The sequence below is a fragment of the Mycobacterium aquaticum genome (assembly GCF_002086485.1).
Classification (GTDB): Bacteria; Actinomycetota; Actinomycetes; order Mycobacteriales; family Mycobacteriaceae; genus Mycobacterium; species Mycobacterium aquaticum.
On the sequence record NZ_MVHF01000022.1, the window covers coordinates 1 to 57,671 of the forward strand.

General features: G+C 66.1%; 51 protein-coding genes and 1 pseudogene (1 of these 52 running past the window's edge). 26 read left to right on the forward strand and 26 right to left on the reverse strand.

The genetic code is table 11. From position 1 onward, the window contains the following. Positions 1–237 precede the first annotated feature (237 nt). The 3 genes from BST13_RS20535 to BST13_RS20545 form a co-directional block, all read right to left on the reverse strand. Entirely contained in the window at positions 238–2,469 is a 2,232-nt protein-coding gene (locus tag BST13_RS20535; protein ID WP_083165868.1) for a serine hydrolase, read from the reverse strand. Further along, positions 2,466–3,110, reverse strand: coding sequence for an LGFP repeat-containing protein (locus tag BST13_RS20540; RefSeq protein ID WP_142282817.1), 645 nt, complete (start codon positions 3,108–3,110; stop codon positions 2,466–2,468). Before BST13_RS20540 ends, BST13_RS20535 begins: the two co-directional genes overlap by 4 nt. Before the next feature lie 864 nt (positions 3,111–3,974). Beyond that, positions 3,975–4,391 carry a hypothetical protein gene (locus BST13_RS20545; RefSeq protein WP_083165963.1) on the reverse strand — a complete coding sequence of 139 codons (417 nt, stop codon included), beginning with the start codon at positions 4,389–4,391 and terminating at the stop codon, positions 3,975–3,977. 184 nt (positions 4,392–4,575) lie between these two features. On the opposite strand from BST13_RS20545, the gene BST13_RS20550 reads away from it, so the two are divergent. Continuing rightward, a complete protein-coding gene (locus tag BST13_RS20550) occupies positions 4,576–5,370 on the forward strand; it encodes a DNA polymerase beta superfamily protein (protein WP_083165870.1) in 795 nt (264 codons plus the stop codon). A 49-nt stretch (positions 5,371–5,419) separates the two neighbouring features. Here the strand turns inward: BST13_RS20550 and BST13_RS20555 are convergent, their stop codons facing one another. Continuing rightward, complete coding sequence (locus BST13_RS20555) at positions 5,420–5,650, reverse strand: hypothetical protein (RefSeq protein ID WP_083165871.1); 231 nt, start codon at positions 5,648–5,650, stop codon at positions 5,420–5,422. 462 nt (positions 5,651–6,112) lie between these two features. Between BST13_RS20555 and helR the strand changes: the two genes are divergently transcribed. After that, positions 6,113–8,335 (forward strand): RNA polymerase recycling motor ATPase HelR, encoded by a 2,223-nt coding sequence (gene helR, locus BST13_RS20560; RefSeq protein WP_083165872.1) that lies wholly within the window; start codon positions 6,113–6,115, stop codon positions 8,333–8,335. Here the strand turns inward: helR and BST13_RS20565 are convergent. Both BST13_RS20565 and BST13_RS20570 read right to left on the reverse strand, forming a co-directional pair. Next, entirely contained in the window at positions 8,332–9,714 is a 1,383-nt protein-coding gene (locus tag BST13_RS20565) for an NtaA/DmoA family FMN-dependent monooxygenase (RefSeq protein WP_083165873.1), read from the reverse strand. The two genes, helR and BST13_RS20565, sit on opposite strands and share 4 nt — an antisense overlap. Before the next feature lie 20 nt (positions 9,715–9,734). Then, entirely contained in the window at positions 9,735–10,892 is a 1,158-nt protein-coding gene (locus tag BST13_RS20570; RefSeq protein ID WP_083165874.1) for an LLM class flavin-dependent oxidoreductase, read from the reverse strand. A 284-nt stretch (positions 10,893–11,176) separates the two neighbouring features. On the opposite strand from BST13_RS20570, the gene BST13_RS20575 reads away from it, so the two are divergent. Next, positions 11,177–12,724 (forward strand): HAL/PAL/TAL family ammonia-lyase, encoded by a 1,548-nt coding sequence (locus BST13_RS20575; RefSeq protein WP_029367541.1) that lies wholly within the window; start codon positions 11,177–11,179, stop codon positions 12,722–12,724. 24 nt (positions 12,725–12,748) lie between these two features. Here BST13_RS20575 and BST13_RS20580 read toward each other — a convergent pair whose 3' ends face one another. Next, complete coding sequence (locus BST13_RS20580; RefSeq protein ID WP_083165875.1) at positions 12,749–13,684, reverse strand: LysR family transcriptional regulator; 936 nt, start codon at positions 13,682–13,684, stop codon at positions 12,749–12,751. A gap of 24 nt (positions 13,685–13,708) precedes the next feature. Between BST13_RS20580 and BST13_RS20585 the strand changes: the two genes are divergently transcribed. The 3 genes from BST13_RS20585 to BST13_RS20595 are packed head-to-tail and all read left to right on the forward strand — an operon-like array spanning position 13,709 to position 17,337. Next, entirely contained in the window at positions 13,709–14,620 is a 912-nt protein-coding gene (locus BST13_RS20585) for a HalD/BesD family halogenase (protein ID WP_211296136.1), read from the forward strand. 40 nt (positions 14,621–14,660) lie between these two features. After that, positions 14,661–16,025: an MFS transporter gene (locus BST13_RS20590; protein ID WP_211296137.1), complete on the forward strand. Its 1,365-nt coding sequence runs from the start codon at positions 14,661–14,663 to the stop codon at positions 16,023–16,025. Positions 16,026–16,065: 40 nt separating this feature from the next. Further along, the gene (locus BST13_RS20595) at positions 16,066–17,337 is read left to right on the forward strand and encodes a Glu/Leu/Phe/Val family dehydrogenase (RefSeq protein ID WP_083165877.1); all 1,272 of its coding nucleotides are present in this window, start codon (positions 16,066–16,068) and stop codon (positions 17,335–17,337) included. A 44-nt stretch (positions 17,338–17,381) separates the two neighbouring features. On the opposite strand, the gene BST13_RS20600 is transcribed toward BST13_RS20595, so the two are convergent. Beyond that, entirely contained in the window at positions 17,382–18,035 is a 654-nt protein-coding gene (locus BST13_RS20600) for a nucleotidyltransferase domain-containing protein (RefSeq protein WP_083165878.1), read from the reverse strand. Positions 18,036–18,061: 26 nt separating this feature from the next. Further along, positions 18,062–19,090 (reverse strand): putative nucleotidyltransferase substrate binding domain-containing protein, encoded by a 1,029-nt coding sequence (locus BST13_RS20605; protein WP_245839752.1) that lies wholly within the window; start codon positions 19,088–19,090, stop codon positions 18,062–18,064. A gap of 169 nt (positions 19,091–19,259) precedes the next feature. Between BST13_RS20605 and BST13_RS20610 the strand changes: the two genes are divergently transcribed. The 5 genes from BST13_RS20610 to atzF are packed head-to-tail and all read left to right on the forward strand — an operon-like array spanning position 19,260 to position 25,948. Then, on the forward strand, positions 19,260–20,801 hold the full coding sequence (locus BST13_RS20610) for an amino acid permease (protein WP_083165879.1): 1,542 nt from the start codon (positions 19,260–19,262) through the stop codon (positions 20,799–20,801). A gap of 2 nt (positions 20,802–20,803) precedes the next feature. Beyond that, positions 20,804–21,631, forward strand: a complete 828-nt coding sequence (locus BST13_RS20615) for an urea amidolyase associated protein UAAP1 (RefSeq protein WP_083165880.1) — start codon at positions 20,804–20,806, stop codon at positions 21,629–21,631. After that, positions 21,628–22,248, forward strand: a complete 621-nt coding sequence (locus BST13_RS20620) for an urea amidolyase associated protein UAAP2 (protein ID WP_083165881.1) — start codon at positions 21,628–21,630, stop codon at positions 22,246–22,248. Before BST13_RS20615 ends, BST13_RS20620 begins: the two co-directional genes overlap by 4 nt. A gap of 23 nt (positions 22,249–22,271) precedes the next feature. After that, complete coding sequence (locus BST13_RS20625; protein ID WP_095533640.1) at positions 22,272–24,266, forward strand: 5-oxoprolinase/urea amidolyase family protein; 1,995 nt, start codon at positions 22,272–22,274, stop codon at positions 24,264–24,266. After that, on the forward strand, positions 24,263–25,948 hold the full coding sequence (gene atzF, locus BST13_RS20630; RefSeq protein WP_083165883.1) for an allophanate hydrolase: 1,686 nt from the start codon (positions 24,263–24,265) through the stop codon (positions 25,946–25,948). Before BST13_RS20625 ends, atzF begins: the two co-directional genes overlap by 4 nt. A gap of 59 nt (positions 25,949–26,007) precedes the next feature. On the opposite strand, the gene BST13_RS20635 is transcribed toward atzF, so the two are convergent. The 5 genes from BST13_RS20635 to BST13_RS20655 all read right to left on the reverse strand — a co-directional run bounded on the left by BST13_RS20635 (position 26,008) and on the right by BST13_RS20655 (position 30,183). Then, a complete protein-coding gene (locus BST13_RS20635) occupies positions 26,008–26,586 on the reverse strand; it encodes a TetR family transcriptional regulator (protein ID WP_170064308.1) in 579 nt (192 codons plus the stop codon). Positions 26,587–26,754: 168 nt separating this feature from the next. Further along, complete coding sequence (locus tag BST13_RS20640) at positions 26,755–27,630, reverse strand: DMT family transporter (protein ID WP_083165884.1); 876 nt, start codon at positions 27,628–27,630, stop codon at positions 26,755–26,757. Between the two features lie 20 nt (positions 27,631–27,650). Then, entirely contained in the window at positions 27,651–28,673 is a 1,023-nt protein-coding gene (dmpG, locus tag BST13_RS20645; RefSeq protein WP_083165885.1) for a 4-hydroxy-2-oxovalerate aldolase, read from the reverse strand. Next, the gene (locus BST13_RS20650; RefSeq protein WP_170064309.1) at positions 28,670–29,551 is read right to left on the reverse strand and encodes an acetylating acetaldehyde dehydrogenase; all 882 of its coding nucleotides are present in this window, start codon (positions 29,549–29,551) and stop codon (positions 28,670–28,672) included. The genes dmpG and BST13_RS20650 overlap by 4 nt, the downstream gene beginning before the upstream one ends. Further along, positions 29,548–30,183 (reverse strand): TetR/AcrR family transcriptional regulator, encoded by a 636-nt coding sequence (locus BST13_RS20655; RefSeq protein WP_083165886.1) that lies wholly within the window; start codon positions 30,181–30,183, stop codon positions 29,548–29,550. Before BST13_RS20655 ends, BST13_RS20650 begins: the two co-directional genes overlap by 4 nt. Before the next feature lie 91 nt (positions 30,184–30,274). On the opposite strand from BST13_RS20655, the gene BST13_RS20660 reads away from it, so the two are divergent. Genes BST13_RS20660 through BST13_RS20675 form a run of 4 tightly spaced genes read left to right on the forward strand, consistent with a single transcriptional unit; the run spans position 30,275 to position 34,710 of the window. Next, positions 30,275–31,804 (forward strand): bifunctional 3-(3-hydroxy-phenyl)propionate/3-hydroxycinnamic acid hydroxylase, encoded by a 1,530-nt coding sequence (locus BST13_RS20660; RefSeq protein ID WP_083165887.1) that lies wholly within the window; start codon positions 30,275–30,277, stop codon positions 31,802–31,804. After that, complete coding sequence (locus tag BST13_RS20665) at positions 31,801–32,670, forward strand: alpha/beta fold hydrolase (protein WP_083165888.1); 870 nt, start codon at positions 31,801–31,803, stop codon at positions 32,668–32,670. The genes BST13_RS20660 and BST13_RS20665 overlap by 4 nt, the downstream gene beginning before the upstream one ends. After that, positions 32,667–33,665, forward strand: coding sequence for a VOC family protein (locus BST13_RS20670; protein ID WP_083165889.1), 999 nt, complete (start codon positions 32,667–32,669; stop codon positions 33,663–33,665). Before BST13_RS20665 ends, BST13_RS20670 begins: the two co-directional genes overlap by 4 nt. Positions 33,666–33,678: 13 nt before the next feature. Beyond that, the gene (locus tag BST13_RS20675) at positions 33,679–34,710 is read left to right on the forward strand and encodes an amidohydrolase family protein (protein WP_083165890.1); all 1,032 of its coding nucleotides are present in this window, start codon (positions 33,679–33,681) and stop codon (positions 34,708–34,710) included. A 17-nt stretch (positions 34,711–34,727) separates the two neighbouring features. Here the strand turns inward: BST13_RS20675 and BST13_RS20680 are convergent, their stop codons facing one another. Together BST13_RS20680 and BST13_RS20685 are read right to left on the reverse strand one after the other, a co-directional pair. Beyond that, positions 34,728–35,864, reverse strand: coding sequence for an acyl-CoA dehydrogenase family protein (locus tag BST13_RS20680; RefSeq protein ID WP_083165891.1), 1,137 nt, complete (start codon positions 35,862–35,864; stop codon positions 34,728–34,730). Next, complete coding sequence (locus BST13_RS20685; protein ID WP_083165892.1) at positions 35,865–37,097, reverse strand: acyl-CoA dehydrogenase family protein; 1,233 nt, start codon at positions 37,095–37,097, stop codon at positions 35,865–35,867. A gap of 199 nt (positions 37,098–37,296) precedes the next feature. Between BST13_RS20685 and BST13_RS20690 the strand changes: the two genes are divergently transcribed. Then, positions 37,297–37,659, forward strand: a complete 363-nt coding sequence (locus BST13_RS20690; RefSeq protein ID WP_211296138.1) for a PAS domain S-box protein — start codon at positions 37,297–37,299, stop codon at positions 37,657–37,659. A gap of 5 nt (positions 37,660–37,664) precedes the next feature. On the opposite strand, the gene BST13_RS20695 is transcribed toward BST13_RS20690, so the two are convergent. Together BST13_RS20695 and BST13_RS20700 are read right to left on the reverse strand one after the other, a co-directional pair. After that, entirely contained in the window at positions 37,665–38,324 is a 660-nt protein-coding gene (locus BST13_RS20695; protein ID WP_083165894.1) for a ScbR family autoregulator-binding transcription factor, read from the reverse strand. A gap of 10 nt (positions 38,325–38,334) precedes the next feature. Next, positions 38,335–39,045, reverse strand: a complete 711-nt coding sequence (locus tag BST13_RS20700) for a TetR/AcrR family transcriptional regulator (protein ID WP_083165895.1) — start codon at positions 39,043–39,045, stop codon at positions 38,335–38,337. Between the two features lie 551 nt (positions 39,046–39,596). Between BST13_RS20700 and BST13_RS20705 the strand changes: the two genes are divergently transcribed. Then, positions 39,597–40,475, forward strand: a complete 879-nt coding sequence (locus tag BST13_RS20705; RefSeq protein WP_083165896.1) for a hypothetical protein — start codon at positions 39,597–39,599, stop codon at positions 40,473–40,475. On the opposite strand, the gene BST13_RS20710 is transcribed toward BST13_RS20705, so the two are convergent. The 3 genes from BST13_RS20710 to BST13_RS20720 are packed head-to-tail and all read right to left on the reverse strand — an operon-like array spanning position 40,425 to position 45,179. Continuing rightward, the gene (locus BST13_RS20710; RefSeq protein ID WP_083165967.1) at positions 40,425–42,299 is read right to left on the reverse strand and encodes a putative bifunctional diguanylate cyclase/phosphodiesterase; all 1,875 of its coding nucleotides are present in this window, start codon (positions 42,297–42,299) and stop codon (positions 40,425–40,427) included. The two genes, BST13_RS20705 and BST13_RS20710, sit on opposite strands and share 51 nt — an antisense overlap. Next, positions 42,292–44,430, reverse strand: a complete 2,139-nt coding sequence (locus BST13_RS20715; RefSeq protein WP_083165897.1) for an Rv1355c family protein — start codon at positions 44,428–44,430, stop codon at positions 42,292–42,294. Before BST13_RS20715 ends, BST13_RS20710 begins: the two co-directional genes overlap by 8 nt. Next, positions 44,427–45,179: a hypothetical protein gene (locus BST13_RS20720; RefSeq protein WP_083165898.1), complete on the reverse strand. Its 753-nt coding sequence runs from the start codon at positions 45,177–45,179 to the stop codon at positions 44,427–44,429. The genes BST13_RS20715 and BST13_RS20720 overlap by 4 nt, the downstream gene beginning before the upstream one ends. A 404-nt stretch (positions 45,180–45,583) precedes the next feature. Between BST13_RS20720 and purU the strand changes: the two genes are divergently transcribed. The 3 genes and pseudogenes from purU to BST13_RS20735 all read left to right on the forward strand — a co-directional run. Then, positions 45,584–46,492, forward strand: coding sequence for a formyltetrahydrofolate deformylase (gene purU / locus BST13_RS20725; protein WP_245839754.1), 909 nt, complete (start codon positions 45,584–45,586; stop codon positions 46,490–46,492). A gap of 33 nt (positions 46,493–46,525) precedes the next feature. After that, the gene (locus tag BST13_RS20730; RefSeq protein WP_083165900.1) at positions 46,526–46,978 is read left to right on the forward strand and encodes a MaoC family dehydratase; all 453 of its coding nucleotides are present in this window, start codon (positions 46,526–46,528) and stop codon (positions 46,976–46,978) included. 81 nt (positions 46,979–47,059) lie between these two features. Further along, positions 47,060–47,188 (forward strand): annotated as a pseudogene (locus BST13_RS20735) (TetR/AcrR family transcriptional regulator); the annotation flags it as partial. 89 nt (positions 47,189–47,277) lie between these two features. Here BST13_RS20735 and BST13_RS20740 read toward each other — a convergent pair. Together BST13_RS20740 and BST13_RS20745 are read right to left on the reverse strand one after the other, a co-directional pair. Next, positions 47,278–48,099 carry a mycofactocin-coupled SDR family oxidoreductase gene (locus BST13_RS20740; protein ID WP_083165901.1) on the reverse strand — a complete coding sequence of 274 codons (822 nt, stop codon included), beginning with the start codon at positions 48,097–48,099 and terminating at the stop codon, positions 47,278–47,280. A gap of 9 nt (positions 48,100–48,108) precedes the next feature. After that, positions 48,109–49,296 carry an acyl-CoA dehydrogenase family protein gene (locus tag BST13_RS20745; protein ID WP_083165902.1) on the reverse strand — a complete coding sequence of 396 codons (1,188 nt, stop codon included), beginning with the start codon at positions 49,294–49,296 and terminating at the stop codon, positions 48,109–48,111. A gap of 79 nt (positions 49,297–49,375) precedes the next feature. Between BST13_RS20745 and fabG the strand changes: the two genes are divergently transcribed. From fabG to BST13_RS20775, 6 genes are all read left to right on the forward strand, one after another. Further along, positions 49,376–50,149, forward strand: coding sequence for a 3-oxoacyl-ACP reductase FabG (gene fabG / locus BST13_RS20750; protein ID WP_170064310.1), 774 nt, complete (start codon positions 49,376–49,378; stop codon positions 50,147–50,149). Then, a complete protein-coding gene (locus BST13_RS20755; RefSeq protein WP_083165904.1) occupies positions 50,146–51,366 on the forward strand; it encodes an acetyl-CoA C-acetyltransferase in 1,221 nt (406 codons plus the stop codon). Before fabG ends, BST13_RS20755 begins: the two co-directional genes overlap by 4 nt. After that, entirely contained in the window at positions 51,363–52,556 is a 1,194-nt protein-coding gene (locus BST13_RS20760; RefSeq protein WP_083165905.1) for an acyl-CoA dehydrogenase family protein, read from the forward strand. Before BST13_RS20755 ends, BST13_RS20760 begins: the two co-directional genes overlap by 4 nt. A gap of 3 nt (positions 52,557–52,559) precedes the next feature. Continuing rightward, positions 52,560–53,228 (forward strand): GntR family transcriptional regulator, encoded by a 669-nt coding sequence (locus BST13_RS20765; RefSeq protein ID WP_083165906.1) that lies wholly within the window; start codon positions 52,560–52,562, stop codon positions 53,226–53,228. A gap of 31 nt (positions 53,229–53,259) precedes the next feature. Beyond that, positions 53,260–54,447 carry a CaiB/BaiF CoA transferase family protein gene (locus BST13_RS20770; RefSeq protein WP_083165907.1) on the forward strand — a complete coding sequence of 396 codons (1,188 nt, stop codon included), beginning with the start codon at positions 53,260–53,262 and terminating at the stop codon, positions 54,445–54,447. Positions 54,448–54,554: 107 nt separating this feature from the next. Then, positions 54,555–54,854: a hypothetical protein gene (locus BST13_RS20775; protein WP_083165908.1), complete on the forward strand. Its 300-nt coding sequence runs from the start codon at positions 54,555–54,557 to the stop codon at positions 54,852–54,854. Positions 54,855–54,875: 21 nt separating this feature from the next. Here the strand turns inward: BST13_RS20775 and BST13_RS20780 are convergent, their stop codons facing one another. The 3 genes in view from BST13_RS20780 to BST13_RS20790 are tightly spaced (each overlapping or abutting the next) and all read right to left on the reverse strand, a layout consistent with a single transcriptional unit that may run on beyond the window. Next, positions 54,876–56,318 (reverse strand): class I adenylate-forming enzyme family protein, encoded by a 1,443-nt coding sequence (locus tag BST13_RS20780; RefSeq protein WP_083165909.1) that lies wholly within the window; start codon positions 56,316–56,318, stop codon positions 54,876–54,878. Then, positions 56,318–57,091: an enoyl-CoA hydratase/isomerase family protein gene (locus BST13_RS20785; protein WP_083165910.1), complete on the reverse strand. Its 774-nt coding sequence runs from the start codon at positions 57,089–57,091 to the stop codon at positions 56,318–56,320. The genes BST13_RS20780 and BST13_RS20785 overlap by 1 nt, the downstream gene beginning before the upstream one ends. Continuing rightward, positions 57,091–57,671, reverse strand: the 3' portion of a protein-coding gene (locus BST13_RS20790; RefSeq protein ID WP_083165911.1) for an enoyl-CoA hydratase/isomerase family protein. Its footprint extends 223 nt past the window's final position; only the last 581 of its 804 coding nucleotides appear in the window; the start codon falls outside the window, past its right edge; the stop codon is at positions 57,091–57,093. Before BST13_RS20790 ends, BST13_RS20785 begins: the two co-directional genes overlap by 1 nt.

Sequence of the window (57,671 nt, forward strand, 5' to 3'; positions counted from 1 at the left end):
CGGTGGGGAGCGGCGAAATAGCAGGTGAGAGGGTGTACTCGCATGTCGTTTTGGGGTTCGAATCCCCTTAGCTCCACGTTTGAGAAACCCGCTCTGACCTCGGTCAGGGCGGGTTTCTTCGTTCGCGGGGTGCCCGGCGAGGTCGTTCCGGTGTCGATCCGGCGAGCGTGATCACCGAGATTCACGTCAGGGACAAATGAGACGCATTTCTTGTCCCTCAGTACAGTCTCGGCGTGATCATGCCAGCGGCGTGAGGCCCACTGACGGGAACAGGTCATGGGTGGGCAGCGTGTCCATGACGGCATCGATCAGCTCGTCGTAGTCGGGCTGCATCTCCCGCTGTGGCGCACCGGCATTGAACGTGACCGCCCAGCTGATGCCATCGTCGCGGATGGCCATCAGAGCGTCGGTATTGCTCAAGCCGCCATTGTGTGTGTACTCGACCCGGCCATCCGTGGCGTTACCGGTGAACATGATGTCGGCCGGCCCGTAATTCTTGAGGAGACGGTGCTTGGACGTCTTGGAAAAGCTCGCAAGCACTTTCACCAAGTCGCACGACGGAAATGCCATACCGCCGATGGCATCGCCGACCTCCTCCAGATTGACGTTGCCATAGCCGGATCGCACCAGCGGCTGGTCGGCGCTCATCAGGCTGGCGGGCAGATCCATGTTCCAGTCGTGGCTGAGAACCTCCTGGGGTCGCCGACGCGCAAGAGTCGACCCCGACGGTGTCGGCAGCTTGAGGCCAAGCGGTGCCAAGACACGTGTCTTCAACGCGTCGAACCACATACCGCCGGTGAGCTTCTGGACGAGAGCGCCGAGGAAGAGGTAATTCGTGTTGCGATAGTCGCCTTTCGGCAGATCGAACGGCTGGCACATCATGAACGCGGCGAAGTCCAACTTGCTGCGGGCCGGCAGCGACTTGCCGAATGCAGCGACGACCTCAGGGTCAAAACTGGCGAAGTTTCTGGCCACGGCCGTCTCGTGCTTGATGAGTTCCAGGACCGTGATGTCTTCGAACCCCGTCGTTTTCGTCATTCCCGGCGGTGGATCCAGTGCCAGCAAGTGGTCGATCTTGGAGGTGTCGCCGAATTGTGGTTTGGTCTTCGGGTCCTCCATCAGTTGCCGGATCAAGATCGCTGTCAGCACCTTGCTCTCACTGCCGATCCGGAAGCTCGTCTGCGGCTGGGCAATGGGATAGCCCTGCGCGCTCCATGTGAACGCGCGTGCGTAGATCAGCCGATGGTCTTGAGCCACTGCCAGGTTGGCTGCCCGGATACCGGTCCGCTTGAGGTAGGCGGCCATCGCCTCGTCGAGCACGCTGAGTTCGGGTACCGGAGTGCCTGTGATGACGAGCCGACGCGGTAACGGGTCGATCCGCTTTTTGAAGATGACCGAGAACCGATGGTCGTCCGTGCCGCCCATGTCGATGTGACGCGGCAGGTAGCCGAGCTTGCGGTGGGATTCGACCTTGGCATCCATCTCCGCCTGGGTGAGACCGCTGAACGACGCGCCGGGACCGATGTCGTCGTCCCGGTAGAGCGAGGCCCACTGGTCGTCGGACACCGCCGTGAGTTCGACGCGGCCGCCGTGCGCGAGCTGGATCGGCAATCTGGCCATGTCGTCTTCCGGCGCGAGCGGGTGGGTCTCGTAAACCGACCACGGGATGGTGTCCGCGTCCCTGCGGTACACGCCGGCCGCCCACGACGCACCGTTGTTCTCGAAGAGCGTGAGACTCGTCAGCACCGCCTGGTTGCGTTGGGCGATCTTGTTCATCGCCAGCAGCGATCCGGGATCGGTGGAGGCACCGGCGGTCATCCGCGGAAACCACATCAGGGGCGGCTCTCCTGGACGCGTGGTCGCCGCCCAGACCCGGTCAGTACCGTCGCCCGACGCAGAGATCAATTCGATCGAACGGCCGTGTGAGGCTTCACTGTCCAGAAACTTCGCCAGCCCGGCCTCGTCGACGTCGTGGATCTGCTGTTGGTCGGTGTCATTGCTCTTGAGCCAGACAGCCGCGTACACGGCCTTGTTGGACAGTCGTTGCACTGCCAACGACACCATTCGATGGTCCTTGCTCAAGGCGGCGATCTTGTTCTTGTGGAACGTGGCGTCCCGGTTCCAATAGGCTTCCCACGTCACCGATGACTGGTCGACGGCACCGGCGGTGGACGTCCACTTGATGTCGCCGTGCTGGAAGTGGCTGATTCGTCCATCCGTCCCGGCCTGTCCCTCGTCGGTGCGGGGGTATCCGAGCCAGCTCTCCTCCCAACCCAGTGAGGCCCACTTGGCGTGGATGGCGCCGTGCACTTCGTGGGCCCCTGTGCTGGGGTGCCAGTAGATCGAGCCCTGATCGTAGTGACGGAATCGGCCGGTTTGGTCTGGGCACAAGGTTTCTGGCCCTTTCGGGGCACCGAGGTCGAGACCCGCTGCTTTCAGGGCCGCGAATTTGTCGTCGATGGCCGTCATGGCACGATCACCGCCCCGGTCGCCTTGGTCCAACGGATGAGTCCGTGCTCGAACCTGGTGAAGCGGCTCCCATCGGCGGCCGGTGTCTCATCGGTGAGCACACCGCCGAGCGACGCGCCCTGCGGAGACTGCCACGCTGCCAGGATCGGGCCGTGGACGGCGAAAGCTCGCCAGTCATGCCCTGGCCAATCGATGACCCCATGCTCGAACGTGCTGCGACGCGTCGGCGGGGTCGATGCGTGCTCGTCGGAGATCGGGTATCCGACCGCCGATCGGACGCCGCCGATCCTGACCCACTTGTTGTAGATCGCCCCCTGAACGGCAAACGCGCCCAGGTCTTTTCGCCAGACGATGGCCGCCCCGTCGAAGTAGGAGATGCGCCCGGCCCCGTCGCGGGTCATCAACTCGTCGGATGTGGGGAACCATGGATCTTTCGGGCTCTCGACGGTGCGAAGGTGATCGAGAATGGCGCCGTGCACCTCGAATGCCTCTTTCGGGTCGGCGGTCGGGTCGAGGCGAATCTCTCCGAAGGCGTACCTGCGCCGACGGCCGCGGCCGAAGTCTTCTCCCGGGCTTTTCGGCGGTCCGAGGAAACCGTGGTCGCCGCCGAGCATCGCATATTTGTCGTCGATTAACCCCACAGGCGCGCACCTTAGTGCAGTAGTCTTGTCTTCACCAGATGCTTCGACTGTGAATCACTGGCGCGCTTGGTAATTCGCCTATCTGGTGGTGTGTTGCGTCCCGCACGAGGGGGTGGGTCTGGGCTGACGATTCCGACGTAGGTGTCTCTTCGCTCACGTTGCCGCCCCCGGCGACGCGGCGCCGAATTCTCATTCAGGCTCGCTGCTCAAGCCTTGTCTCTCAGTTGTTTTCAACACTGCATCGCAGATCGCTCCATCGTGGCCGATCGTGTGCTGCAGGGGCCCGCCTTGAATGCGCTCTTGTGTCGATGAGTTCCGTTGTGGTGCAGGTGGTCACGATGCACAGGCTTCGTGATCGATCTTCATAACCTATCGATAACCTATACATAGGTTGGGTCGATAACGTCGAATGCGGGATGAGTGGAAAGCCATGGCGGCCTTCCATGCCCAGCAATGACTTCGGTCCGTGTCGGGGAGGCCGGAGCCGTGGTTTCGATTCGCGTTTCACAGGGGTGCTCATGAAGAGTCTGAAGAGAGTTGCAGTCGGTGCGGCCATCGCGGGGGCTCTCGGCGTATCCGCGCTCGGCCTTGGCTCTGCCACGGCAAACGCGGCACCGCTTACGCCAGGCGTGCAGTGGTCGCAGGGTCCGTGGCATCACGGAGGTTGGGGAGGTGGTCCCGGCTGGGGAGACGGACCCGGCTGGGGCCCACCACCGCCTCCTCCATACGTGGGCTACGGCGGTTGGGCTCCGCCATGCGTGTCCGGGCCGCTGGGCTTCGTGCAGGTCTGCGCTTAGCGGTACCGACGGGGACACCGACTACCACCCCGCCAGGCCTGACGGGGTGGTAGCCGCATCCGGTGTCTTACAGCCGAATGAATGCGCTCGTCTGGGCGTCCCACACGCCCCAGGCACCGATATCAGGATCCCAAACCACCGGGAGACCGGTAGCCCAGTCCGGAAGCGGCGGAGCCGGAGGGGTACCCATCGGTGGGATCGCCGGCACCGTGACCCACGGCGGCACCGAGGCGAACGGAATGCGGTCCTGCGGCATCGGTCCGCCGTGCCCAGGAGGTGGCAGGTAACCGTGTCCCGGCGGCAGGGGATTGCCCGGCACGCCGGCGTTTACGCCGGGACCGGGAATGTCGGGAGCCGGGACCGGTGGCGTCGGCGGCATCGGGACATGCGGATCGGCATGGGCCAGGCCCGCGCCGATGCCCAATCCAGCCATACCGAGCATGCTTGTGGTGACTGCACGCGCTGCGATTTTCTTCAAGGTCATGCGGTTGAACTCCTTGCGTGTGCTTCTGATGACGGGATCGCCGGGCTGTGTGGCACAGCGGCGACCCATGACCCCCACGCACGCCGCATACCCGAACATCGGCCTGCCAAACACACACCAGGTGAGAGCGTGGCCCGCAATAACCGGTGGGAGACGACTCCGCGCGGTCATTACGCTCAACTACATGGATGGGCCTTACATCAACCCGCACAACACGCCGTGGCACCGTGACATCGCCGAGCGCAACACGGTGCTGCGGACGCAGGTCGGTTCAGGGCTGCACGGTGTGACCGTCGACGGCACGGACGACCGTGACGAGATGGGGATCTGCATCGAGCCGCCGGACTGTGTGATCGGGCTCGCCCGGTTCGAGCAGTATCAGTACCGGACACAGCCGGAAGGCGCACGTTCAGGGGCGGGCGACCTGGACCTGACGATTTACAGCCTGCGCAAGTGGGCTCGGCTGGCTGCCGGAGGCAATCCGACCGTCTTGTTGTTGCTGTTCGTGCCGCCGCAGGAGATCGTCGAGATTGACTGGCCGGGAAGGGAATTGCAGGCCAATCCGCAGCTGTTCCTGTCGCGCGACGCCGGTCGCCGGTTCGTCGGCTATCTCGACGCCCAGCGCGACCGGATGCTCGGCCTGCGCTCACAGCGCACCAATCGCCCGGAGCTGGTCGACGTGTACGGGTACGACACCAAATTTGCCTATCACGCGATACGGCTCGGCTTGCAGGGCGTCGAACTGCTCAGCACCTGTCAGATCACGCTGCCGATGCCCGAGCCATCCCGGACTTGGCTGCGTGATCTACGGATCGGCAAGGTCGACAAACCGACGGTCATCGACACCATCGAGGATCTGCGCGAGCAGCTCGTCGCGCTCACCGATACGGCTGACCTTCCCGAGCGACCGGATTACACCAAGCTGAACGACTGGCTGGTCGATGTCTACACGCGGTGGTGGAACCCCTTGCGGTTATAGCGATTCCGGGCTGGGCGGCCTTGATGCGCGGTCAGGCGAGTGCCGTGGCTCAGTGGTGGAAGAGCAGGACGCCGTACGCCCCGCCGAAGGGCTGCTGCAGTTGAGCGGCTTCTTGGGCGGCGTCGCCCGGCGTGGCGGTGATCTCGGTGTTGCCCGGATTCTGATCGATCGACGCGCCGGTCGGCAGGGTGCTGGCAGAGGCGATGGGCGCGGCGGCGATGGCGACGGCGGCCACACCCATGGCGACCAGCGGAACGATGCGAGCAGTGGTGACGTGCATGGTCTTCTCTCAATCTCTGCTGTTGTTCTGATGCCGAACTCGGCACCTATCAGAGTCGTCTCGAGGGGCCCCGATGTCGTCAGCGCTGGCACCCAATCCGGTCTTCCAGCTAGCCGGAAGAGCTGCAGGCGGGCTGACTTAGGCAGGGGCATAGCTGTGCTGATCTGAAAAGTGTTGTGCGGCAGCAACAATCTCTGTCGGTGAGAAAAGAGGCCGCCTGGGCGGCGCGTGGCAGCCGACCCTGGGATGGCCGTAGAATGGTCGGGCCGACCGAGCGGTGCGGCGGCGATTACGTCAGAGATACGGAGCGACCAATGTCCGCGCCTTTCCCTTCTCACTCTACAGCGCACGGGGGGCTTGTGGCAAGGCCGGGGGTATGGCGCAAAATCGCTGGCTTGAAACAGAACTCGGCGGGAATGCGGCACTGCTGTGTCGCGATATGTGAGAGCGAAAAGCGAGAGTATGTCTGAGTACGAAGACGAACTGCGGTCCGAGCGGGAGTACGTCGCCGGGTTGTATGCACGCCTCGACAGCGAGCGGGCTGAGGCCAACCGTCGCTACAAGGCGGCTTTGAGCAGCCCTGTCGACCCCCAGAACGGCAGCACGCTGGTCGAACGCGACGCCGAGGTGCGCGCGATGGCCAGGGAGATGCAGCGGTTGGATGTCGCTGACTACGGTCTGTGCTTCGGTCGGCTGGAGACCCTGGATGGCGAACACCTGTACATCGGCCGCTTGGGCCTGTTGGACAGTGACAACGACTACGAACCGTTGCTGCTCGACTGGCGTGCGCCGCTGGCTCGGGCGTTCTATGTGGCGACCGCGGCCAGCCCGGAGGGGATGCGGCGACGTCGCCAGTTCCACACCCGCGGCCGACGGGTGATCGACTTCACCGACGAGACCCTGGGCCGCCCCACCGGCGCGGAACTCGGTGAGGAACTCGACGGCCCAGGTGATGCCGCCCTGCTGGCCGCGGTCAACGCCCCGCGCGGTGAGGGCATGCGCGACATCGTCGCGACGATCCAGGCCGAGCAGGATGAGATCATCCGGTTCGAGCACTCAGGGGTGCTCGTCATCGAGGGTGGCCCGGGCACGGGTAAGACGGTGGTGGCCCTGCACCGGGTCGCCTACCTGCTGTACACGCAACGCAAGCAGATGGAACGCCACGGTGTGCTCGTGGTGGGTCCGAGCTCGGAATTCCTCAATCACATCGGGCGCGTGCTGCCGTCGCTGGGGGAGTCGCAGGCGGTGTTCATGACCACCGGTGATTTCGTCCCCGGCCTCAGCGTGAGTGCCGAGGACACCGAAGACGCCGCGCGGTTCAAGGGCTCGTTGAAGATGCTCGATGTCCTGGCGGCTGCCGTGGCGGATCGCCAGGAGCTGCCGGAGGACCCGATTCCCATCGACCTCTCGGACGTCACGGTCCGGATCGACGCCGCGACCGCGGAGTGGGCCAGGGAAGAGGCGCGCAAGACCGGCCTGCCGCACAACGAGGCCCGCGCCGAGTTCATCGACGTCGTCACCTATGTGCTCACCGAACGTGCCGTCGCCCGCATCGGGAAGGGCTGGTTGACGCGCGACGACAAGCACGCGTGGGCACAGATGCGTGCCGACGTGGTGAACGAACTCGAGGACCACGAGCAGTTCACCGCCGCACTCGACAGTCTGTGGCCCATCCTGACGCCCGAAGATGTTCTGGCGCAGCTATATACATCGCGTGCACGGTTGAGCGCTGCAGGGGCCGACGACGCGCTGTACCGTGCCGATGGCGAAGCCTGGACAGTGTCGGATGTGCCCTTGCTCGATGAACTGGTCGATCTGCTGGGCCGCGACAAGGCTGCCGACGAGGCGGCCGAGCGGCAGCGCAAGGAGGAGGCCGCCTACGCGGCCGGGGTGCTCGATCTCATGGTCGACCGCGAGGATCTGATGGATGACGAGGATCACCTGCTGGCCGCGGACCTCCTCGACGCCGAGCAACTGGCGGAACGGTTCCAAGAGCAGGATGGTCGTGAGCTCGCCGAACGGGCTGCGGCGGACCGGGATTGGACCTATGGGCATGTGGTGGTCGACGAGGCGCAGGAACTGTCCGAGATGGACTGGCGCGTGTTGATGCGTCGTTGCCCGCGGCGATCGTTCACGATCGTCGGCGATCTCGCGCAGCGGCGGTCGCCGGCGGGTGCGACATCGTGGGGGTCGATGCTCGAACCGTATGTGCCCTCAGAAGCCAAGAGCACCAACCGGGCCGGCCGGTGGGTGTACCGGCCTCTGACGGTGAACTACCGCACGCCCGCGGAGATCATGGAGGTCGCCGCCGCGCTGCTGGCCGAGTTTGCCCCCGGTGTCCAACCGCCCGAGTCGGTGCGCGCGTGCGGGGTCAAGCCGTGGGCCCGCAAGGTCGGTGACGATGAATTGGATGCTGCCATCGAGGAATTCGTACAAGAGGAAGCCGGCCGCGAGGGCACCAGTGTGGTCATCGGGCCGCCGGGGATGCCGGGCACCGTACCACCGGCCGCCACCAAGGGGCTGGAGTTCGATGCGGTGCTCGTCGTGGAGCCACAGCAGATCATGGCCGACGGTCCACGCGGTGCGGCCGAACTCTACGTCGCCCTCACCCGTGCCACCCAGCGGCTCGGTGTGCTGCATCGCGAGCCGCTGCCGGCGGCGCTGGCCGGGCTCGACGAACGTTAGCCGGTGACGGCCGTCGGGTGCTGCGCGCCGGACGGGTCGGGGATGCCGAGGCCGAGGTGGTCGCGCAGGATCGTGCCGTCGTAATCGGTGCGGAACACCCCGCGTTCCTGCAGCAGCGGCACCACCTGGTCGACAAACGGATCGAGACCGCCCGGCGTGACGTGTGGCACGAGGATGAAACCGTCACTGGCGTCGGCCTGGACCAGCTGATTGATGGACTCGGCGATGGTGGCGGCCGACCCGATGAAGTTCTGCCTGCCGGTCACCTCGATGATCAGTTCACGGCTGCTCAGTCCTTCGGCCTCGGCCTTGGCTCGCCACTCGTTGGCGGTGGCGATGGGGTCGCGGTGCATTCGGACGCTGGCCCGGCCGCGGGCAATGGTGTTCTCGCCGACGACGGGATCGACAGTCGGCAGTGGGCCGTCGGCGTCGTGGTCGGAGAGATCGCGGTTCCACAGTTGTTCGAGGAACTTGATCGCGGTCTGCGGTGACACCTGAGCCAGCCGCACCTCATGAGCGAGGTCGGCGGCTTCGGCGTCGGTGTCACCCAGCACGAACGTCGCTGCGGGCAGGATGAGCAGTTCGTCGTGGCGGCGGCCATATCTGGCGAGGCGGCCCTTGACGTCGGCGAAAAACCTCTGGCCCTCTTCCAGGGTTCCGTGTCGGGAGAAGATGGCATCGGCTGCAGCTGCCGCGAACTCGCGGCCACGGTCGGAGTCGCCGGCCTGGAAGATGACGGGCCTACCCTGTGGGCTGCGAGGCACGTTGAACCGGCCGCTGATGTCGAAATGACGGTCGTGGTAAGAGAATTCACCGGCGGCCGGATCGGACAGGAACACCCCGTTCGCCTTGTCTGCGACGATCTCGCCACCGCGCCATGAGTCGAACAGCGTGTGCGCAGCCTGCAGGAAGCTCTCGGCTCGCTCATAGCGCTGATCTTCGGGCAGGAAGCCGCCACGGCGGAAGTTCTCTCCGGTGAAGGCATCCCATGACGTCACCACGTTCCATGCCGCGCGTCCGTCGGAAAGCTGGTCCAGTGACGCGAATTGCCGTGCCACCTCGTATGGTTCGTTGAACGTCGAGTTGATGGTTCCGGTCAGGCCCAGTCGGTCGGTGACGGCCGCGAGGGCTGCCAGCACCGTGAACGTGTCCGGACGGCCGACGACGTCGAGATCGTAGATCTGGCCGCCCTGCTCGCGCAGCCGCAGTCCCTCGGCGAGAAACAGGAAGTCGAACTTGCCCCGCTCGGCGGTCTGGGCGAAGTGCACGAACGAATCGAATTCGATGTGGCTTCCTGATGCGGGATCGCTCCACACCGTGGTGTTGTTCACGCCCGGGAAGTGTGCGGCGAGATGAATCTGCTTGATGGGCTTGCTCATACGGGGTCCTTGTCCAGAGTTCACACGGTCGCATACCGATTGATGGGGCGCTGCAGGCCGAGCAGGCCGCGTAGCGTGGCAGTCTCATAGCGATCGCGGAACAACCCGCGCCGCTGCAGCTCGGGAACCAGCGCGTGGGTGATCTGTTGCAGATCGTGCGGCACGGTGGCCGGACGAAGGCGGAAACCGGCCGCTCCCGCGGCGTGCCAGTCCTGTACCAGATCTGCCAGTTCTGTTGCAGTTCCGGTGAAGATCTCTGCATCGCTGAGGTATTCACCGCCGGCCAGATCATCGAGCCGAGCCCGTCGCGACCGCGCGGCGTCGGCGGTGTCGTCGAGGAACACCACCAAGTCGGCGAACACCCGTACTGGCGCGGCGTCGCGTGCCCGTCGTGCTGCGATACCCGCGACCAGTTCGGTGACCTCGGCGGCACTGTGCGGGGTGACGAACCCGACGTCGGTGCTCGACGCGATCAGCGCATAGGCAGGGTCGACGTGGCCGAGCGCCGCAACGATCGGCTGGCCTTGCGGCGGACGGGGTGTGATCGACGGGCCTTTCACGGAGAAGTGAGCGCCGGCGAAGTCGATGTAGTGCAGCTTGTTCCGGTCGATGAACCGTCCGGTCGCTGCATCGCGAATTTCGGCGTCGTCTTCCCAGCTGTCCCACAGCCTGCGCAGCACCTCGACGTAATCACCGGCCTCGCTGAACAGTTCGTCGACGAGTCCGGCTGATCTCGCAGGCAGCTGGCGCCGCCCGAAGTGTGCGGCGATGTCGCGGCGTGGGGACACCTGAACCCGCACGCCCGCCCTGCCGGAACTCACGTAATCGAGGGTGGCGATGGCCTTCGACGCGTGGAACGGTTCGGTGTGCGTGGTGATGACGGTGGGCACCAGCCCGATGTGCTTGGTGCGCGGTGCGACCCGGGCCGCGATCAACACCGCGTCGAGCCGGCCCCGAACCCGGTCGGTGCGATCATCGGGACGGCCCGGATGGTCGGACTGCAGCCCGAGCGAGTCCTCGATGGTGACGAAATCCAGCAAGGCCGCCTCGGCTTCGGTCACCAGGTCGGTCCAGTATTGCGCCGTGAGCAGGTCGGTAGGGCGGGCGTCGGGCTCGCGCCACGACGCCGGGTGCCACCCGGTGCCGTCGAGCGCGACGGCGATGTGGGGTGCGGCCACGGAAGGTCCTCACTTTCGGTCGCGGTCTCTGGCAGCAACGCGGCCGGGTAGATCGATCATCCCCGCCCTCGGCCCTCGCGAGTGTCCAACCAGCCGTGACCTGGCCTCCAGAGATCGGCGCACGGTGATGCGAAGTCCTCGATCAGCCTGCCAGGTTCACATGCGACGCGCCGGCGCGCTGGGCTGTCGAACGCACGCTTATAGGGTCCATTAGGAATGCTTATTAAAAGGGGAGGTTCCAGCGCATAACGTAATGACTCCTGTAGTTTTCCGAAGGAGTTCAGATGACACAGCGCGCCAAGGACATCGAGGTCGTGAGCCTCGGTGACGGCGACATCACCATCGAAGAGTTCGTCGCAGTGGCTCGCCATCGCGCCAGAGTCGAGTTCGCGCCGGCGTACGTAGGCCGGGTCCGGCGCTCGCGCAAGTTGATTGAGCGCTTTCTTGCCGAGAACCGACTGATCTATGGGGTGACCACCGGATTCGGTGACAACGTCTCCAAGGTCATCTCGCCGCAGGATGCTGAGGCTTTGCAGCGAAACATCGTGCTGTCGCATGCTGTCTCGGTGGGCGAGCCGCTCCGCGCAGAAGTGGTCCGGGCCATCCAGCTGATGGAGCTCGTGGGCCTCGGCCAGGGCTACTCGGGTACCAGCCTGGAGGTACTGACGCTGATCCGCGACCTACTCAACAACGACGTCACTCCCTATGTCCCAGGGGAGGGCTCGGTCGGCTACCTCAGCCCCGAGGCGCACATGGCGCTCGTGCTGATCGGTGAGGGACGCGCGTGGGTCGGTGACGAATTGCTCAGCGGTGCAGCTGCTTTGAGCCGGGCCGGATTGGAGCCGGTCACTCTTGGTTGCAAGGAGGGACTGACGCTGACCAATGGCACGCATTCCGTGAACGGAATCGCGGCCCTCGCGATCTACGACGCGATCGAAGCGGCGAAGGTCGCCGACGTGGCGGCGGCGATGAGTCTGGAAGCGCTGCGGGGCACCATCAACGCATTCGACCCGAGGCTGCACACCATGAAGCGCCATCCCGAGCAGTCGGCTGTCGCGTCGAATGTGCGCCGGATCTTGGCCGGCAGCGAGATCATCGAGAAGTTCCGCGACTACCGCGTGCAGGACACCTACAACCTTCGGGCCATTCCGCAGATGCACGGCGGAGCCAAACGCGCGCTGAAGGACGCGTCGAAGGTCATCGAGGATGAGCTGCGTTCAGTCGGTGACAACCCCGTCATCTTCCCCGAGGGGGACGACGGCACGGCGTTGATGGGCGCCAACTTCGACAGCACTTTCGTCGGCATCCAAGCCGATCTCATGGTCAACGCGATGACCGTGCTCGCCAAGATCTCTGAGCGGCGCACCGACCGGATGGTCAACAGCGCCTTCAGCGAACTGCCGCCGTTCCTTTCACCTGAACCCGGCCTGCACAACGGGTACATGATCCCGCAGTACACCGCGGCAGCGTTGTACATGGAGATGAAGGCAGCGTGCGTACCGGCGTCGGCGGACTCGGTGCCGACGTGTGCCAATCAGGAGGATCCGGTCAGCAACGCCTACCTCGCGGTGACCAAGGCCTACGAATTGACCGGCAAATTACGGTACGTGCTGGCGATTGAGCTGATGTGCTCAGCGCAGGCCCATGACCTTCTCGACGCCGGCCGCGCATCCGAAGCGTCGGACGCCGTCTATCGGGCGGTCCGCGCTGTAGTCCCGACGGTGGCCGACGACCGATTCTTCGGCGACGACATCGAGCGGCTGCAGCGGCTCGTGTTCGATGGCGGCGTCACGCGAACTGTGGAGAGCGTGGTCGGCAGTCTGGAGTTCTGACGCGTCCACGTAGTCCCTTGGCTCTCAGCCGGCGGGGTGCATGGCTGCCGCTTCTTCGCGTGCGACGGTGTGCGCGAGATCGATGAACGCGTGGGCTGCCGGAATCTGGTAGCGATCCCGGTGCCACGCGATTCCGATGATCCGTCGGCTCACGCCTGCAATGTGGAGCACCCTGATCCCGTGTCGATAAGGATCGACCGACAACCAGGGCAGCACGGCGGCGCCGACCCCCTCGGCGGCGAGACCCAGGATCGTGCCATTGTCGTTGGAGCGGAACACGATCTGATCCCGCAGGGCCGGGTGGCCGAGGCGGTTCTCGATGAGATGGGCCTCGCGCAGGTGCGCGTAGGTGATGAGCGGGATCCCCGCCAGCGCTTTCAACGAGATAACCGATTGTCCTTCTCCCAGTGGGGAATCGGTTCGAACCACCACGACATAGGGGTCTTCGAGCAGTTCCTCCGAATCGAATGGACCCTCTGGTAACGGTGCGACGGTGAAGGTGAGGTCCAACTCGGCGTGTTCGAGCTGGGCCAACAGTGCGCCATCGTCCTCCATTTCGACGAGCTGAATGTCCACATCGGGATATCTGCCGGTGAATTCGCGAAGTACGCGCGGCAGGATCCGAACTCCGACGCTCTGGAAACAGCCGATGCGCAGCGTGCCCGTCGTGCCGTTCTCCAGCGCGTCGAGATCGGCCGCCGCGCTGGTCAGCCGCGCGACGACGGCCTCTGCGTGACGCAGCAGCATCTGTCCGGCGGGCGTGAGGGAAACCGGGCGCGGACCGCCGGGACGTTCCACCAGTTGGTGGCCGATCGACCGTTCTAGTCGGCTGATCTGTTGGCTCACTGCGGATTGCGTGTATCCGAGGCGTTCGGCCGCGCGACTGAACGATTCTTCCTTGCTGACTGCGATCAGCGCAGTGAGATAGCGCAGCTCGATCGTGCTGATGTCCCGGCTCATTCACTCAATCTAGAACATTCACTAATGGATATCAGTGTGAAGATGAATTGTCTTAATGTAACTGGCCTGACACTGTCGTCGTTGTTGAGGCCTGCACCACATACATATTCCAAGGAGGACACCATGTCTCAAGCAACGGCACGCACGTACGCCGACATCGTCGATCTGGATCGCTACCCGATCGATGAACTCGAGAGCGACCGTGGTCGTGCGTTCGTGGCAGCATGTCGTGAGCAACTGCGGCGCGACGGTGTATGCAACCTGCCCGGTTTCGTGACGCCGGTGGCCATCGCCGAGATGATCCGCCTGGCAACCAAACTCGTATCGGCCGCGCATCGAACGGACGACACGCACACCATCTACTTCGAACCGGCCGACGCAACCGTCGCCGCTGCCCACCCGCGTGCGGCGCAGCAACGGTCGGCCAAGCAGACCATCGCGTGCGATCAGATCCCGGCCGATGCGCCGATCCGCCGGCTGTACGACTCCGACGACCTCACCCGTTTCATCGCCGCGGTGCTGGGCAAGGCCGAACTCCACCGCAGCGCCGATCTCCTCGATGCGGTCATGATCGCGCTGTTCGAGGACGGCGACGAGCTCGGTTGGCACTTCGACCGCAGCGAATTTGCGGTCACCGTGATGTATCAGGAAGCCGAGAGGGGCGGCGACTTCGAGTATTACCCCGGCCTGCGGTCGGAAGCAGACCCCAACTACGCAACGATAGAGAAGGTCTTGCACGGCGACGGCGAGGGCGCGGTGCGGTTGCCGAGCGGCCCGGGCTCGCTCGCGATCTTCCATGGGCGCCACGCGCTGCACCGTGTCAGCCCGGTTGAGGGCGCCCGGCCGCGCATCAATTCCGTGCTCACCTACAGCGAGAAGCCCGACATGCGGCTCAACGCCCTCACCCGAGGGCTTTTCTACGGTCGGACGCAGTAGTCACCCCTGGTCGCCCGTTACACACTCACTGGGAGCACCGATGTCCAATAACCTCAATCCAGCGACGCCGACCCCGTCGCCACAGCTGATGACGACACCTGACAACGCGGACGATGCACCGCTCAACCGATTCCACGTGAAGATCACCGCACTCACGTTCGGTGCGAACTTCTCCGACGGCTACGCCCTGGGCGGTATCGGGATCGCATTGGCGTTCATCGCGCCACAGATGAACCTCGGCCCGGTATGGCAGGGCATACTCGGCGCCTCGATGTTGCTGGGCATCTTCGCGGGCAGCATGGTCCTCGGCTGGCTGGGCGACGTGTTCGGCCGCCGCCGGGTGTACATGCTCGACTTCATCCTGATCGCGGTGGCATCGGCCGCGCAGTTCTTCGTCGAGGGCCCCACCGAGCTCCTCATCCTCCGACTGTTGATCGGATTCGGGATAGGCGCCGACTATGCCCTCGGACCGACACTGGTCGCCGAATTCGTGCCGCGGCGGTTCCGCGGCGCGCTACTGGCATCCCTGACCGTGATGTGGACTGTCGGCTATGTGGTCGCCTACTTCGTCGGTACCTGGCTCGCCGAACTGTCGCCGCATGCGTGGCGGTGGCTGCTGGCCAGCGGCACCATCCCGGCTCTGCTCGTCCTGGTCCTGCGTATCGGCACGCCCGAGTCGCCCCGCTGGCTCATCAGCAAGGGCCGCCTCGACGAGGCCAGAGCGATTGCGGCGCGCTACCTCGGCGGCCACCTCGACGTCGACCGTATCGCCGGGGAGCGCCCCACGACGCCGTATCGCTATCGCGACTTCTTCGGCCCGAAGTACAGACGCCGCACCGCCTTTGGCATCTTGTTCTTCAACTGCCAAGTAATTCCGTACTTCGCGATCTACACCTTCCTCCCGCTGCTCATGGTGAAGGTGGGTCTGGACGGGCGCGAGTTCTTCGCCGGGGCAGTCTTGAACGTCTTCCTGCTCGTCGGTGGCGTCGCCGGGCTGTGGTGGGTGGCGAAGATGTCCCGTCGCGGTCTGCTGATCTGGTCCTTTCTGGTGATGGCGATTGCGTTGTCCATCGTCGCGATCGGCCCCAACGGCCCGCTGCCACTGGTGCTGGCCGCGTTCGCGGTGTTCACGTTCGTGATGTCCGGAGCGTCGAACCTCGAGCAGGTCTACCCGCCTGAACTGTTCCCGACCGAGCTTCGTGGTTCGGGTGTGGGGCTGCTGAACGCAGCGAGTCGGATCGGGTCAGCAGTCGGCACCTTCGTCCTGCCGATCACCCTTGCGGCGTACGGCCTGACGGCGTCCATGATCGGACTGGTCGTCGTGCTCCTGATCGGCGCCGTGTCGTCGGCCTACATGGCGCCGGAGACAGCCCGTCTCTCGCTTGAAGAGTGCGCGGAAGTGTGAGGGGCCCAAACATGTTCGCCGAACAGCTCAGGAGAGCCGAATGAGCCTCCACCCTGATCCGGTCTGCATCCCGGCCGGGCCACTCGACGACGCACGCGTGCAACTGCGCGAAGCCACCACCATCCTGGGCTACGACGACGGACTGTACGAATTGTTGGCCACGCCGCGCCGGGAGGTCACGGTGAGCATCCCGTTGCGGCGCGACAACGGGACTGTCGAGGTGTTGCTGGGTCACCGTGTGCAGCACAACTTTTCGCGCGGACCGGCCAAGGGAGGATTGCGCTATTCACCGAACGTGACGCTCGACGAAGTGCGCGCTCTCGCGATGTGGATGACCTGGAAATGTGCGCTGCTCGACGTGCCCTACGGAGGTGCCAAGGGCGGCGTGCGCATCGACCCGCGGGATTACAGCGTCGCCGAACTGGAGCGGGTCACGCGGCGCTACACCAGTGAGATCAGCCCGCTCATCGGGCCTCAGCATGACATCCCAGCACCCGACATCGGTACCGATGAGCAGACCATGGCGTGGCTGATGGACACCTACTCGGTGCAGCGGGGCCACACCGTGCTAGGGGTCAGCACCGGCAAGCCAGTGAGTCTGGGCGGTTCGCTCGGCAGGGGGACGGCCACCTCTCGAGGTGTAGTACATATCGCGCTCGCCGCCTTGACATCTCGCAGTGTGGGTATCGAGGGAGCCACCGCTGCGGTGCAGGGATTTGGCAAGGTCGGCCGGTACGTCGCCCGGTTCCTCGCTGATGCCGGGATCCGTGTGATCGCCGTGTCCGACCAATACGGCGCGGTGGGATCCGAAGCAGGCCTGAATATTCCGTCGCTGGAGGAGCACGTCGAGCACACCGGATCGGTGGTCGGTTTCCATCCCGGCGAGCAACTGACTCACGACGAACTGCTGCAGGCCCGGGTCGACCTGTTGGTGCCTGCGGCCGTGGAGGGCGTCATCAATGCGGACAACGCACACCGCATCCGAGCCGCCGTGATCGTCGAGGGCGCCAACGGCCCGACGACCCCGGAGGCCGACCGGGTGCTCGACGACGCAGGCCGGTTGGTCGTGCCGGATATCCTGGCGAATGCCGGCGGGGTGTTGGTGTCCTACTTCGAGTGGGTACAGGCAAACCAGTCTTACTGGTGGGGCGCCGCCGAGGTGGAAACCCGGCTCGCCCATCGAATGCGTAACGCGTGGGAGCAGGTGGTGGCCCACGCCGCCAAGCTCGACCTGCCACTGAGGACGGCGGCGACGTGCCTGGCGGTCGAACGTGTAGCGCATGCCCACCGAGCCCGCGGGCTTTATCCATGACCGTTGCGACCGAGCCTAGGTCGTTGGCTTACTTTGTCGTGCACTCAGGGTGCGTCAGCGAGTTGCCCCAGCCAGACATGATCGGGATAGAGCCGGGTGATCCAACCGGCGAGGCGGTTTCTGGCGGTGTCGGTCAGCTGCGGTGCGGCACGGGCGAAGTCGTCGTGATCCCTGGCGTCGGTGCGGCGCGCCTTGAACAGCAGAGCCACCTCGGGTACGAGATACGGCATACCGTCGCGGTGACCGATCACCTCGTCGTAGGGCAGCGTGATGGACGGGTCGCGGCGGCACACCCACCGGCCGCGGGTGTGCGGCTCGCGGAACACGTCCAGGTGATAGCGGCCGCTGGCGGGATCACGGCACCAGGTCTGATGAAGGTCGGGATGCTCGCCCGCGACGGCGTACGGCCAGAGTCGCCCGGCTCCGGCGACATCCCACTGGAAGCCTGGCAACGCATGGACGATCTCCGGAAAAGCCTGGCGGGGAACGGCGATCTCGATGTCGGCATGGAGCCGCGGTGTACCGCCGAGGTAGAGGTCGATCGCCCAGCCACCGGCCACACACCACGGAGCGCGAACGTGTGCGAGGCGCTCGGTCACCTCGCTCGGCGTCCATGGCGCCCACAGCCGGTCGAGCTCCTCGTCAGAGGGCATCTGGCCGTCGGGTGGAAGTGCATCGTGCGGTGCGGAATTCGTCATGTCGGCTCAGGGTATCGCGCGTTGGGTCACCACGTGGAGAACGCCGACGTCGACGCCAGGTAATCCAGTTTGCGGCGAATTCCGTTGAGTTCTCGGCCGATGCTGCGCAGCGCGGTGCGGTCTTGGGGCGACAGTACTGACAGGTCGACCCGATCTTCGAACTCGCCGCGGTGGTTTCCGGATTGGGCTGCACCCCATCGGGCCGCCCGTACCCGCCAGCGGATGCTGGACCCGATGGCATGGCACTTGTCGAGTTCCCTCGCGTCGAGACTGTCGAGATAGGTGCTGCCTGCCCCGTCCCGCAGACGAGCGCGGGTGCTCAGGACATCTGAGCCGCAACTGAGCGCCGCCCATCGGGAGATGCGCACGATGGGGTCCACCGCCGCGAGCTTGATGTCGACACCGTCGTCGGCGGTGGTGAGGAGTCGCAGCCGCGACGGCACATGCGCGCGGACATAGGTCGCGTCCTGCAACATGGCGGCCAACGCCGCCGGCTGCGCGCGCGCCGCCGTCCCGGCCTGACCACGGAGGTCGGGACCGGCGGTGATCGGTGACGCATCGGCCAGCAGGCCGATCATCACCACTCCGCGGTCGGCGGCGGGGTCCGCGGCCCAGTAGCTGATCGCGTCGGCCCACTCGCGGGCCGTGCGGTTGAACCGCGCCCGCGCGGCGACCGCGCCGTTGTCGTCGCCGCGGAGGCCGCAGGCGCCGAGCAGTTCGTGAACTCGTGCCGCATGGGACAGGGCAGCCTCGGGCATGGTGTCATCCGCCCGGACGAACAACGTTTCGAGGTCCGAGCCGGGTAGCGCGTCGCCGCGTCCGACGCTGCCCGAGGCGTACCAGACACCGCCCTCCGTACCCACCAGCCGTGCCGCAGCGCTCAGAGCTGTTCGGACCAGCGACGACCAGCTGTCTGCCACCCTGGCAGCGCCGGCTCTCGCGGCGATGAATTCGGCGACGGCTTCGTGCGCGTGGCCGGCCCCGCTGAGCAGGTCCTGCTCGCTGGCCGCAGCAGCCATGCGGCGGCGTGCCGGCTCCAGCGGGTCATCGGACATACGGGCGATTCTGACAGGCCCCGGTCTGTGAGTGTTCGGCAACCAAACCCTTACCGACGGCTACACGAACGAAACATCCGGGTGACGCCCCGGACATCGCGGCCCGCTTATCTATCACTTGACAGATATGGACCGGGCGGTAGCGCCCCGCACCCGAGAGACATCGCCTATGACCAGTAGCGCAACAGCGCCAGGACGCGACGTGTCCGACCACACCGGCGACCATCACGACCTGGCCGAATTCGGTTACGACCAGCAGCTGCACCGCAGGCTCGGGCGGTTCGAGTCGTTCGCGGCGGGCTTCTCGTTCGTGTCGATCCTGACGACGATCTTCCAGTTGTTCGGGTTGGGCTTCGGATTCGGCGGCCCGGCGTTCTTCTGGACTTGGCCCGCGGTATTCCTCGGGCAGTTCTTCGTCGCGCTGTGTTTCGCCGAACTGGCGGCGCGCTATCCGATTTCGGGTGCCATCTACCAATGGTCGCGACGCATGGGCGGCGAGGTGATCGGGTGGTTCGGCGGCTGGTTCATGATTCTCGCCCAGATCGTCACCGCCTCGGCCGCCGCCATCGCACTGCAGGTCGTACTGCCCACGATCTCGGCGCGGTTCCAGATCATCGGTGACGACCCGGCTTTGACCTCGCCGAGCGGGGCGGCCAACGCCGTGCTGCTCGGCACGGTTCTGCTGGTGGTCACGACGACCATCAACTGCCTTGGGGTCCAATGGATGTCGCGGGTCAACAGTGCCGGCGTCATATGTGAGATCGTCGGTGTCATCGCCGTCATCGGGGTGTTCTTCACGCACGCCCAGCGTGGCCCGCAGGTGGTCTTCGACACTGGCAGCCCTGGCCAACAGCCCGGTTACATGTGGGCCTGGATCATGTCCGGCCTGATGGCCGCCTATGTGATGGTGGGATTCGGCTCGGCAGGCGAATTGGCCGAGGAGACCCGTAATCCGCGGCGGGTGGCGCCGCGCACCATCCGGTTGGCGTTGTCGGTGTCCGCGCTCGGCGGCGGTCTGATGATCCTGGGTGCGCTGATGGCTGCGCCCAGCCTCACCGACGGGCGGTTGGCCGCCGAAGGTCTGCCCTACGTGCTCAACACCGTGCTGTCCTCTCCGTGGGGGACGGTCCTGCTGGTCGACGTGTGTATCGCGATCACCATCTGCACACTGGCCATTCAGACCGCGGCGTCGCGGCTGATGTTCTCGATGGCGCGCGACAACCGCCTGCCCGGTTCGGCGATCCTGTCCCGGGTCAACGGCCGTACGGGAACCCCAATCTGGCCTTCGGTGCTCATCGGCGTGCTGTGCATCGGCGTGCTGTTGGTCAACGTGGGCAACGCGGCCATCTTCGCGACCTTGGCCAGCGTCTGCATCATTCTGATCTACCTCGCATACCTGATGGTCACCGCCCCGCTGTTGTACCGCAGGCTCAAGGGCTGGCCCGCCGAGCGCAATCAGGTTGACTCCGAGGGCCTTCCGCTGTTCTCGCTGGGCCGATTCGGGGTGGTCGTCAACATCCTCGCAGTGGCCTACGGCGCCCTGATGATCGTCAATCTCGGTTGGCCGCGAGCCGAGATCTTCAACCCGACCGGCGACATGCCGATCCTGCAATGGGCTGGCCCGCTGAGCGTCGCCGTCACCGTGCTGCTCGGCGTGGCCTGCTTCCCCCGCGGCAAGACGCACCCGAAACCCGTCACGATCGGAGCTTGAGCATGACCACTGCGACCACTGCCGGGGCACGCGACCACGCGCGCGCCCAGGCCGGCACCATCACTGACGCCATGCCTGTTGTCCCGGCATCGAATTGGCCGACACCACCGCCGGGGGTGGATCCACAGCGGCTGACCTGGGCCGAGACGGTGCCCGGTGGGCGCTACACCACCAAGGTGCTGGCCCGCGGCACCCGGCTGCGATTGCGTGACCTGGACGGCAGCGCGTGCGCCCATGTGTTGCTGTGGCGTGCCGACGCCCCATGGGAACGGCTCAACGTCGCCGACACCGTGAAAGTGCCGTGGCAGGCCTACCTTTCGGTCGGGCATCCGGTACTCAGTGATCAGGGACGGGTACTGGCCACCGTCGTATCGGATACCTCACACCACCACGATGCGCTATGCGGTACCACCACGCTCACCGGCAATGGCGCGAAATACGGTGCCGGTGAGGCACAGTCGGCAAGCCCCGCCGGCCGCGAGCTCTTGGTGCTCGCCGCGCTGAAGAATGGTCTGACCCGCCGGGACGTCGCACCCAGTGTGTCGTTCTTCCATGGAGTGCGGGTGGAGTCCGACGGCACACTGGTGTCGACCGGGTCTGCCGGCCCGGATACGGCGGTGGAACTGATCACGCATCTTCCGCTGATCGTGGCCATCGCCAACACCGCTCATCCGCTGGACCCGGCACCGGTGTTCGATGTCGGGCCGGTCGAGGTAGTGGCCTGGTCGGCAGTTGACGACCTCACGGCCATCGGGGACGGGCTCAGTGCCCGCGACCCGGAATACCAACGCGCTTACCTGAATTCCGAAGACGTCTGGAGTGCCCGATGACTGTGCTTGTTGCCGAGACCATCGTTGACGAGATCGTTCCGCCGCGAGCGCCGTGGTCGAAGACTGTGCGCGCCGGTGACGTGCTGACCATCGTCGACCTGCATGGCAATCAGGCGGTGGACACCCTGTTCTACGGGGCCGGCGATCACACGGTGCGCTACAGCGCTCCGGTCACTATCGCCATGCAGGGCAACATCTTCCTGACCACCGGATCGGTGCTGCGGGACAGCGACGGTGCGCCGATGCTGACGATCGTCGAGGACGAGGTCGGTAATCACGACACCCTCGGCGGCGCCTGCTCGCAGGAGTCCAACACACTGCGCTACGGGCACCACACCAAGCACCAGCACGCCTGCGTGGAGAACTTCATCGGCGAGGGTGCGCGCTGGGGGCTGACCAAGGCCGACATCGTCAGCAATATCAACTTCTTCATGAATGTGCCGGTGGATCCGGACGGTTCACTGGGCATCGTCGACGGCTTGTCCGCACCGGGCAAGAAACTGTCGCTGCGCGCCGAGATCGACACCCTGGTGCTGGTGTCGAACTGCCCGCAGATCAACAATCCCTGCAACGGATTCGATCCGACCGCTGTGCGGATGGTGGTGACGCGCCCGTGACGGGTTTCTCGTGTGCTCCTCGCGTGCGGGGGGTGGAGGTCGTCCGGCCCGGCATGGCCACCACCGTCCAAGACTGGCCGGGGCGGGTCGGCTACTGGCAGATCGGAGTTCCGCCGTCAGGACCCATGGACGATGTGTCATTCCGGTTGGCCAACATCGCGGTGGGCAATCCCGAAGGCACGCCGGGGCTCGAGGCCACCATGGCCGGCCCCGCGTTGCGCTTCGACACCGACACCTGGGTGTGTGTCACCGGCGCGCCGGCCCCGGTCACGATCGACGGGATGCGGATACCGCAATGGGAGCCGGCGCTGGTGCGGGCCAATCAGATCCTCGACGTTGGTACGGTCGCCGGCGCCGGTTTGCGCTCGTACATCGCGGTGGCCGGTGGGCTGCGTGCTGACGAATATCTCGGCAGTGCTGCGACATTCACCCTCGGCCGGTTCGGTGGACACGAGGGCCGGGTGCTGTGCGTCGCCGACAAACTCGAAATTGCCGACGCCCCGGGGGCCCGGCGTCGGCGCATCCTGTACGACGAGCAACCCGCCATCGGCAAGCACTGGTACATCGCGGTCACGGTGGGCCCGCATTCAGCACCAGAGTTCTTCACCGACAGTGATATCGACATCCTGTTGCAGCACGACTATGAAGTGCACTTCAATTCCGACCGCACCGGGGTGCGGTTGATCGGTCCGAAACCCGAATGGGCCCGGCCCGACGGTGGCGAGGCTGGACTGCACCCGTCGAATATCCACGACAACGCCTACTCGGTCGGATCGCTCGACTTCACCGGGGACACACCGATTCTGCTGGGGCCCGACGGTCCCAGCCTGGGCGGCTTCGTCTGCCCGGTCACCGTCACCGCCGCCGATCGGTGGAAGCTGGGCCAGCTCGCGCCCGGTGCCACGGTGCGGTTCGTCCCGGTGCGGGCCGATGCGGCACCGTCACCCGCCACCGTCGGCAGGTCGCGGCGCGCCTTCATTCCGGCCGTGTTCTCTTCCGGTGGTGACGAGGACAACGGAATCCTGCACCGGACAACCTCATCCGACGGATCGACGACGGTGACATACCGGCGCTGCGGCGACGACAACGTGCTCGTCGAGTACGGGGAGATGCGTCTCGATCTGGCGCTGCGGGCTCGTGTGCATGCCTTGCACCATGCGCTGGAACAGGAACGGCCCGCCGGCCTGGTCGACCTCACGCCAGGCGTGCGCTCGTTGCAGGTGAAGGTGGACCCGGACCGGCTCCCGCTGTCGAAGCTGGTGCCCCTGTTGACCGAGCGGGAGGCGTCGCTGCCCGCAGCGCATGATCTCGTCGTGCCCAGCCGCACAGTGCGGCTGCCATTGAGTTGGGACGATCCCGCGACTCGTGAGGCGATCGAGCGATACATGCACGGCGTGCGGTCGGATGCGCCGTGGTGCCCCTGGAACATCGAGTTCATTCGTCGGATGAACGGCCTGGAGTCAACCGCCGACGTACACCGGATCGTCTACGACGCAGAGTATCTCGTGCTCGGCTTGGGTGACGTGTATCTCGGTGCGCCGGTGGCGACTCCGCTGGACCCACGACACCGGCTGGTGACCACCAAGTACAACCCGGCTCGCACTTGGACTCCGGAGAACGCTGTGGGCATCGGCGGGGCGTACCTGTGCATCTACGGCATGGAGGGCCCGGGCGGCTATCAGTTCGTCGGGCGCACGACCCAGATCTGGAATCACCGTCATCCGCTTCGCGCCCAGGGTTTCGAACCTGAACATCCTTGGCTACTTCGGTTTTTCGACCGTATCCGGTGGTATCCGGTCTCCGCCGACGAGTTGCTCGACCTGCGGGCCGACATGGCTGCCGGGCGCGGCCGCGTCGAGATCGCCGACGGGACCTTCTCACTGGCCGAACACGATCGGTTCCTGGAGGCCAATGCCGGCGACATCGCCGCCACTCGCGCGGCGATGGAGGCCGCCCGCGCCGAGGAACGGCAGCGGTGGGCCGCGGCGGGGGAGTTCGCCAAGAAGGAGTCCGCATGAGTGAGCTCGCGAGCGAATCATCGGCCATGAATGACGTCAGCGAGATCTACCGGCGCATCGAGAACAGCGGCCGCAGTGAGGTCTTCATCCACCTGCGCCCGCAGGCCGACGTCGAGCGTGACCGCCGACGTGCGACGGGCCCCTTGGCCGGGCTGCTGTTGGCGGTGAAAGACAACGTCGATGTGGCCGGTGTACCCACCACGGCGGCGTGCCCAGGCTTCAGTTATTGTCCCGATGCCGACGCACCGGCGGTCGCCGCTCTCAAGGCCGCCGGTGCCGTCGTCATCGGGAAGACCAACCTGGACCAGTTCGCCACGGGGTTGGTCGGAACCCGCAGTCCCTATGGTGCGGTGCGGGATTCACGGCGACCGGAGTACATTTCGGGCGGATCGAGCTCAGGTTCGGCGGTCGCGGTCGCGCTGGGGTTCGCCGACATCGGGATCGGTACCGACACCGCCGGATCCGGGCGGGTGCCCGCCGGACTACAGGGTCTGGTCGGGATCAAGCCGACCATCGGCGTCGTGAGCACAGAGGGCGTCGTGCCTGCGTGCGCCAGCTATGACTGCGTGACCATCTTCGCGACCGACCTGGCGACCGCACAGGCTGCCATGGCGGTCATGAGTTCGGGTGCGCCGCAACGAAGCTGGCCTGCCGACATTCCGCTGGCCGCACCGCCTGCTCCGCGCGTCGCAGTGCCTGCGGAATTACCCGAACTCGATGCCGCCTGGCGGGCGGCTTTCGAGGCGGCGGTGCATCGAGCACGGGCGGCGGGATGCGACACCGTGCCCGTGGCCATGGACTCGTTCTTCACCGCCGCCGACCTGCTGTACAACGGCGCGCTTGTTGCCGAACGCTGGGATGCAGCAGGGGGGTTCGTGTCACGCGCTATCCCCGACGCGGGATTGGACCCGACCGTCGCAGCCATCATCATGGCAGCGGGCAGGCACGCGGCGGCAGATCTGCTGCGGGACCGCCGCCGGGTGCAGGAGTTGCGATCCGAGGCGCTGGCACAACTTGCCGGCTGCGACGCGCTCTTGGTGCCCACCGCACCCACACATCCACGTATCGCCGACGTCGCGGCCGACCCGGTGGCGGTGAACGCCCGCATGGGCCGCTATACCAACTTCTGCAACCTGTTCGACATGTGTGCGGTCGCCATTCCTGCCGGAACCGTCGCCGACGGCGCGCAGTTCGGTATCACGCTGCTGGCTCCGGCTTTTCACGACGCCGTCATTGCCGACCTCGCCGGCCGTCTCCTCGGTGAGCCGTCAGCTGCCGGTTGGCCTGAGCGCGGCGGGGCAGCGGTCACGGAGCTCGCCGTGTTCGGCGCGCACCTGCGGGGCCAGCCGTTGGAGCACCAATTGACTAGTCGAGGTGCCCGATGGGTCGGCGCCGTCAAAACCGCGCCGGACTACCGGCTGTACGCCCTCGATACCGTCCCAGCGAAACCCGGGTTGGTTCGCGTCACGCAAGGTGGCGCGACCATCGTGGGGGAGCGGTGGGCGTTGTCGCGAGCCGCTCTCGGCGACTTCCTCGATGAACTGCCCCAGCCGATGATGCTCGGCAAGGTCGAGCTCGACGACGGTTCTTGGATCACCGGATTCGGTTGCGACCATGCCGCTGCCGAGCATGGCCGGGACATCACCCAATACGGCGGATGGTTGGCAGCGCTCGCGGGCTGACACCCAGACGGTTCTTGATTTCGATCAGCGATGGGTCGTCATCGCGGGCAGGTGTCGACTCAGGCCTGCGGCACGATGAGCGCGACCATGGTTTGCAGTTGCCGGGCCGCTTGCCGGTAGGTCATCGGGCCGGTCTGGGCCTGCAGCAGCGCGCCCCAGAAGACCGACTCCAGCGTCGCGAGCACTTCTGGCCAGGCGCCGGTTCCCAGCGCCGTCGAAATCCGCCGGCGTACCTCATCGGAGATGCGTGATCGGACGTCGGCAATCGCGTCGTCATCGGTGCTCACCAGCACGCGGGTGCACATGCGGGCCAACCTGGGCTCGTCGGCCAGCAGCAGGGTCATCGCTGTGAGCTGGTCGCTGACCCGGTCGGCAATGCCAATGTCTGGGTCGATGTCGAGCGGCAGTGTCGTGACCCGATGTAGGTAGAGCTCGGCGAACACCACCTCGAGCGACGGGAAGTGGGCACGCAACGTCGCGGGCGCCATCTGGGCCTGTGCGGCCAACCGCGACACCGAAACGTCGGCATCGCCCTCGAGCAGTTGTGCCGCGGCACCGAAGACGCGGCGGCACGTATGTGCGCGCCGACCGTAGGCGTCATGCAGACGGGTGACTGTCGCCACCGTCGGGCTGGACATGTGTCCAGAATATCGAGCATCGGGCTCTTGGGCAATCAACTGCTCAAGGTACCGCCAGGACAACGGACTTAACGCGCCGACGGTGAAGCGTGGGCATCATGGCGTCGGTTCGAGCCGGGGAAATGCACAGAGAGGGCACTGATGATGGACAACTGTCCAAATTGAGATTCACCGCGCGATCTCGGTCTCGGGTTCCTTGGGTGCGTGGGTGGCCAGTACCGATCCGGCCAGGATCAAGCCGAGGCCCGCCACATTCCACACCGTCAGCGGCTCGCCGAGGATGATCACCCCGGCGGCCAGCGCCACGGCCGGGTTGATGTAGGTGACCACCAGTGCGCGGGCCGGGCCCACCTCGCGGATCAACGCGAAAAAGATGATGAACGCAAGCGCCGTGCAGACCACGGCCAACACGGCCAGCGCCAGAAGTGCGCGCAGCGACGGCATCTCGTGCGGCCAGGCCGCTACGGCAGGAGCGGTGTAGATCACGGCGGCGAGAGTCAGACATGCCGCGGTCAACGGCAGGGCAGGTACGTCGCCGAGATAGCGCGCGGCCACCAGTGGCGCGATCGCGTAACACGTCGCGACCAGCAGCACCTCGAGGATCGGCACGCCGTGGCCTCCCGTCAGGCCAGGGCCCGCCAGCACCGCCACACCGGCCATCCCGACGGCCAGCCCTGCGATGCGCCGGGCACTCAGGCGTTCTCCGCCGGTGAGCCGGTCGAGCATCGCCGCGATGATCGGCGCCGCGGCGATCAGCAAACCGGTCATCGAACTGCTCAGCGTGCGTTCGGCGTCTGTGAGCAGTACCCAGGCCGCGATGATCTCGAAGAATGCGAAGGCCAGCACCGGTTTCCAGTGCCGCAGTACCGGCGCCCAGGCCGCGCGGGACAGCGCCAGCGGCAGGAGCACCAGCGCCCCGACGGCGGTGCGGGCCAGAACCAACACAGGCACGGAGACGCTCTCGACCGCAACCTTGATCAGCAGGTAGGGAATGCCCCAGATGATGCTCATCGCGCTGAACAACAACCACCCGCGCGCGCTCACTCCCACACCTTACGGACGCATCACCCCGCCGGGGCGGATTCTGTCGTGAGATCCAGTGCGATGTCGACGAGCAGGTCCTCCTGGCCGCCGACCATGCCACGACGGCCGGCTTCCTCGAGCAGCGTGCGTGCGTCGATGCCGTAGCGCTCGGCCGTCGACTCGGCGTGCCGCAGGAAGCTCGAATACACCCCGGCATAACCGAGAGTCAGAGTTTCGCGGTCCACTCGAACCGGGCGGTCTTGCAAGGGACGCACGATGTCGTCGGCGGCGTCCTGCAACGCGTGCAGGTCGCAGCCGTGTGAGGCGCCGAGCTTGCTGATCGCGGCGACGAACACCTCAAGGGGTGCGTTGCCCGCACCCGCCCCCATGCCGGTGAGCGACGCGTCCACGCGGTGCGCGCCGTGTTCCACGGCCGTGATGGAATTGGCCACGCCGAGTGCCAGGTTGTGGTGCGCATGGATACCGATATCAGTTGTGGCGGAGAGGGTTTGGCGTAGCGCACTGACCCGTTCGGCGACATCACGCATGGTCATCGCACCCCCCGAGTCGACGACGTAGACACACGTCGCGCCATAGCCCTCCATCAATCGGGCCTGCTCGGCCAGAACGTTCGGCGTCGTCATGTGGCTCATCATCAGGAAACCGGCGGTGTCCATGCCGAGTTCGCGGGCCGACGCGATGTAGCGGGCGGAGAGGTCGGCTTCGGTGCAATGGGTGGCGACCCGAACCACGGTGGCGCCGGCGTGGTGGGCGTCGGTCAGATTTCGGACGGTCCCGATTCCCGGCAACAGCAAGGTGGCGACCTTGGCCCGGGTCACCGTGTCGGCGACGGCTTCGATCCACTCCAGATCGGTGTGGGCGCCGAAGCCGTAGATGCAGCTCGAACCGCCCAGCCCGTCGCCGTGGGCCACCTCGATCGAGTCGACCCCGGCGGCGTCGAGGGCCTGCGCAATCCGCACGGCCTGGTCGATGCGGTACTGATGACGCACCGCGTGCATGCCATCGCGCAGCGTCACATCGCTGATGTACACGGGGCGGGTCATGAACCAGTTCCATTGGCGTGGAGGGCGATGTGCTCCGCGGTCGCCTTGGCGGCCGCGGTCACCATGTCGAGGTGACCGGCGTAGGCCGGTAGGTGATCGGCCGCGCCGGTGACCTCCAGCATGACGGTGACGCGCGTACCCGTGAACGGGCCGGCCTCCGGGACGTACAGCGGGCTCTCGGTGCCGAACGTCTCGAATTGCACGCGTTGTTTGAGGCGGTAGCCCGGCACGTACCGGCTGACCTCCTCGACCATGTCGACGATGTCGTTCTCGATCACTTCGCGATCGGGGTCGCCCTCGAGGAGGCAGTAGACCGTGCTTCGCATCGACGCCGGAGGATCGGCCGGGCTCAGCAACAGCACGGCCTTACCCCGGAGAGCTCCGCCGACCTCCTGCAGCGCGGCACTGGTGGATTCGATGAACTCGTCGACGCCGGCCCGGTCGTCGGGCGCGGCGGATCGCGACGCCACCGCGCAGACGGTCTCGGCGTACGTCACGACGCCCGATCGTCCGATCGCCGCCGCGATCGGGACGGCGGCCTGCCCGGCACCCGTTCCGATGTGCAAACTGCTGGTGTCTCGGAAGTCGTCGAGATTGATGACCGGCACACAATGCCGACCGGTCGTGGCCGCGGTGAGGTCGATCGTCCGGGCTCCGCTCTGTGTGAGTGCGGCCCAGCCGCCGGTACGGGCCCGGGGCGCGGTGGTGTCGAAAACCAGTCGGATGTCGGCGAAATTCGGCATGGCGAGCAGTTCGTCGACGCCGTCAACCATGGCGGCCACCGACAGCGGGCCGTCGCTCTGCCGGATCTTGACCATCAGGTCGGTGCCGACGCTGCCGGACCCGAGTACCGCCACGGGCCAGCAGAGCGCCGTCATCGGTCGGTGCCTTCGGCGATCATCCGCATCGCCGTGTCGTAGATGGCATGCGCGTGCACCTCGAACAGAGCGAGGATGTCAACCGAATCCCCGCCGATCTCCTTGGCGACGAACAAACCATCCGCCCCGGCGATCGCGTAGGTGACCAGTAGATCAATCTGGGCGTCGGTGAGGCCGGTGGTGAATTCGTGGAATGCGGCTTTCATTTCGTCGGCGGCCTGAGCTCGCGCGCGCAGGAACATCGCTCGGGCCCGCGGCTCGACCGGGCGTCGTTCCAGCGCCAGCATCAGCCCGAGCCGCAGGAAGTCCGGAGCGTCGAGCAGGGCCTTGGCGATCTGCATGGCCATCGCGCTCACGCGTTCGCGGGGTTCGCCGTCCTCGGGCAGACGCCAGGCGTTGAGCCAACCGGCGAAACTGCGCTCGATCACCGCGGCGATCAGATCGTCCTTGTCCTTGAAGTGCCAATAGATGGAGCTGGCCGGTAGTCCGCAGGCCTTGCTGACCAGGGCGATGCTCGTTCCCTCGTACCCGCGCTCAGAGGCAATCTCGGTGGCGGCGTCGAGGATTCGTTCGCGGGACTGTTCTCCGTCGGCGCGTTTGCGACGAGGCGTGGGACGTGTCGTGTCTGCCATCTGCCCTCCCTGGACGACCTATTGACTCTGTAGTGATCACTACATTACCGTAGTGATCACTACAGAACAAGCTCTCCGAGAGAGGCGATCAGTGACCAGTGCAGACATCTATGACGTAGCGGTGGTCGGCTATGGGCCGACTGGTGCCACCGCGGCCAATCTGCTGGGGCAGCTTGGATTGAAAGTGGTTGTGATCGAGCGTGATCCGGACATCTACAACCGCGCCCGCGCCATCTCGACCGATGAAGAGGTGATGCGGGTGTGGCAGTCGGTAGGCCTGGCCGCGCGCATGCAGCGCGACATGCTGCCCGGCCGACCGCTGGCGTTCGTCGACGCCGACGGACGAGCCTTCATCGAAACCGTCATCACAGGACGCGGCTGCGGCCATCCGTCACAGCAGTTCCTGTACCAACCCGCCGTCGACGAGGTGTTGCGCGAGGGGGTGGTGCGATTCGCCAACGTCGACGTGCTGCTGGAGCGCGAATGCCTGCGGGTCGCCAACCGCGAAGACCATGTCGAACTCCTGCTGGGTGATCTGCGCACCGACACCTTCACACGACTGCGCGCGTCCTACGTCATCGCCGCCGACGGCGGATCGTCACCGACGCGTGGACTGCTCGGGGTCGGCTACAGCGGCCGCACCTACGCCGAACGTTGGGTCGTCATCGACACCAAGGTGCTGCGGGAGTGGGATGCCCACGACCGCTTGCGGTTCCACTGCAACCCCGAGCGGCCCACCGTGGACTGCCCGACGCCGCTCGGTCATCACCGGTGGGAGTTCCCGGTCGGGCCAGGGGAGGACGAGCACGAGCTCGTCACCGACGAAGCGGTGTGGCGGGTGCTGCGGGCTCAGGGCATCACGCCTGAGCATGTCGAGATCCTGCGCGCGGTGGTCTACAGTCACCACGTCCGCGTCGCCGATCGGTGGCGGGTCGGCCGGGTGTTCCTGGCGGGGGACGCCGCGCATGCCATGCCGCCATGGATCGGTCAGGGCATGTCCGCAGGCGTGCGCGATGCGGCCAACCTGTGCTGGAAGCTGGCCGGAGTGCTCCGCGGCGAGGTCGCCGAATCGATCCTGAATTCGTATGAGGCCGAACGCAAACCGCACGTGACCGAAGTGACCCGACGTGCGGTGGTCGTCGGCCGTGTGATCACCGAACGCCGCCCGGTAGTGGCGGCGTTCCGCAATCACGTGCTCCGGGCGCTGACGAAGGTGCCCGGTGTTCTCGCCGCCGGACAGCGGCGGTTCTGGATTCCGGAGGCCCGCTACGGCGACGGATTCTTCGCCGCCATGCCCAACCCCGCCGTCGGCAGGCAGATCCCGCAACCGACCGTCACGCACGACGGGGTGGCGATGCCCCTCGACGACCTCCTCGGCGGGACATGGGCGCTGGTCTACACGGGCGCCCTGCCCGCCGGTGCGCGGGCGTGGCAACAGATCGGTCTTCAGGCCCGCCGAATCTCCGAGCCTGGCCTGACGCGGTGGCTGCGCGATCACGGCGCCCACGCGGCGGTGCTCCGACCAGACGGATTCATCTATGCCGCAGCCGGACTCGGCGAATCACTACCCAATCCACCGGCGGGACTGACCCTGCACAACTTGACTGGAGCCCACGCATGACCACCACCCTCACCGAACATATCGTCCGGGTTGCCGACAAAGACATCTTCTTCGCCGAGGCCGGCGCGGGACCCGCTGTCGTCATGCTGCACGGCGGCGGGCCCGGCGCCTCCGGCGTCACGAACTACTCCCGCAACATCGACGCCCTGTCCCAGCACTACCGGGTGATCGTGCCGGACATGCCCGGCTACGGGAGATCCGACAAGCGCATCGACAAGAGCGACCCGTTCGGTTATCTCGGTGACGCCATCCGGGGCCTGCTCGACGAACTCGACATCGACACAGCGCATCTCGTCGGCAATTCCTACGGTGGTGCGGCGGCCCTGCGGCTGGCGCTGGACACGCCGCACCGCGTCGGCAAGCTCGTCCTGATGGGTCCGGGAGGCATCGGCACCACCCGCATGCTGCCCACCGCCGGGCTCAACAGCCTGCTGTCCTACTACGGCGGCACCGGGCCCAGCCGCGACAAGCTGGCCGCCTTCATCCGTAACTACCTTGTCCACGACGCTGATTCGGTCCCCGACGAGCTGATCGACGTACGCTACCGGGCATCGATCGATCCCGAGGTGGTGGCGAACCCACCTCTGAGCCGCCCGTCCGGTCCGCTGGCGCTGCGTACCCTGTGGCGCATGGACCTGACCCGCGACCCGCGGTTGGCGACCTTGCAGACACCGACCCTCGTGCTGTGGGGTCGCGACGACAAGGTCAACCGCTCGGCCGGGGGCCCGCTACTGCTCAACACGATGCCGAGCGCCGAACTGGTGATGACCAGTCGCACCGGCCACTGGCTGCAGTGGGAGCGGGCCGAGTTCTTCAACCGAATCGTGTCCGAATTCCTCTCCGACGGATCGGTGCTCGCGTCATGAACATCTTCGGTCAACTGCGCCTGGGCTATCTGGTTGTCGAGACCGAGCGATTCAGCGACTGGCGACGCTTCGGTCGCGACGCCATCGGCATGCACCTCGACGACACCGTCCCGGGCGTCATGCGATTTCGCCTGGACGACAACGCCTGCCGGTTCCTGCTGCAGCGTGGGCCGTCCGAGGATGTCACGGCCATCGGCTGGCAGGTCGACGACCACGCCACCTTCGACGAGATCCTGGCCCGGGTGACAGGTCACGGCGTTCGAGTGGCCGAGGGGACGTCCGAGGAGGCCGCGCTACGCGGAGTCGAACGACTGGTACGCCTGCCGGGCCCCAACGGTCTGAGCCAGGAGATCTTCACCAGTCCTTGTGCCGCAGCTGAACCCCCAGCCCTCGCGGTGCGCGGCGGGTTCGTCACCGGCGAGTACGGCATGGGACACGTCGCGCTCACGGCGAAGGACCCGCATCGGGTGCGTGGCTACTACGAGACCGTCTTCGACGCTCGGCTGTCCGACTACATCGACGAGACGATCAGCGGTGTCAAGTTCAAGATCAGGTTCCTGCGGGTCAACTCCCGGCACCATTCGGTGGCCATCGCCGCGGTGAACCGCCTGCCCATCAACCCGATTCGCACCCGGGTGCAGCACCTCAACATTCAGGTCGCCGACCTCGACGACCTGACGCGGTCCTACCAACGCGTCAAAGCGCTCGGTTTCGACATGGCGCTCGGAGTAGGGCAGCACACCAACGACCGGGAACTGTCCTACTACGCGGTGACGCCGTCTGGATTCGAATGGGAGGTGGGCTGGAACCCGATCGTGGTCGATGAATCCACGTGGGAGCCCACCACGTATCAGGGCATCAGCATCTGGGGCCATACGCCGGAAGGGCAGAGCATCATCGACAAGCTCGCCCAGTTCAAGGTCGGTGCGCTCTCGCTGGCGCACCGAGAAGACGTCGTGCCGGCGCTGGCCGGCGCAGGCATACCCGACAACTGAGAAGAGACCAGACATGCGCCGCATCGACACCCACCACCACATGATCCCCGCGGACTACCGAAAAGCACTGCAAAAAGCGGGAATCGACGAAGCAGGTGGCCGGGCTGTGCCGGACTGGAGCGCCGAGGCGTCGCTGGAGACGATGGCCGAGCTCGGCGTCGCGACCGCGATCCTGTCGGTGTCCACGCCCGGTACGACGTTCCTGCCCGCTGCTGCCGACGCCGCCGCGCTGGCGCGCGACCTCAACGATTTCGGCGCCGACCTGGCCTCGGCCCACCCGAACAGGTTCGGCTTCTTTGCGACCGTGCCCATGCCGCACCTCGCGGAATCGGTCACCGAAACCGTACGTGCGCTTGATGATCTGCACGCCGACGGGATCGTGTTGCTGGCCAACAGCTCCGGCACTTATCTCGGTCAGGACGGGCAGGACGAGCTGTGGGACGCGCTGGACACGCGGTCGGCGGTGGTGTTCATCCATCCGGCCGATCTACCGGGGCCGGTGGTCTCCGGCGTCGCGCCATTCGCCGCGGACTTCCTGCTCGACACCACGAGGGCCGCTTATCTATTGGTGCGCAATGGAATCCGGCGCAGGTATCCGAACATCCGCTTCATCCTGAGCCACGCAGGGGGCTTCGTACCTTATGCGTCATACCGCATGGCGGTGGCGATCACGGGGGACACCGGTGCCAGCCCAGCGGACGCCTTGGACGACTTCGCCGGCTTCTACTTCGACACCGCACTGTCGTCGAGCGCCGCGGCATTGCCGACCTTGCTGGCGTTTGCCAAGCCCGGACACGTCACGTTCGGATCGGACTGGCCGTTTGCGCCTGTCGCCGCAGGCAAGCTGTTTGCCGCGGGACTGGAGACCTACGGAGCTCTTGACACGTCCGAACGTGCGGCCATCGACAGGGGCAACGCCTTGGCCCTGTTTCCCCGCCTCGGTACCGCACCTGAGCCGTCGGCACCGACACCGCTGGAGCAGATCCGCCACACCGTCAGCCGCGCCGTCATGCGCGGCGTCGCGCGGATGATGCAGCCCAGCTGAACGACGCGTCCCCGCCGCTATGGCCGAGTCAACTCCGCATACCGACTCACGTGCGCGTCGGTCGAACCGAACTCGTACTGAACGGCGGTGAGCCGCTTGAAGTAATGACCGATCGCGAGCTCTTCGGTCATGCCCATACCGCCGTGCAGCTGTACCGCGTTCTGCCCGACGAAGCGCGCGGCGCGGCCGATGGTGGCCTTGGCCGCCGACACCGCCTTGGCCCTGCTCGCCGCGTCGGAGTCGAGGTTCAGCACCGCGAGATACACGGCGGCCGCAGCCTGCTCGACCTCCATGTGCATGTCCACCATGCGGTGCTGCAGGGCCTGGAAACTGCCGATCGCCGTGCCGAATTGGTGCCGTTGCTTGCAGTATTCGACGGTGTCGGCGAGTACCTTGCGCATGCCGCCGACGGCTTCCGCGCATACCGCTGCGGCGCCCTCGTCACGGGCCTGGTCCAGGGCCGGCCACGCCTGGCCTTCAGCGCCGAGCAGAGCGTCAGCCGGAAGCCGCAGGTTCTCCAGAAGCAGGTCGGCGGCCCGCCGATCGTCGATGGTGCGGTACGGGTGCACGGTGAGACCCGCTGGGCGTGAGGCGATCTCGACCAGGAACAGCGATATTCCATCGGTGTCGGCCGGGTCGCCTGAGGTACGTGCGGTGATCAGCAGATGCGTCGCCAAACCAGCGTTGAGCACCATCATCTTGCTGCCGTCGAGCACCCAGCCGTCGCCGTCACGACGCGCGGTGGTGGTGACGGTGCGCCAATTGTCCCCTGAGGCCGGCTCACCGGCGGCGAGCGCGACGATGGCACTCCCGTCGACGATGCCGGCCAGCAGCCGCTCGGCCCCGCCCGCGCGGTGCAGCAGCCCGCCGGCCACCACCACGGTGTCCACGAACGGTTCGATCACCAGCGCGTGGCCCAGCGCTTCGGCGATGAGCATGGCCTCGACTGGTCCGCCGCCGCTGCCGCCGGCATCCTCGGGCAGCGTGGCGCCCAGGATGCCGAGCTCATCGGCGAACGCGCGCCAGATCTCTGGCTGCCAACCGGGTCCGGTCTTGGCGGCAGCCCGGCTCGAGGCAAGGTCGTAGCGGCTGGACAGGAACTTGGTCAGTCCCTCGCGCAGCAGTTCCTGCTCATTGGTCAGGTTGAAGTCCATCTACAGCCCCAATTCCGCTTTCGCGAGGATGTTCCGCTGAATCTCGTTGCTGCCGGCGTAGATTGAGCCGGCCCGGTCGTTGAAGTAGCGCAGCGGGGCCACCGCCTGCCAGGCCTGGCCACTGACGTACCCGTCGGCCGGCGGTTCGAAGTCGGCCACCGGACCGCCCGGGCGTGTGGCGTGCGGCTGGTAGGCGCGCCCACGCGCCCCGGCCGCCTCCATCGACAGTTCGGTCAGCGTCTGGCTCAGCTCGGTACCGAGAATCTTCAGCATCGACGACGCCGTTCCCGGATTCCTGCCTTCTGCCACCGCCGCCAGAACCCGGTATTCGAGGATCTCCAGCACATCTGTGCGGATGCGCGCCTCGGCGAGCTTTCGGCTGAACGCGGCATCGTCGATGAGACGACCGCCGGCAGGGCCGGGCTGCTCGGTGGCAACCGTCGCGATTTCCTCGGCGAGCACCTGCAGTGCCGGGGCCGACGCGCCGCCTCCGCGCTCGAACTCCAGCAGGTACTTCGCGACGGTCCAGCCGTCGTCGATGGCGCCGACGACGTTGATCTTCGGCACCCGGACGGCGTCGAAGAAGACCTGGTTCTGCACTTCCTCACCGGAAGTCATGACCAGGGGCCGGATCTCGATGCCGGGTGTCGTCATGTCGATCAGCACGAACGTGATGCCCCGCTGCTTCTTCGCGCCGCGAGTGGTGCGGACCAGTGCGAACATCCAGTTCGCCTCGCGTGCGTGGGTGGTCCAGATCTTGCTCCCGGTACACACCAGGTGATCGCCATCGTCGACCGCGGACATGGACAGGGCGGCCAGGTCGGAGCCGGCCTCGGGCTCGGAGTAGCCCTGGCAGAAGAACACCTCGCCGGTGAGGATGCGCGGCAGGAAGTAGTCCTTCTGGGCGGCGGTGCCGAACTTGATGATCGCGTGGGCGACCATGCGGATGCCCATCGGTGACAGTGACGGCGCTCCGGCGAGCGTGGATTCGCGGCTGAAGATGTAGTGCTGGGTCAAGCTCCAGTCGCAGCCTCCGTACTCGACGGGCCACGCCGGCGCCGCCCAGCCGTGCTGGTGCAGGATGTGCTGCCAGGCCATGCTGGCGTCGTGGTCGGCGTAGACGCTCGTCATCAGCCGCCCTGCCTGCCGAAGATCGTCGGTCAGATTCTCTGAGAGAAAGCCGCGCACCTCGTCGCGAAATTCCTGGTCGGTCGTAGACCACTTCAGGTCCATGCGTGCCCCTTGTCTGCCGGTGTCGCCGCTCACAGAGTAAACCTAGTTAGTTAAGTCGTGTGAGTTACCCCTGCGCACGAGACGCGCGTCGATGCCTGGGTGCTGTGAGCTGCGCAGCTGCGCTGGTCCCAAGCTGGCCCGTCGGGCAATAATTGAGGACGTGGAGCGGCGTCGGAGCGAGCAGGACACCCGATCTCCGATGACTACGTTGCAGCAAATGCCGGCGTTGGTCGTCTTGGAGCGGTTCCCCGTTCCGGTGCTCGCAATCGCCGAGGACGGCAGCATTCTCTTCGCTAACAGTGCATTCGCCGAAATGGTCGGTCACAGCGCAGAATCAGTGAAGGCGCTTAAGTTTGCCGAGATCTTTCATTCGCTGCCCGATGACGAGTCCGCGGTGTCGGTCGTGCGGGCCAACGCCGAGTTGGTTGTCGACCTCGTACACCGGGACCGCTCGATCGTGCGCGCTCGGATGAGCAAGTCCGCGCTGCTGCGTGGGGACGATCCGGTCGCGCTGGCGACGTTCCACGATCTCACCGAGCAGCTATGGGTGGAGGAACTGTAGGTGCGCTACGCCCCGCCGACCATCGGCGATCGGCGCAGTGACTCGCGCGCGAGGAACTCACGGAAGTATTCGAGTGACTCGTCGTCGACCATCGCTGGTAGCAGCAGCTCCCACGTGCGCGCTACGCGCTCCCGCAGGTCATCGTCAGTGCCTGTGGCGCGCGACAGCGCCTCGGCACCCAGCATCGAACCCAGGATCACCTCGGCGGCGCTCTCGGGATCGACGTCGCTGCGGAGGTCACCCTCGGCGGCAGCGTGGCCGACCTGCTCGACGAGGTCGTCGAGCCAACTCCCGTAGACCCGGCCGGCCGCGTCATTCAGACCGCTGAAGGTCCGCAGCAGCTGCATGCCGATCCAGGCCAGCTTGTCGGCCGCAGTGAAATCGGTCACCACGAACGTCCCGTGGATGAGGTTCTCCAGCGCGGGCGAGGACGATCCGGTGATGGTGCGGAATGTCGCCAACATGCGGGTGCCGGCCTCCTCGATGATGGCCTCGGCCAGCGCCTCCTTGGCGTCGAAGTGGTAGTAGAACGCGCCTTTGGTCAGCTCGGCGCGCTCGATGATATCGCCCAATCCTGTTGCTGGATAACCAGTTTCGGTGAACTGGTCGACGGCGGCGTCGATGATCTTCCGGCGGGTGACCTCCGACCGGGCCTGGCGTGCCATGTCGCTCTCCTCAGGCCGGTCCGGTGGCCGGGTCGGCGTCGATGCGGGGCCCGGCGGGTTTGATGGGCGCGGCCTTCTTGAGTGCCACGGCGGTGCGACGCCTGATGAACTGGGCCAGGTAACCGAGTCGGTCCGGGTTGGCCAGGCCAGGCAGCACCAATTTCCAGGCCCGCTCGAGGTCAGTGAGGAACCGTTGAGGGTTGTCCAGATCGCTCGTCTGGCGGATGCCCAGCTGCATCGACACCAGCAGCATCGCCGCCACCTGCGGATCGGTGCTGTCGGTGCAATCGCCCTCTTCCACCGCGCGCCGGACGATCGTGGCGTACCGGGAGATCCAGGGCGCAAGGACCTGCGGTCCGAGCCTGTCGGTACGTCCGATCGACTCGACCAGGTTCCCGGCCGCTCGGGACATCGTCTCGCCGATGTCGTCGACGGCGAGTTGGTAGGAGATGTCGACCAACGTCTCCATCGCGGACAGGTTGCGGGCGAGCACCTCGTTGACGCGTTCCAGGGCGCGTTCCGCGCGGGTGTCGATGATGGATGACGCCAGCGCGTACTTGGACCGGAAATGGAAGTACAGCGCACCTTTGGTGACCGCCGCGTCGGCAAGGATGTCGTCGAGGCTCACCGCGCTGTAGGGCTTGTGGGCGAACTGGCGCGCCGCGGCCTGCAGGATCTGAAGCCGTGTGACGTCGGCTCGTCTGTCGAGCTGCTCAGTCACCAGGACACCCCAAAATCTTCACGACTGTGTGATCGGACGAGGCATCTGGCGCCGCCCGCAGCGTGCACCCGGATTGTTTCATTCGGTTCCTCGGGACACGAGCACCCCGGCGGCTGAGCTCATCCGCCCACTCGCCAACTGAGATACTCGAAGTCATCGCCACGCGTGCAAAGCATTCTAAAGGTATGTAGGGTGCTTAGCGTGATAACTCTTGGTTCGCAGTCGGCGGACCGCACAGCCCTGCTGTGTGTCGTCACGGTGGATGCTGACGGTGTTCGCGTCGCAATATCGCCGACGGTCGCCAAGGGTTATCGTGGAGACGTTGCCATAGCCTGTGCTGGCTATCCCCCTCGAATCCCGGTGCGGGCTGTGGCAACCTCCTCGACGGTTCACGACGCGCCGCGGCCGGTACGTGGGCGCGACGTCGGAAAAGCTGGAAAACATACTGAAAAGTCATGTTGAGTACTGTTGATCGCGCACCGATCGGTACCGGCGCGTCAGAGCTGGCGGGCCACGTGCTGCTGGCGCTGGCAAACTAGAGGTATCTGTAGATGATGTGGGACGACGAATTTGACGTCGTTTGCTGTGGTGCTGGCTTCGGGGTGTTGGCGTGTGCCGTCGCCGCGGCCGACGCCGAACTGGACGTTCTGCTTGCGCAACCGGGCGTCGAGAACCGACCCGATGCCGACGCACCGCTGCTCGGTCCCGGCATCGAGGATCCCGACACGCGGGAGTACCTCGACGCCCTGTCCGCCGACGTCGGTTCGTTGCCACCAGGGCCGAACGACGTCGAGCTCACCGTCCGGTCTGTACGCGCTCCCGCGCCGGCCCGGCCTGGGTCCCCGATCGCGCCGTTCTATGGTGCGCGCCTGCGTGACTGGGCCGTCGAATGCCTGCTGTCGCCCTATGGCGTGCTCTACACCCGGCTGACCGACCGGGAGACCACGGCCATGCAGACTGCGTCGGGCGAGGATATCGAGGTCAAGGTCATCGGTTCGGTGACGCCCGGCGACGGCGCGGTGTCAGCGCTCGACGAATGGCTGCTCGCCCAGACCAGGGATCGCGACATTGCGACGTACGAGAACAGCACGCTGGAGCGCATCGTCTTCGAGGAGGACGAGATCGTCGGTGTCGTGCTCGACACCCCCGAAGGCTCACGGGCGATTCGTATCCGGCACGGTATCGCCATCGCCGGCCGTCAGAACAGCGCGTCGCATGGCGCACTGCCGGTCGACGAACCGGGCCGTGAGCTTCAGGTGGGGCTGGTCGGGCACAGTGCGAGCCGGTTTGCGCGTGTCGAGCTGCTCGCCACCGACCTCACCGCGGGGTCGAACCGGTCGGCGTACTGCAGTTCGAATCCAGCCCGCGACGGCGGCCGTTCACATGTGCGGCACTGGCGGAAAGCGGACCGGAACCCGCCCCTTGGCTAGCAACTGCTGCATCTCCCGGCCCGAGATCGGCCTGGACAGCAGGAATCCCTGAGCGCGGTAGCAGCCGTGCCGAAGCAGGGTGAGCGCCGCGGTTTCGGTCTCGACGCCCTCGGCGACCAGTTGTAGGCCGAAGGCACCTGCGAGCGCGATGACCGCGCGGACGATCGGCAGGTCGCCGGGGTTGGAACCCAGCTCGGCGACGAAACTGCGGTCGATCTTGAGTGTGTCGACCGGCAGGGATTTCAGCAGGGACAGCGCGCTGTAGCCGGTGCCGAAGTCGTCGATCGCCACATGCACGCCCACGTTCTGGAGCCCGAACAGGGTGCGACGCGTGGTCTCGATGTCCTGAACCACGACACTTTCGGTGATCTCCAGGCACACCGAGCCGCGCGGTAGCCCGAATTCGTTCATGATGCTCGCGACCGAGTCGACGAATCCTTCGGTCACCAGCTGCACCGGCGAGACGTTGATCCGCAACAGGATGCGCCTGCCGAGGCCGTTGGCGCGCCAGCGGGCGAATTCGGCACACGCGTTGCGCAGCACCCATCGACCCAACTCGCCTGCCAGGTTGATGGATTCGGCGACCCCGATGAACGAATCCGGGGCGAGCAGCCCGCGCGTCGGATGCTGCCACCGGACCAACGCCTCGGCCGCGAGCACCTCTCCGGTTCGCATGTCGATCTCGGGCAGGTAGTGCAGCACCAGTGATCCGTCCTCGATCACGTTCTGCAGGTGCAGCTCGATGTCGTTGCGGAAATCGATCTCCATGGCCATCACATCGGAGAACACCGCCACCTGGTTCCCGCCTGCGCTCTTGGCGGTCAGAACCGCCTGGTCGGCGCGGCTGAGCAGATCCGAGGTCGAGTCCCGGCCGGGAATGCCCTCGGCCAGGCCGATACTCACCGTCCGGGTGAGCATCTCGCCGTCGACCGTCACCCGCTCGCGCAACATCGCCTGCAGTCGATAGGCCAGCGCTTCGGCGTCTTCGACCGACATCGGTGCGGCCGGGACCACGACGAACTCGTCACCGCCGAGCCGCGCGATGAGTTTCGGTTCGTCATCGCCCTCCTCGAGACGCTGCGCCAGGACTCTGATGAACGCATCCCCGGCGGTGTGGCCGAGATAGTCGTTGATGGCCTTGAGCCGGTCCAGATCCAGGAACATCACCGACACCGGACCCGGCTGACCGGGCGCGAGCCGGTCGTCGAGATGCGCCAGCAACGCCCGGCGGTTGTACAGCCCCGTGAGGTGGTCGTGGTCGGCCAGGTAGCGCAGGCGCTCCTCGGCGGCGATGCGGGCCTGCACCTGAGCGAACAGGGAGGCGATCGCCTGCAGTGCGTTGAGTTCCTCCGGCCGCCATTCGCGGTCACCGAACTTGACGAAGCCGAGCACTCCGGTGGTGACCTCGCCCGACAGCAATGGCACCGACGCCATCGAGGTACTCGGAACCTGACGGCCCGCCTCGATGGTGCGTTGATAATCGTCGGTGGCGGGTTCGGGGCGGAACACCGCAGGCTCTTTGAGGTTCTCGGCCATGGCGAATACCGGGTCGGCGTCGGCGAACCGGACGACCGCAATCGGATCGGTCGGCGCGTCCACCGGCCGCGGCGGCCATTCGGCGACCAGTTTGGTGGTGTGGGCCAGGTGGTCGTTGTGCCGCAGGAAGCTCACGTCGACGTCGAAGTAGGACACCAGATCCGCCAGCACCTGCTGGCTGACCGCCGCCGCGGTGGCGGCATTGACTGCCATCAGCTGGGTGGCCACCGACGTGACGACCAATTCCAGACTGCGTGGCACACCAACCTCCGGAGTCACCTCAGCCATGGACCGGCTCATGGACCTGCGGTAGCGGCCTGCGGCGGCTGCGTACCGTCGGGCGCGGGGCATAGAACAACCTGAGCACCAACGCCTGGGACGCATCGCGTTCGGTCGCCGTCAACTGGCGGAAAGAGTACTGCAGATCGCGGAGCGGCCCGGCGTGGTCGGGGGAGAGGAGCTGATGCTCGTCGTCGCTGTGGGCGTACAGGAACACCGGCGACACCGGCTGTACCGCAACTCCGAACTGCTGGGCCGTGACCCATAGTGCCTGTACAGCTGACCCGGCCTTGGCGTAGTCGGTCAATCGTCGGCCCGGGACCGACACGACCGCGACCGCCGAGCTCGAGGTCACCCGCTCGTAGGTGTCGTCCCCGAGCGCCGACCCTGCGTCCCACTCGGCGAGTCTGGCCATCACCTCGGGCCGGCGCAGGATGTCCAGCAGCACCAGATCGGCCGGGTCCAGACCGAGCGACGTCACGTCGAGTCCGGTGTCGGGATCCGGATCTCCTGGCCAGCGCAGCTCGGAGAACATCTCGCGATGCAGTGTCGGCGTCAAGTACCGGATCCGGTCGGCCGCGGCGAGAATGCGCGCTGCGCGTTCGATCTCCGGGGGGGTGGTGAGGATGTGCGCAGCACCGCCTTCGGCCCGTGCCGCGGCCGCCAGGGCATCGAGGACGTCGCGCGGGATGGCTACCCCGGAGCCGCGCTCCCGGTTGGTCTCGCGCTGCATCATCGGCTCGTACAACTGCGCCAGTGCAGGTGCCGGGCCCGGCATCAGGGACATGACGCCGAACAACGGTGATCCTTCGTCACCCCGCTGCCATTCCAATGCACCGGTGAGATCGTGGGCGGCCGCAGCCACCCGGGCATTGAATGCCGCCGCGCCCAGCGCCACCGCGCTGCCGCGGAAACCTACGTCCATCGCAGTGGTGTATCCAGTCGCCAGCCGCAGGCTGAGCCGGTCGGCCGTCCACTCGATCCGCCAGGGCTGCGCATTGCCGCCCGAGGGTGCGCGGTTGGCCGCCATCGCGACGGCGGCCGCAGCATCGTCGGGTGCCGTGGATTCGGGCGCCGGCTGCGGTGCCGGCTCGTCGATCTGCAGCGCCAACGGGTCGACGATGTCGTCGAGGGCGGCCCCGACGTCCATCCGTACCCGGCCGGACGCCAGCGGTTCCCCGATGCCGATGCGCCGGACGGCGTCGGCCACCATCGTCGCGCCGAGCTGGACCTCACCGGCCAACTGCGGCCAGGTGGTGAGGGTTTTGCTCACCTCGACGAGGGACGCGGCCATCCGGGGCGACAATTCCGCGGCGTCCAGTAACCGCAGGACGTGGGGAACTTTGTCCTTGCTGGACAGTCCGGCAAGGGCCGCGGTGTCGACCGTGCCGAGCAAGCCGTGCATGATGGGCCGCTCGGCGTCCTGATCGAAGCGTTCGACATCGATCAGGCCCCGGTCGGCGGTGGCCATCAGCACCGGCAGCCGTCGGGCCCGTGCCGCCTCCCGGACGAGGACCTTCGCGTCGAGCGAGTCGCACTCCTCGACCACCACGTCGAGGCCGTGCAGAAATGCGTCGATGGACTCGGAGTCGGCACCGCCGCGGTCGATCTGCACGCGGAGGTAGGGGTCGAGCTCGGCGATCCTGCGAGCAGCGACCACGGCCTTGTTGAGCCCCAGATCGAACAGCGAGGCCGGCACCCGGTTGAGGTTGGGCAATTCCAGTTCGTCGAAATCGGTCAACCGCAGTTCACCGCAGAGCCCTTCGGCGGCAAGCGCGTAGGCAATGGCATGCCCGACGCTCAGCCCGATGACACCGACCCGTAGTTGGGCCAGTCGCCGATCCTCCTCGGCGGTGATCAGGTTGCGGTTGCGGTCGAGGCGCAGCCGCCGGAATCCCTGCGGGCCGAGGATGTGCACGACGCTGCGCCGCCACGGGTAGTACGCCCACGACGTGGGCTCCTCCAGGATGTCGCTCCCGGGCAGCGGTGTCAGTTCCCGCAGCGCCTCCTGCTGACGTCGGCAGGTGTCGATGACTGTGATGTGTGGATCTGCGAGCAGGGCCTCCAACTCACCCGACGGATCGTCAGAGTCGATGATGACCGCATTGCCGTCTGCTGACTCGTCGATGGTGTCGATCATTGTCCTGCCGCAGCAGAGGCGTCAACGGCTTCGACGTCGTGCAGCCCGGCCGAGATCCGTTGGACTTCGCCGTAGAACGCCGAAAGCTGTTTGGGCTCAGCATGGTTGGCGAACGTGCGGCGATCCCACCACATCATCTTGGTTTGGTAGCGCTCGTCCGGATACGGCGTCGCAGGGATCTTCGCGGCGAGCACACCGCCGGAGGACAGCCAGCGCTTGAGCACGTAGGCCGCGGCGGTGGCCATCGCGAATCCGATGTCCAGGCGCATCATGAAATGCAGCGGCATGCGGGCCAGGGTGTCCGTCAGTGCCCGGCTCTGGTCGGGGTCGTCGCACACCCACGCGGTCTTCATCTCGACGACGCCGAACGGCAGCCGGTCGTCGATCATCTTGCGCACCGCGCTGAGGCCGGGCTGGCCCGCCCACTCGACTGTGGCATGGCATTCGTCGGTGTGCTGATAGGGGCCTTTGGCGCGTAGGCCGCCGACCACCACGCCCGCTCGATTGATGCCTGCGCAGAACAATGCCGTGTCATCGCCCGTGCGCAGTGCGTCCATGTCGAGTGCCCGTTCCACGCCGTGCTTGCGATAGTTGCGTTGGGCCCCGTCGACATAGTCGTGCCACAATTCGCGTTCCGATCCAGGGGTCGCGATGACGATCGTGCAGTCGCTGCCCGGATCCCACCAACTGTGGGTTTGGTCCGCAGACAGGGTTGAACGAGCAGCGACATCGCGCTGGGGAGCGGTCATTGGCGATCCATTTCGTCTGGCAGCCGCACCCCCCGACCGGTTCGGCTGATTTGTTGTGCGCACCACGGTTGTGCGATTACGCGAGATGAGTATCACGCCGCAGGGACAGGTAATTCCAGCTAGCAGACGAAACTTGTCCAGTAGTGTGTCCATTTCTGCAACCGGGAACTCCATTTATTTACGGAAGCGTGCAAATTTGGCAAATCTTATGGATGATAACGTTACTGGATATTCCTGCTGAATGTTTGTCGAGCAAAGTTTGTGCACCGCCGAGATTCGGCTTCACCATTCTTCGTGGCGGTTTCGGTCAGTTTTGCTGTCTGGACACGAGCCAGTCATACGCACGACGTTTCGGGCGGCGAGGCGATCGTGGCACCCGGGTCGAGTGCCCGGCAGGCGCACGGGTGAGAATCTGGTGGGTGAGCACCGAGGAGTACCCGAAGGCCAAAACCCTGCCGGTCCGTGATGTCGGCCGCCTCCTGCTGCGTTGTGCGGACCGACCGGGGCTGGTGGCAGCCATCAGCAGCTTTCTCACCGGGGCCGGTGCCAACATCGTGTCGCTGGATCAGCATTCGACCGAGCAGACCGGTGGCACCTTCATGCAGCGCACCATTTTCCACCTGCCCGGCTTGACCGCGGCCCGTGAGGAACTGGAGCGCGAGTTCCGGCAGCGGGTGGCCGAGCCGTTCGAGATGGACTTTCGGCTCACCGAGGCCGCCAAGCCAAAACGAGTGGCGCTGATGGCATCCCGGGAGGATCACTGCCTGCTCGACCTGCTGTGGCGCAACCGCCGCGGTGAGTTGGACATGTCCGTGGTAATGGTCATCTCGAACCACCCGGACCTCGCCGAACAGGTTCGTGCGTTCGGCGTGCCGTACATCTACGTCCCGGCGACCCGCGACAATCGGGCAGAAGCCGAGCAGCGACTGCTCGAACTCCTGCGTGGCAACGTCGACCTCGTCGTGCTCGCGCGGTACATGCAGATCCTCACTCCGGAGTTCCTCGACGCCATCGGGTGTCCGCTGATCAACATCCATCATTCGTTCCTGCCCGCGTTCATCGGCGCCGCACCGTATCGACGGGCCAAAGAGCGGGGCGTGAAACTGGTCGGGGCCACAGCGCATTACGTGACGGGTGACCTCGACGAAGGGCCGATCATCGAACAGGACGTGGTTCGGGTCGATCATCGCCACGCCGTCGAGGACCTGGTGCGCCTCGGCTCCGACGTCGAGCGGGTGGTGTTGTCACGCGCGGTGCTGTGGCACTGTGAGGATCGCGTCATCCGGTTCGGGAACCAGACCGTAGTGTTCTGAACGTCGTTCGGGTGCGGTCCGAGAGGAGTTGCGATGAAGGTGTTCAGTGGGCTCGACGAGTTCGTGGCGGCGGCAGGCAGTGAGCTCGGACCGACCGAGTGGATGGAGATCACCCAAGACCGCGTGAATCTGTTCGCCGACGCGACCGACGACCACCAGTGGATCCATGTCGACCCGGACAAGGCAGCCGGCGGTCCGTTCGGCGGGACCATCGCACACGGGCTGCTCACCCTGTCGCTGCTGCCGCACTTCACGCACGAGCTCTACCGCGTCGACAACATCGCGATGGCGATCAACTACGGCTACAACAAAGTTCGCTTCATCACACCGGTGAAGGTCGGCGCCCGGGTGCGGGCCCGCGCGCGGATCGACGACGTCGCCAAGCTCGACGGTGCGGTACAGGCGACCGTGACGGTGACCGTGGAGATCGACGGCGCGGCCAAGCCCGCCGCGGTGGCCGAGTCCATCGTCCGATTCATCGGCTGAGGTTTTCCCGGCGAGCAGTCGCTCGGGTACCCGACACGCCGGTGTTCCGGGACCCTTGGTGTCTGCTCGCGGTGGGGATATCTGCATTCCGACGTGCGTGCCGAGGATGTCGTGTCGAGCCTCCTTGGCATCTTCCTCGCCAGCCAATCGCGCGAGCAGGCGGGCAGGCTGCTCGATCTGTTGGTCGACGGCCTGGTCGCATCGCGCTGAAAGTTCGGCTGTGTGCGGATGATGCAGTGCCGCAATATCTCCCGGCCGCTTCGCCATGGCGGCGTTGCGGGGATGCGGAAGTCGACCGGTCAGAACTGGGTGGAGCCCAGATCGACGGCGACCCGGCTCGCGGTGACGAACCGGGATTCATCGCTTGCCAACCAGCAGGCGGCGTCGGCGATGTCTTCGGGCTCGGCGATGAAGTCCGGAAGGAAGGGCGTGACCATCTGCATCAGGCCCGGGTTGGTCTCGTTGGCCCGGTTGAGCGCGGCCATCATGTCCCCCGTGCCCATCGGGGTGTTGACAGCGCCGGGATGCAGACTGTTCACCCGGATCTTGTGCTTGCCGAGTTCGGCCGCGAACGCTCGGGCCAGCCCGGTGACGCCGTGCTTGCTGGCCGTGTAGTGCACCATGAATGGCTGCATCTTGATGCCTGCCGCGGAGCTGATCAAGATGATCGAGCCGCCGCGCCCACCGTCGATGATGTGCTGAGCCCCGGCCATGACGGTGTTCCAGGTTCCGGTGAGGTTGATGTCGATGACATCGCGGAACGACTCGGGTGTGGTCTCGTTCCAGGCCTCCGGAACGGTGATGCCCGCGTTGGCGATGATGATGTCGAGCCTGCCGAACTCCGCGACACCCTTGTCGACGACGGCCCGCAGCCCCTCCAGATCCCGCGTGTCCACGGCGGCGGCGAGCACACGCCGGCCCGTGGCCTCGACCAGCCGGACCGTCTCGGCCAGATCGTCGGGTGTGGCGGAATCGTAAGGGACACTGGGCGGCAGCGGACCGGCGATGTCGATCGCGATGACGTCGGCGCCCTCCTTGGCCATCCGGACGGCGTGTGCGCGGCCCTGGCCGCGGGCTGCTCCCGTGATGAAGGCGACTTTCCCGGTGAGCCGGTCACTCATCGATACTCCTTAGCGGTGGGTGTTGCGCTGCGCGGCCTTGACCAGGCCGCCGCCGATGATGAGACGCTGGATCTCGCTGGTGCCCTCGTACAGCCGTAGCAATCGGACTTCGCGATAGATGCGCTCCACGGGGACCTCACGCATGTAGCCGGTGCCGCCGTGGATCTGCACTGCGAGATCGGCCACGTTGCCTGCCATTTCGGTACAGAACAGCTTGGCGGCGGACGGGGCGATGCGGCGATCCTCGCCCGACACCCACTGGCGGGCGGCATCGCGTACCAACGCCCGCCCCGCCATGACGCCGGTCTGCTGGTCGGCGATCATCGCTTGGACGAGCTGGAAGTTGCCGATCGGCTCGCCACCCTGGGTGGCCGCGGCGGCGTAGGCCACCGACTCGTCGAGGGCGCGCTGTGCTGAGCCGACGGCCAGTGCGGCGATGTGTACTCGGCCGCGCGCCAGCGACGTCATCGCGGCCCGGTAACCCACGTCTTCGCTCCCACCGACCAGGGCGCCGCCCGGAACGCGGACGTCGGTGAAGCTGACATCGGCTGTCCAGGCGCCTTCTTGCCCCATCTTGGCGTCTTTGGCGCCGACCTCTACACCGGCTGCGTCGGCAGGCACGAGAAAGACAGCGATGCCCGGTCCCGCGTCATCGGCGGGCCGGGTCCGGGCGAACACCACGAACAGATCGGCGGTCGGGGCATTGGTGATGAAGCGCTTCTGGCCGTCGATCACCCAGTCGTCCCCGTCGCGAACCGCCTTGGTGCGTAACCCCGCCGGGTTCGAACCCGCTCCGGGTTCGGTGAGCGCGAACGATGCCACGACGTCCCCGGAGGCGATGCCTTCGAGCCACTGGGTCTTCTGCTCATCGGTGCCGAAGCCGACCAGGACCTGGCCGGCAATACCGTTGTTGGTTCCGAACATCGACCGCAGCGCCAGGGCGGTGTAGCCGAATTCCATTGCCAGTTCGACATCTTGGGCGAGGTTGAGACCGAGGCCGCCCCATCGCTGCGGTATGGCGTAGCCGAACAGGCCCATGTTCTTGGCCTGGTCACGCAGGTCGTCGGGCACCTTGTCGGTCGCCAGGATCTCGTTCTCGCGGGGCACCACGGCTGTGCGGATGAAGCTGCGGGTCTGCGCGAGGATCTCCTGAAAATCCTCGTCGCTGACTTCTGTGGCGGCCGCAGTGGTGGTCACGAGGCAGCTCCATTTCCTTCACGCGGGAACTCAGGGGTCAGTGTTTGCAATATCGTATATGAAATATGATCGGGCGCTGATGGAGCCCCACGAGCGAGAGTTAGGTGATCAGGTGTCATTGCTTACCGGCCAGACTGCGGTGGTGACCGGCGGTGCTCAGGGCCTTGGCCTGGCCATCGCGCAGCGGTTCGTCGACGAGGGTGCCCGGGTGGTGCTCGGGGATCTCAACCTGGAGGCGACCCAAGCGGCGGCCGCCCAGCTCGGTGGCCCCGAGGTGGCCGCCGCGGTCCGGTGTGATGTGACCTCGTCTGCCGACGTCGAAGCCCTTGTGCAAGCCGCCGTGCAGCGGTTCGGCGGTCTGGACATCATGGTCAACAACGCAGGCATCACTCGGGATGCGACGTTGCGCAAGATGACCGAGGACCAGTTCGATCAGGTCATCGCCGTGCACCTGAAGGGCACCTGGAACGGCACCAAGTCGGCCGCGGCGATCATGCGGGAGAACAAGCGCGGCGCGATCGTGAACATGTCGTCGATCTCCGGCAAGGTCGGCCTGATCGGCCAGACCAACTATTCGGCAGCCAAGGCCGGCATCGTCGGCATGACGAAGGCCGCAGCCAAGGAACTGGCACATCTGGGCGTGCGAGTCAACGCGATTCAGCCCGGCCTGATCCGCTCGGCGATGACCGAGGCCATGCCGCAACGTATTTGGGACCAGAAGCTCGCCGAGGTACCGATGGGCCGCGCAGGCGAACCCGACGAGGTCGCCAAGGTCGCGCTGTTCCTGGCCAGTGATCTGTCGTCGTACATGACCGGCACAGTGCTCGAGGTGACCGGCGGGCGATACGTGTGAGTGCGCGCGACGCCGTCATCTGCGAACCGGTTCGCACGCCGATCGGCCGCTACGGCGGCGTGTTCGCGTCGCTGTCCGCCGTCGAACTCGGCGTCGCGGCGCTCACGGGTCTGCTGGAACGCACCGGCGTCGCACCGGAGGCGGTGCAGGACGTGATCCTCGGCCACTGCTACCCGAACAGCGACGCCCCCGCGATCGGCCGGGTGGTGGCACTGGATGCGGGTCTACCGGTGACCGTTCCGGGCATGCAGGTCGACCGGCGCTGCGGTTCCGGTCTTCAGGCCGTGATCCAGGCGTGCCTGCAGGTGCGCAGCGGTGACAACGATCTCGTCGTGGCCGGTGGCACCGAGAGCATGAGCAACGTCGCGTTCTACTCCACCGACATGCGGTGGGGCGGATCCCGTGGCGGCGTGCAGATCCACGACGGGCTCGCGCGCGGACGTACCACCGCGGGTGGGCAGTTCTACCCGGTGCCCGGCGGCATGCTGGAGACAGCGGAAAACCTACGTCGTGAGTACGGCATCACGCGCGCCGAACAGGATGAGCTCGCGGTGCGGTCGCATCAACGTGCGGTGGCTGCGCAGACCGCCGGTGTACTGGCCGAGGAGATCATTCCGGTTACCGTCCGCTCGCGGAAAGGCGACACCGTCATCAGCACCGATGAACACCCACGCGCCGACACCACGGTCGAGGCGCTGGCCAAGCTCAAACCCGTTCTGCTCAAACAAGACCCGGACGCCACGGTGACCGCGGGCAATTCCAGCGGCCAGAACGACGCGGCGTCGATGTGCATCGTCGCCACACCGGACAAGGCTGCCGAACTGGGTCTGACCCCGCTGGTGCGGCTGGTGTCCTGGGGTGTGGCCGGGGTCGCGCCCAACGTGATGGGTATCGGCCCGGTGCCTGCGACCGAGTCCGCACTGACCAAGGCCGGGCTGGATCTTTCGGATATCGACCTCATCGAACTCAACGAGGCCTTCGCCGCGCAGGCGCTCGCGGTGATGAAGGTATGGCAGTTCGGGGCGGCTGACCACGAGCGCATCAACGTGCACGGCTCGGGCATCTCGCTGGGCCACCCGGTCGGGGCCACCGGAGGTCGGATGCTGGCGACGCTCGCGCGGGAACTGCAGCGCCGCGACGCGCGCTTCGGCCTGGAGACCATGTGCATAGGTGGCGGGCAGGGGCTGGCCGCCGTGTTCGAAAGGGTGGCATCGTGACCAGGCTTGCGCAAACCCTGGGGCTCACCGAGTTCCAAACCGAGATCGTCTCGACGGTAAGGCAATTCGTCGACAAGGAAGTGATCCCGACCGCCCAGGAGCTGGAGCATTCCGACACCTACCCGCAGGCCATCGTCGATCAGATGAAAGAGATGGGTCTGTTCGGACTGATGATCCCCGAGGAGTACGGCGGCCTCGGCGAATCGCTGCTCACGTACGCGCTGTGCGTCGAGGAACTGGCCCGCGGGTGGATGAGCGTGTCCGGCGTGATCAACACCCACTTCATCGTGGCCTACATGATCCGGCAGCACGGCACCGACGCCCAGAAGCAGAAGTTCCTGCCGCGCATGGCCACCGGGGAAACCCGTGGTGCGTTCTCGATGTCCGAACCCGAGCTGGGCTCCGACATCGCCGCGATCCGTACCCGTGCCATCAAGCAGAGCAACGGTGACTACGTCATCGACGGCCAGAAGATGTGGCTCACCAATGGTGGTAGTTCGACGCTCGTGGCAACGCTGGTACGTACCGACGAAGGCGCGGACAAGCCACACCGCAACCTCACCGCATTCCTGGTGGAGAAGCCCACCGGTTTCGGGGAAGTGGTTGCGGGGCTGACCATTCCGGGAAAGCTCGACAAGCTCGGCTACAAGGGTATCGACACCACCGAGCTGATCTTCGACGGCTACCGCGCCGCTGCCGATGACGTCCTCGGTGGCGTCACCGGCCAAGGGTTCTTCCAGATGATGGACGGCGTCGAGGTCGGCCGCGTCAACGTGTCTGCCCGCGCCTGCGGCGTCGGCATCCGGGCCTTCGAACTCGCGGTGCGCTACGCCCAGCAGCGTCAGACCTTCGGTAGGCCGATCGCCGAGCACCAGGCCGTCGCATTCCAATTGGCAGAGATGGCAACGAAAGTCGAAGCCGCCCACCTCATGATGGTCAACGCTGCCCGGCTCAAGGACTCCGGTGAACGCAACGACGTGGCCGCCGGTATGGCCAAGTACCTGGCCAGTGAATTCTGCTCGGAGGTAACGCAGCAGAGTTTCCGGATCCACGGTGGCTACGGCTACTCCAAGGAGTACGAGATCGAGCGGTTGATGCGCGACGCACCGTTCCTGCTGATCGGCGAGGGCACCAGCGAGATCCAGAAGAACATCATCAGCAAGCGGCTGCTGTCCGACTATCGGATCTGAACCGTGACCGTTCCCGATTTCGCTTCGCGCCCACAGCTTGCCGAGGATGTCGCGCGTCTCATCCGCCGGCGGATCTTCGACGGCACGTACCCGTCGGGAAAGTTCATCCGCCTCGAGCAGCTCGCGGCCGAACTCGGCATCAGCGTCACGCCCGTGCGCGAAGCACTGTTCGGACTGCGCGCCGAGGGTCTGCTCACCCAACAACCCCGGCGCGGGTTCCTGGTGCTGCCCGTCACCCGTCGGGACATCGACGATGTGGCGGGCGTGCAGGCCCACATCGGCGGCCAGTTGGCCGCCCGTGCGGCAGGCCAGATCACCGATGGCCAGCTCGACGAACTTGACCGGATCCAGCGGGAATTGGAAGACGCGTATGCACACAACGACCATGAGCGGGCCGTCCGGCTCAACCATGCGTTCCATCGGGGCGTGAACCGGGCGGCGGAGTCGCCGAAGCTGGCGCAGCTGATGTCCCAGATCACCCGCTACGCCCTGGAATCGGTCTACCCCACGGTGGAAGGTTGGCCGGAGCAGTCCACCCATGATCACCGCCGGATCCTGGCCGCCCTCAAGGCACGCGACGGGGATTCGGCCCGCGACGCCATGGCCGAGCATCTGTGCGCAGCATCCAAGCCGCTCGGCGACCACCTGGAGCGCATGGGCGTCTTGGAGTAGAGGCACGGACACTCGAGTGAAAGGTCAGTGAATGCCAGGCGTTCTCGACGGGATTCGAGTTCTCGACTACGGCCGGTTCATCGCCGCGCCGTGGTGCAGCGCGATCCTGGCGGACATGGGCGCCGACGTGTTGCGGGTGGAGAAGCGTGAGGGCGGCGAGGACCGGTGGGTGCAGGCCGTCACCGAAGGCGGTGAGGGCGGCACGTTTCTGCAGTGCAATCGCAACAAGCGCTCGCTCACCCTGGATTCGACGACGCCCGACGGCGCGGAGATCACCCGGCGTCTGGTGGCCCGGTCCGACATCGTCATCGCCAACATGCCTGCGGCGGGCATGCGGGCCAGCGGTCTGGACTACGAAACCCTCAGAACGGTCAAGCCGGACATCATCCTGGCCAGCGCCACCGCCTACGGCGAAGGGGGCCCGTACAGCGACAAGATCGGGTTCGACGGTGCCGGGCAGGTGATGTCCGGTGCGGTCTATCGGCAAGGTCTGCCGGAGCTGCCGATTCGAACGGTGGTGCCCTACGCGGATTTCGGGACGGCGTTGACCCTGACGATCGGGGTGATGATGGCGCTCTATCACCGGGATCGGACTGGTGAAGGGCAGCATGTCGAGGGTGCGCTGTTGCCGACCGCGCTCATGTTGTCCAACGCGTTCCTGATCGAGCGGGACCTGTTGCAGGTCGACAAACCCAGGATGGGCAACCGCGGTGCCTCGGTGGCGCCGTGCGATCTCTACCGCACCGCCGACAGGCAGTGGGTGCTGCTGCAGGTTGCCGGTCAGCCCATGTTCAAACGGTGGTGCCGGCTGGTCGGCCGGGACGAGTTGTTCGACGACCCGCGCTTCGCCGACGACGACACCAGGTGGGCCAACGGGGACATCCTCAACGACATCATGGCCGACTGGTGTGCCGACAAAACCAAGGCGGAGGTGCTGGCACTGCTGGAAGCAGCCAAAATGCCTGCGGCACCTCTGCATTCGACCCAAGACGTGCTCGACGACCCCCATGTGCGGGCCATGGGCTACCTTCATCGGATATCGTTTCCGGGAGCCTCCCGCGACGTCCCCATCATCGAAACACCGTTCCGGATGTCGGCGACACCGGGCTCGATCCGCAGGCGTGCACCGTTGCTCGGCGAGCACACCGACGAGGTACTCGGTGAGATCGGCTATGACGCAGCGCGAATCGCCGAGCTGCGGGCCAACGCCGTCGTGTGAACTCTCGAGCCGCACGCACGCAAGTCGAGTAGCGGACTACTCGTGCTGCCCACTGGTCGGAGTGGATATTTTCAGTGAGCCCACAGTTACCACCCAGGGAGGCTGCCATGTGTTGTGGCGACGACGAGATTGCCGGTCCGGCGGTCGATGTCGAGTTCTTCACCGAAGTCTGGCAGGTGTTCGACAAGTACCCCGAGGCGCGTCGCAAGTATTCGATCAGCACGCTGCCACTGCAGGCGAAAAGGCTCGGTGTCGACCTGCAAGCCGATGAAGCGGTCACGCGGTACGACGGTGACCGCATCATCACGGAGTTCGAGCCGCGACAAGCCCGCCGCGCCCACCACATGTGCTGCGAATGGTCCGAACCGCATCGCTGGCGATCATGTGTGCGGTGGTGTCAGGAGTGATCCCGCACATCGGCCGGGCGCTCACCCGCCGGTGAAATGCTCGCGCACCGCAACGAGATCGGGCTTGCCCGACGGGGTTCTGGGAATCGCCTCGACGAGGGCCATGGCGGTGGGGATCTCGTAGCGGGCGAGTCGGCCCTGCAGGAAATCGAAGAGTTCGGGCACCGTGGCGCTCCCGTGCAATTCGACCATGGCGACGGGTGTTTCGCCGAGGCGTCCGTCGCTCACGCCGATCACCGCGGCGCCTCGCACCGCCGGGTGGCTCTCCAGAGCGGCCCGCACGTCGTCGGGCATGATCTTGAATCCGCCGCGGATGATCGCCTGATCGGCCCGGCCCAGAATCCACACGAACCCGTCGGCGTCGATCCGGGCCAGGTCGGTGGTGCGCATCCACTCGGTGGCGTCTACCTGGGCGGGTATCACCTCAAGCAGACCCTGCTGTCCGGGCGCCCGTGGGATGCCGTTGTGATCGACCACCCGCAATCGCGCGCCCGGATTGGCGCGGCCGACGCTGCCCCGCTTGGTGCGCCAGTACTTCTCGTGGTCGGCCAAGGTCCAGCCCGCCACGCCGCCGCCGAACTCGGTGGCGGCATAGGACGTCAGCACCGGGATGCCGAACTTCTCGGTGAAGGCGTCGGCGTCGTCGGCCGACAAAGGCGCGGTTCCCGAGGTGACCGCCCGGATACCGGCGAGGTGCTCACGGGTCAGGTCCGAATGCAGCACCATGCGCAGCGCTGCCGGAACCAGCGACACGGCGTGTGGTCGGTGCTCGCGCACGGCGTCGGCCCAGCGGTCGAGCTCAAACTTGGGCAGTAGGACGAACGGGCGTGCCTCGGCGATGCACAACAGCACCCGGAACACCCCGCCGACGTGCACGAGGGGCGAGTTGACGATCGCCACGCCACGTCGTAACGCGGTTGGCGCAGCGGCGCTCTCGGGGTCACGGCCCATGACACTGCGGGCCAGCATGTCGTAGGTGAGGTCGACGCGTTTCGGCGGACCGGTGGTGCCGCTGGTCAGCATCCACACCGCGACTCCGGGGCGGCCGGAGTCGACAGCGAGCGCGGCCGGCACCGTGACCGTCGGCGCAGTGCTGAGGTCGGAGATGCGCACGACCGTGGTGTGAGGCGACGGGGTCAGCAGGCCGGCGATGTCGGAGGCCAGCCCGACCACCACGGGAAGGCCGAGTGTCGCGATGTCGGCACGGGTGCGATCGTCACCGCGCGACGGGTTGATCACCACGACCGTACCGCCGGCCTCGAGCACTCCGAGCACCGCTGCGACGTGGGCAGGCTGGTTGCGGAGCAGGATTCCGACGCGGGCCGTGCCGGTGGCCTTGCCGATCTGTCGGGCCAGCGTGGCGAGCTCGCCCCAGTTGCACCAGGTGCCGTCGTACTCTATGGCCCGGGCCTGCGGTTGTAGGTCGAGCACGTGAGTGATGCGGCGGGACAACGGATGTGGCATCACCGGAGCCGTGGCGGGGTCTGGGCGAAGGGACGAGCGGTCATCTCGGCCTTGGCGATCGGATTGCCCAGCCGGGTGTAGATGAGGCCCTGATCCATGGCGGCCCGGTACGGCTTGTCCAGTGACTCCCAGATGGCTTTCACCGTGCCCTGGGTGGCGGTCGGGGGTTTGGTGGCGATGGTCGCGGCGATTTCCTGGGCACGTTCCCAAAGAGCGTCGCGGGCGACCACTTCGGTGACCAGGCCGATGCGCAGCGCGGTTTCGGCCCCGACCCGTTCGTCATTTCCCATCAACGCCATCCGCAGGGTGTCGCCCAATCCGATGCGGCGCATCAAGCCGACCGGCTCCAGCGCGGACACCAACCCCGCGCTCACATGGGAGTCGAAGAATGTCGCGTCGGTCGAACAGATCACCACGTCTGCTTCGTTGACGAAATAGAGCGCACCGGCCGTGCACATGCCCTGCACGGCGCACACCACCGGTTTCCACATCTTCTGCCACTTCGGGCTCAACAGCTCACCCGGGTCCTCGTGGTTCCACACGACATTCGGTTGCCCGTAACTGGATTTCACATCCAGCCCGGCGCTGAACGCCCGGTCTCCGGCCGCCCGTAGTACCACGGCATTGATGTCTTCGTCTGCCTTGACGGTGCGCCAGACATCGCGCATCTCCTCACACATCGTGCGGTTGAAGGAGTTCAGCGCTTCGGGACGGTTCAGCGTGACCGTCGCGACGCGTGATTCATGGTCGAAGTCGACGAGCAACGTTTCCATCACCGGGCCTGCCAGTTGGGCTTGCGCTTCTCCACGAACGCCCGCGGCCCCTCGAGCGCGTCCTCGGTGCGCACCACGCGTTCACGGAACGTCTCGGCCAGGATTTCGCCTTCGAGCAGCGGCAGGTCCAGTGTCTTGTGGATGGCCAGCCGCGTACCCCGAACGGCCAGCGGCGCATTGGAGTTCACGATGTCGGCGATCTCATGGGCACGCTGCAGCAGCTGGTCGTGCTCGAGCACTTCGGTGATCATGCCCAGCTCGTAGGCCCGCTCGGCGCTCATCCGCTCGTGTTTGCCCATCAACGCCATCCGCAACGCGACCGATCGGGGCAGTGCGCGGGCCAGACGGACCATCTCGCGGGCGGCGACCAGGCCGATGCTCACATGGGGGTCGAAGAATGTCGCCCGCTCAGAGGCGATCACGATGTCTCCCGTCGTCACCCAGTCAAGTCCTGCGCCGCAACAGATTCCGTTGATCGCCGCCAGGACCGGCTTGGCCATCCGGCGAAACGGGGGAGTGCCCTCCTGGGGCGCCTCCCACTGGTCGTAGGTGGACAGGTAAGGCCGCTCGTAGATGACTC

Bases quoted from the DNA above. Each gene is read 5' to 3' on its own strand.
- BST13_RS20535 (WP_083165868.1), bottom strand. From the start codon at position 2,469: ATGACGGCCATCGACGACAAATTCGCGGCCCTGAAAGCAGCGGGTCTC.
- BST13_RS20545 (WP_083165963.1), bottom strand. From the start codon at position 4,391: ATGACCTTGAAGAAAATCGCAGCGCGTGCAGTCACCACAAGCATGCTC.
- BST13_RS20550 (WP_083165870.1), top strand. From the start codon at position 4,576: ATGGATGGGCCTTACATCAACCCGCACAACACGCCGTGGCACCGTGAC.
- BST13_RS20555 (WP_083165871.1), bottom strand. From the start codon at position 5,650: ATGCACGTCACCACTGCTCGCATCGTTCCGCTGGTCGCCATGGGTGTG.
- helR (WP_083165872.1), top strand. From the start codon at position 6,113: ATGTCTGAGTACGAAGACGAACTGCGGTCCGAGCGGGAGTACGTCGCC.
- BST13_RS20565 (WP_083165873.1), bottom strand. From the start codon at position 9,714: ATGAGCAAGCCCATCAAGCAGATTCATCTCGCCGCACACTTCCCGGGC.
- BST13_RS20575 (WP_029367541.1), top strand. From the start codon at position 11,177: ATGACACAGCGCGCCAAGGACATCGAGGTCGTGAGCCTCGGTGACGGC.
- BST13_RS20580 (WP_083165875.1), bottom strand. From the start codon at position 13,684: ATGAGCCGGGACATCAGCACGATCGAGCTGCGCTATCTCACTGCGCTG.
- BST13_RS20585 (WP_211296136.1), top strand. From the start codon at position 13,709: ATGGATATCAGTGTGAAGATGAATTGTCTTAATGTAACTGGCCTGACA.
- BST13_RS20590 (WP_211296137.1), top strand. From the start codon at position 14,661: ATGTCCAATAACCTCAATCCAGCGACGCCGACCCCGTCGCCACAGCTG.
- BST13_RS20595 (WP_083165877.1), top strand. From the start codon at position 16,066: ATGAGCCTCCACCCTGATCCGGTCTGCATCCCGGCCGGGCCACTCGAC.
- BST13_RS20600 (WP_083165878.1), bottom strand. From the start codon at position 18,035: ATGACGAATTCCGCACCGCACGATGCACTTCCACCCGACGGCCAGATG.
- BST13_RS20605 (WP_245839752.1), bottom strand. From the start codon at position 19,090: ATGTCCGATGACCCGCTGGAGCCGGCACGCCGCCGCATGGCTGCTGCG.
- BST13_RS20610 (WP_083165879.1), top strand. From the start codon at position 19,260: ATGACCAGTAGCGCAACAGCGCCAGGACGCGACGTGTCCGACCACACC.
- BST13_RS20615 (WP_083165880.1), top strand. From the start codon at position 20,804: ATGACCACTGCGACCACTGCCGGGGCACGCGACCACGCGCGCGCCCAG.
- BST13_RS20620 (WP_083165881.1), top strand. From the start codon at position 21,628: ATGACTGTGCTTGTTGCCGAGACCATCGTTGACGAGATCGTTCCGCCG.
- atzF (WP_083165883.1), top strand. From the start codon at position 24,263: ATGAGTGAGCTCGCGAGCGAATCATCGGCCATGAATGACGTCAGCGAG.
- BST13_RS20635 (WP_170064308.1), bottom strand. From the start codon at position 26,586: ATGTCCAGCCCGACGGTGGCGACAGTCACCCGTCTGCATGACGCCTAC.
- dmpG (WP_083165885.1), bottom strand. From the start codon at position 28,673: ATGACCCGCCCCGTGTACATCAGCGATGTGACGCTGCGCGATGGCATG.
- BST13_RS20650 (WP_170064309.1), bottom strand. From the start codon at position 29,551: ATGACGGCGCTCTGCTGGCCCGTGGCGGTACTCGGGTCCGGCAGCGTC.
- BST13_RS20655 (WP_083165886.1), bottom strand. From the start codon at position 30,183: ATGGCAGACACGACACGTCCCACGCCTCGTCGCAAACGCGCCGACGGA.
- BST13_RS20665 (WP_083165888.1), top strand. From the start codon at position 31,801: ATGACCACCACCCTCACCGAACATATCGTCCGGGTTGCCGACAAAGAC.
- BST13_RS20670 (WP_083165889.1), top strand. From the start codon at position 32,667: ATGAACATCTTCGGTCAACTGCGCCTGGGCTATCTGGTTGTCGAGACC.
- BST13_RS20675 (WP_083165890.1), top strand. From the start codon at position 33,679: ATGCGCCGCATCGACACCCACCACCACATGATCCCCGCGGACTACCGA.
- BST13_RS20680 (WP_083165891.1), bottom strand. From the start codon at position 35,864: ATGGACTTCAACCTGACCAATGAGCAGGAACTGCTGCGCGAGGGACTG.
- BST13_RS20685 (WP_083165892.1), bottom strand. From the start codon at position 37,097: ATGGACCTGAAGTGGTCTACGACCGACCAGGAATTTCGCGACGAGGTG.
- BST13_RS20690 (WP_211296138.1), top strand. From the start codon at position 37,297: ATGACTACGTTGCAGCAAATGCCGGCGTTGGTCGTCTTGGAGCGGTTC.
- BST13_RS20695 (WP_083165894.1), bottom strand. From the start codon at position 38,324: ATGGCACGCCAGGCCCGGTCGGAGGTCACCCGCCGGAAGATCATCGAC.
- BST13_RS20705 (WP_083165896.1), top strand. From the start codon at position 39,597: ATGATGTGGGACGACGAATTTGACGTCGTTTGCTGTGGTGCTGGCTTC.
- BST13_RS20710 (WP_083165967.1), bottom strand. From the start codon at position 42,299: ATGGCTGAGGTGACTCCGGAGGTTGGTGTGCCACGCAGTCTGGAATTG.
- BST13_RS20715 (WP_083165897.1), bottom strand. From the start codon at position 44,430: ATGATCGACACCATCGACGAGTCAGCAGACGGCAATGCGGTCATCATC.
- BST13_RS20720 (WP_083165898.1), bottom strand. From the start codon at position 45,179: ATGACCGCTCCCCAGCGCGATGTCGCTGCTCGTTCAACCCTGTCTGCG.
- BST13_RS20730 (WP_083165900.1), top strand. From the start codon at position 46,526: ATGAAGGTGTTCAGTGGGCTCGACGAGTTCGTGGCGGCGGCAGGCAGT.
- BST13_RS20740 (WP_083165901.1), bottom strand. From the start codon at position 48,099: ATGAGTGACCGGCTCACCGGGAAAGTCGCCTTCATCACGGGAGCAGCC.
- fabG (WP_170064310.1), top strand. From the start codon at position 49,376: ATGGAGCCCCACGAGCGAGAGTTAGGTGATCAGGTGTCATTGCTTACC.
- BST13_RS20770 (WP_083165907.1), top strand. From the start codon at position 53,260: ATGCCAGGCGTTCTCGACGGGATTCGAGTTCTCGACTACGGCCGGTTC.
- BST13_RS20775 (WP_083165908.1), top strand. From the start codon at position 54,555: ATGTGTTGTGGCGACGACGAGATTGCCGGTCCGGCGGTCGATGTCGAG.
- BST13_RS20780 (WP_083165909.1), bottom strand. From the start codon at position 56,318: ATGCCACATCCGTTGTCCCGCCGCATCACTCACGTGCTCGACCTACAA.
- BST13_RS20785 (WP_083165910.1), bottom strand. From the start codon at position 57,091: ATGGAAACGTTGCTCGTCGACTTCGACCATGAATCACGCGTCGCGACG.